The 55,826-nt window shown below is 69.3% G+C and carries 56 protein-coding genes and 1 tRNA gene (1 of these 57 only partly in view); 37 read left to right on the top strand and 20 right to left on the bottom strand.

Going from position 1 to position 55,826, the window contains the following annotated elements:
• Positions 1-280: 280 nt before the first annotated feature.
• Together AC4FS2_RS15245 and AC4FS2_RS15240 are read left to right on the top strand one after the other, a co-directional pair.
• Positions 281-568: an HU family DNA-binding protein gene (locus AC4FS2_RS15245; RefSeq protein WP_125133173.1), complete on the top strand. Its 288-nt coding sequence runs from the start codon at positions 281-283 to the stop codon at positions 566-568.
• 132 nt (positions 569-700) lie between these two features.
• A complete protein-coding gene (locus tag AC4FS2_RS15240; protein ID WP_491155726.1) occupies positions 701-2,689 on the top strand; it encodes a bifunctional copper resistance protein CopD/cytochrome c oxidase assembly protein in 1,989 nt (662 codons plus the stop codon).
• Between the two features lie 8 nt (positions 2,690-2,697).
• On the opposite strand, the gene AC4FS2_RS15235 is transcribed toward AC4FS2_RS15240, so the two are convergent.
• Positions 2,698-3,807 carry a hypothetical protein gene (locus AC4FS2_RS15235; protein ID WP_491155429.1) on the bottom strand — a complete coding sequence of 370 codons (1,110 nt, stop codon included), beginning with the start codon at positions 3,805-3,807 and terminating at the stop codon, positions 2,698-2,700.
• A gap of 43 nt (positions 3,808-3,850) precedes the next feature.
• The gene (locus tag AC4FS2_RS15230) at positions 3,851-4,708 is read right to left on the bottom strand and encodes an NAD(P)/FAD-dependent oxidoreductase (protein ID WP_491155431.1); all 858 of its coding nucleotides are present in this window, start codon (positions 4,706-4,708) and stop codon (positions 3,851-3,853) included.
• 49 nt (positions 4,709-4,757) lie between these two features.
• Between AC4FS2_RS15230 and AC4FS2_RS15225 the strand changes: the two genes are divergently transcribed.
• The gene (locus AC4FS2_RS15225) at positions 4,758-5,204 is read left to right on the top strand and encodes a helix-turn-helix domain-containing protein (protein ID WP_491155433.1); all 447 of its coding nucleotides are present in this window, start codon (positions 4,758-4,760) and stop codon (positions 5,202-5,204) included.
• Positions 5,205-5,288: 84 nt separating this feature from the next.
• On the top strand, positions 5,289-6,647 hold the full coding sequence (locus AC4FS2_RS15220) for an ATP-dependent DNA helicase (RefSeq protein ID WP_491155435.1): 1,359 nt from the start codon (positions 5,289-5,291) through the stop codon (positions 6,645-6,647).
• A 154-nt stretch (positions 6,648-6,801) separates the two neighbouring features.
• On the opposite strand, the gene AC4FS2_RS15215 is transcribed toward AC4FS2_RS15220, so the two are convergent.
• Both AC4FS2_RS15215 and AC4FS2_RS15210 read right to left on the bottom strand, forming a co-directional pair.
• Positions 6,802-7,452 carry a biliverdin-producing heme oxygenase gene (locus AC4FS2_RS15215; RefSeq protein ID WP_491155438.1) on the bottom strand — a complete coding sequence of 217 codons (651 nt, stop codon included), beginning with the start codon at positions 7,450-7,452 and terminating at the stop codon, positions 6,802-6,804.
• A gap of 60 nt (positions 7,453-7,512) precedes the next feature.
• Positions 7,513-7,821, bottom strand: a complete 309-nt coding sequence (locus AC4FS2_RS15210; RefSeq protein ID WP_491155439.1) for a DUF2470 domain-containing protein — start codon at positions 7,819-7,821, stop codon at positions 7,513-7,515.
• Between the two features lie 131 nt (positions 7,822-7,952).
• On the opposite strand from AC4FS2_RS15210, the gene AC4FS2_RS15205 reads away from it, so the two are divergent.
• From AC4FS2_RS15205 to AC4FS2_RS15170, 8 genes are all read left to right on the top strand, one after another.
• Positions 7,953-9,233 carry a serine hydrolase domain-containing protein gene (locus AC4FS2_RS15205; protein WP_491155441.1) on the top strand — a complete coding sequence of 427 codons (1,281 nt, stop codon included), beginning with the start codon at positions 7,953-7,955 and terminating at the stop codon, positions 9,231-9,233.
• Between the two features lie 44 nt (positions 9,234-9,277).
• The gene (locus tag AC4FS2_RS15200; protein ID WP_491155728.1) at positions 9,278-10,141 is read left to right on the top strand and encodes an EamA family transporter; all 864 of its coding nucleotides are present in this window, start codon (positions 9,278-9,280) and stop codon (positions 10,139-10,141) included.
• Between the two features lie 130 nt (positions 10,142-10,271).
• The gene (locus tag AC4FS2_RS15195) at positions 10,272-10,700 is read left to right on the top strand and encodes an Hsp20/alpha crystallin family protein (RefSeq protein ID WP_491155443.1); all 429 of its coding nucleotides are present in this window, start codon (positions 10,272-10,274) and stop codon (positions 10,698-10,700) included.
• 126 nt (positions 10,701-10,826) lie between these two features.
• Positions 10,827-11,303, top strand: a complete 477-nt coding sequence (locus AC4FS2_RS15190) for an Hsp20/alpha crystallin family protein (RefSeq protein WP_491155445.1) — start codon at positions 10,827-10,829, stop codon at positions 11,301-11,303.
• Between the two features lie 56 nt (positions 11,304-11,359).
• The gene (locus AC4FS2_RS15185; RefSeq protein WP_491155447.1) at positions 11,360-11,878 is read left to right on the top strand and encodes a DUF1269 domain-containing protein; all 519 of its coding nucleotides are present in this window, start codon (positions 11,360-11,362) and stop codon (positions 11,876-11,878) included.
• Positions 11,879-12,066: 188 nt separating this feature from the next.
• Complete coding sequence (locus AC4FS2_RS15180; RefSeq protein ID WP_491155449.1) at positions 12,067-13,416, top strand: MFS transporter; 1,350 nt, start codon at positions 12,067-12,069, stop codon at positions 13,414-13,416.
• 328 nt (positions 13,417-13,744) lie between these two features.
• Positions 13,745-13,897, top strand: a complete 153-nt coding sequence (locus AC4FS2_RS15175) for a hypothetical protein (RefSeq protein WP_491155451.1) — start codon at positions 13,745-13,747, stop codon at positions 13,895-13,897.
• Positions 13,894-14,631 (top strand): response regulator transcription factor, encoded by a 738-nt coding sequence (locus AC4FS2_RS15170; protein WP_491155453.1) that lies wholly within the window; start codon positions 13,894-13,896, stop codon positions 14,629-14,631. Before AC4FS2_RS15175 ends, AC4FS2_RS15170 begins: the two co-directional genes overlap by 4 nt.
• Before the next feature lie 146 nt (positions 14,632-14,777).
• Here the strand turns inward: AC4FS2_RS15170 and AC4FS2_RS15165 are convergent, their stop codons facing one another.
• The gene (locus AC4FS2_RS15165) at positions 14,778-15,359 is read right to left on the bottom strand and encodes a TetR/AcrR family transcriptional regulator (protein ID WP_491155455.1); all 582 of its coding nucleotides are present in this window, start codon (positions 15,357-15,359) and stop codon (positions 14,778-14,780) included.
• A gap of 100 nt (positions 15,360-15,459) precedes the next feature.
• Here AC4FS2_RS15165 and AC4FS2_RS15160 point away from each other — a divergent pair, with 100 nt between their 5' ends.
• Entirely contained in the window at positions 15,460-15,891 is a 432-nt protein-coding gene (locus tag AC4FS2_RS15160; protein ID WP_491155457.1) for a hypothetical protein, read from the top strand.
• A 59-nt stretch (positions 15,892-15,950) separates the two neighbouring features.
• Here the strand turns inward: AC4FS2_RS15160 and AC4FS2_RS15155 are convergent.
• Positions 15,951-16,024 (bottom strand) — tRNA-Gly (locus tag AC4FS2_RS15155).
• A 161-nt stretch (positions 16,025-16,185) separates the two neighbouring features.
• Here AC4FS2_RS15155 and dcd point away from each other — a divergent pair.
• The 6 genes from dcd (at position 16,186) to AC4FS2_RS15125 (ending at position 22,132) form a co-directional block, all read left to right on the top strand.
• Complete coding sequence (gene dcd / locus AC4FS2_RS15150; RefSeq protein WP_491155458.1) at positions 16,186-16,791, top strand: dCTP deaminase; 606 nt, start codon at positions 16,186-16,188, stop codon at positions 16,789-16,791.
• Between the two features lie 37 nt (positions 16,792-16,828).
• Entirely contained in the window at positions 16,829-17,959 is a 1,131-nt protein-coding gene (locus tag AC4FS2_RS15145; RefSeq protein ID WP_491155460.1) for an ROK family transcriptional regulator, read from the top strand.
• A gap of 260 nt (positions 17,960-18,219) precedes the next feature.
• Positions 18,220-19,467 carry an extracellular solute-binding protein gene (locus tag AC4FS2_RS15140; protein ID WP_491155462.1) on the top strand — a complete coding sequence of 416 codons (1,248 nt, stop codon included), beginning with the start codon at positions 18,220-18,222 and terminating at the stop codon, positions 19,465-19,467.
• A gap of 143 nt (positions 19,468-19,610) precedes the next feature.
• Positions 19,611-20,495, top strand: a complete 885-nt coding sequence (locus AC4FS2_RS15135; protein ID WP_491155464.1) for a carbohydrate ABC transporter permease — start codon at positions 19,611-19,613, stop codon at positions 20,493-20,495.
• Positions 20,496-20,498: 3 nt separating this feature from the next.
• Entirely contained in the window at positions 20,499-21,395 is an 897-nt protein-coding gene (locus AC4FS2_RS15130; protein WP_491155466.1) for a carbohydrate ABC transporter permease, read from the top strand.
• Positions 21,396-21,418: 23 nt separating this feature from the next.
• Positions 21,419-22,132, top strand: coding sequence for a copper homeostasis protein CutC (locus tag AC4FS2_RS15125; protein WP_491155467.1), 714 nt, complete (start codon positions 21,419-21,421; stop codon positions 22,130-22,132).
• Between the two features lie 112 nt (positions 22,133-22,244).
• Here the strand turns inward: AC4FS2_RS15125 and AC4FS2_RS15120 are convergent, their stop codons facing one another.
• Positions 22,245-22,970, bottom strand: coding sequence for a MarR family winged helix-turn-helix transcriptional regulator (locus tag AC4FS2_RS15120; RefSeq protein ID WP_491155469.1), 726 nt, complete (start codon positions 22,968-22,970; stop codon positions 22,245-22,247).
• A 118-nt stretch (positions 22,971-23,088) separates the two neighbouring features.
• Here AC4FS2_RS15120 and AC4FS2_RS15115 point away from each other — a divergent pair, with 118 nt between their 5' ends.
• Both AC4FS2_RS15115 and AC4FS2_RS15110 read left to right on the top strand, forming a co-directional pair.
• Positions 23,089-23,628 (top strand): MarR family winged helix-turn-helix transcriptional regulator, encoded by a 540-nt coding sequence (locus tag AC4FS2_RS15115; RefSeq protein ID WP_491155471.1) that lies wholly within the window; start codon positions 23,089-23,091, stop codon positions 23,626-23,628.
• Positions 23,629-23,749: 121 nt separating this feature from the next.
• Positions 23,750-24,769, top strand: a complete 1,020-nt coding sequence (locus AC4FS2_RS15110; protein WP_491155473.1) for a zinc-dependent alcohol dehydrogenase — start codon at positions 23,750-23,752, stop codon at positions 24,767-24,769.
• Positions 24,770-24,925: 156 nt separating this feature from the next.
• Here AC4FS2_RS15110 and AC4FS2_RS15105 read toward each other — a convergent pair whose 3' ends face one another.
• The gene (locus tag AC4FS2_RS15105) at positions 24,926-26,344 is read right to left on the bottom strand and encodes an MFS transporter (protein WP_491155474.1); all 1,419 of its coding nucleotides are present in this window, start codon (positions 26,342-26,344) and stop codon (positions 24,926-24,928) included.
• 110 nt (positions 26,345-26,454) lie between these two features.
• A complete protein-coding gene (locus AC4FS2_RS15100; RefSeq protein ID WP_491155475.1) occupies positions 26,455-27,252 on the bottom strand; it encodes a response regulator transcription factor in 798 nt (265 codons plus the stop codon).
• A gap of 285 nt (positions 27,253-27,537) precedes the next feature.
• Here AC4FS2_RS15100 and AC4FS2_RS15095 point away from each other — a divergent pair, with 285 nt between their 5' ends.
• The 3 genes from AC4FS2_RS15095 to AC4FS2_RS15085 are packed head-to-tail and all read left to right on the top strand — an operon-like array spanning position 27,538 to position 31,700.
• Complete coding sequence (locus AC4FS2_RS15095; protein ID WP_491155477.1) at positions 27,538-29,202, top strand: GspE/PulE family protein; 1,665 nt, start codon at positions 27,538-27,540, stop codon at positions 29,200-29,202.
• On the top strand, positions 29,189-30,469 hold the full coding sequence (locus tag AC4FS2_RS15090; RefSeq protein ID WP_491155479.1) for a type IV pilus twitching motility protein PilT: 1,281 nt from the start codon (positions 29,189-29,191) through the stop codon (positions 30,467-30,469). Before AC4FS2_RS15095 ends, AC4FS2_RS15090 begins: the two co-directional genes overlap by 14 nt.
• Position 30,470: 1 nt before the next feature.
• On the top strand, positions 30,471-31,700 hold the full coding sequence (locus tag AC4FS2_RS15085) for a type II secretion system F family protein (protein WP_491155480.1): 1,230 nt from the start codon (positions 30,471-30,473) through the stop codon (positions 31,698-31,700).
• A 19-nt stretch (positions 31,701-31,719) separates the two neighbouring features.
• On the opposite strand, the gene AC4FS2_RS15080 is transcribed toward AC4FS2_RS15085, so the two are convergent.
• The 8 genes from AC4FS2_RS15080 to AC4FS2_RS15045 form a co-directional block, all read right to left on the bottom strand.
• Positions 31,720-32,394, bottom strand: coding sequence for a hypothetical protein (locus AC4FS2_RS15080; RefSeq protein ID WP_491155482.1), 675 nt, complete (start codon positions 32,392-32,394; stop codon positions 31,720-31,722).
• Between the two features lie 3 nt (positions 32,395-32,397).
• Complete coding sequence (locus AC4FS2_RS15075; protein WP_491155484.1) at positions 32,398-33,042, bottom strand: hypothetical protein; 645 nt, start codon at positions 33,040-33,042, stop codon at positions 32,398-32,400.
• Entirely contained in the window at positions 33,039-34,127 is a 1,089-nt protein-coding gene (pilM, locus tag AC4FS2_RS15070) for a pilus assembly protein PilM (protein ID WP_491155485.1), read from the bottom strand. Before pilM ends, AC4FS2_RS15075 begins: the two co-directional genes overlap by 4 nt.
• Before the next feature lie 13 nt (positions 34,128-34,140).
• Positions 34,141-35,043: a prepilin peptidase gene (locus AC4FS2_RS15065; RefSeq protein ID WP_491155487.1), complete on the bottom strand. Its 903-nt coding sequence runs from the start codon at positions 35,041-35,043 to the stop codon at positions 34,141-34,143.
• Entirely contained in the window at positions 35,040-36,650 is a 1,611-nt protein-coding gene (locus AC4FS2_RS15060; RefSeq protein WP_491155489.1) for a hypothetical protein, read from the bottom strand. Before AC4FS2_RS15060 ends, AC4FS2_RS15065 begins: the two co-directional genes overlap by 4 nt.
• Entirely contained in the window at positions 36,647-37,291 is a 645-nt protein-coding gene (locus AC4FS2_RS15055) for a PulJ/GspJ family protein (protein WP_491155491.1), read from the bottom strand. Before AC4FS2_RS15055 ends, AC4FS2_RS15060 begins: the two co-directional genes overlap by 4 nt.
• Positions 37,288-37,716: a type IV pilus modification PilV family protein gene (locus AC4FS2_RS15050; protein WP_491155493.1), complete on the bottom strand. Its 429-nt coding sequence runs from the start codon at positions 37,714-37,716 to the stop codon at positions 37,288-37,290. Before AC4FS2_RS15050 ends, AC4FS2_RS15055 begins: the two co-directional genes overlap by 4 nt.
• A gap of 85 nt (positions 37,717-37,801) precedes the next feature.
• Positions 37,802-38,188, bottom strand: a complete 387-nt coding sequence (locus tag AC4FS2_RS15045; protein ID WP_491155494.1) for a prepilin-type N-terminal cleavage/methylation domain-containing protein — start codon at positions 38,186-38,188, stop codon at positions 37,802-37,804.
• 344 nt (positions 38,189-38,532) lie between these two features.
• On the opposite strand from AC4FS2_RS15045, the gene dnaK reads away from it, so the two are divergent.
• The 4 genes from dnaK to AC4FS2_RS15025 are packed head-to-tail and all read left to right on the top strand — an operon-like array spanning position 38,533 to position 42,563.
• The gene (gene dnaK / locus AC4FS2_RS15040) at positions 38,533-40,398 is read left to right on the top strand and encodes a molecular chaperone DnaK (protein WP_491155496.1); all 1,866 of its coding nucleotides are present in this window, start codon (positions 38,533-38,535) and stop codon (positions 40,396-40,398) included.
• 9 nt (positions 40,399-40,407) lie between these two features.
• Positions 40,408-41,076 carry a nucleotide exchange factor GrpE gene (locus AC4FS2_RS15035; protein ID WP_491155498.1) on the top strand — a complete coding sequence of 223 codons (669 nt, stop codon included), beginning with the start codon at positions 40,408-40,410 and terminating at the stop codon, positions 41,074-41,076.
• Between the two features lie 8 nt (positions 41,077-41,084).
• The gene (locus tag AC4FS2_RS15030; RefSeq protein WP_491155500.1) at positions 41,085-42,077 is read left to right on the top strand and encodes a DnaJ C-terminal domain-containing protein; all 993 of its coding nucleotides are present in this window, start codon (positions 41,085-41,087) and stop codon (positions 42,075-42,077) included.
• Positions 42,078-42,101: 24 nt separating this feature from the next.
• Positions 42,102-42,563, top strand: coding sequence for a heat shock protein transcriptional repressor HspR (locus AC4FS2_RS15025; protein WP_491155502.1), 462 nt, complete (start codon positions 42,102-42,104; stop codon positions 42,561-42,563).
• Between the two features lie 160 nt (positions 42,564-42,723).
• Here AC4FS2_RS15025 and AC4FS2_RS15020 read toward each other — a convergent pair whose 3' ends face one another.
• A complete protein-coding gene (locus AC4FS2_RS15020; protein ID WP_491155503.1) occupies positions 42,724-43,914 on the bottom strand; it encodes a Fic family protein in 1,191 nt (396 codons plus the stop codon).
• A 199-nt stretch (positions 43,915-44,113) separates the two neighbouring features.
• Between AC4FS2_RS15020 and AC4FS2_RS15015 the strand changes: the two genes are divergently transcribed.
• From AC4FS2_RS15015 to AC4FS2_RS14985, 7 genes are read left to right on the top strand one after another with little or no spacing between them, the layout of a single operon-like run.
• Positions 44,114-44,986 (top strand): N-acyl homoserine lactonase family protein, encoded by an 873-nt coding sequence (locus AC4FS2_RS15015; protein WP_491155505.1) that lies wholly within the window; start codon positions 44,114-44,116, stop codon positions 44,984-44,986.
• 50 nt (positions 44,987-45,036) lie between these two features.
• Positions 45,037-46,029 carry a sugar ABC transporter substrate-binding protein gene (locus AC4FS2_RS15010; RefSeq protein ID WP_491155506.1) on the top strand — a complete coding sequence of 331 codons (993 nt, stop codon included), beginning with the start codon at positions 45,037-45,039 and terminating at the stop codon, positions 46,027-46,029.
• Entirely contained in the window at positions 46,029-47,597 is a 1,569-nt protein-coding gene (locus AC4FS2_RS15005; RefSeq protein WP_491155508.1) for a sugar ABC transporter ATP-binding protein, read from the top strand. Before AC4FS2_RS15010 ends, AC4FS2_RS15005 begins: the two co-directional genes overlap by 1 nt.
• Positions 47,594-48,637 carry an ABC transporter permease gene (locus AC4FS2_RS15000; protein ID WP_484534150.1) on the top strand — a complete coding sequence of 348 codons (1,044 nt, stop codon included), beginning with the start codon at positions 47,594-47,596 and terminating at the stop codon, positions 48,635-48,637. Before AC4FS2_RS15005 ends, AC4FS2_RS15000 begins: the two co-directional genes overlap by 4 nt.
• A gap of 30 nt (positions 48,638-48,667) precedes the next feature.
• Positions 48,668-50,173, top strand: coding sequence for an FGGY-family carbohydrate kinase (locus AC4FS2_RS14995; protein ID WP_491155510.1), 1,506 nt, complete (start codon positions 48,668-48,670; stop codon positions 50,171-50,173).
• Positions 50,170-51,807 (top strand): fucose isomerase, encoded by a 1,638-nt coding sequence (locus AC4FS2_RS14990; protein WP_491155512.1) that lies wholly within the window; start codon positions 50,170-50,172, stop codon positions 51,805-51,807. The genes AC4FS2_RS14995 and AC4FS2_RS14990 overlap by 4 nt, the downstream gene beginning before the upstream one ends.
• 7 nt (positions 51,808-51,814) lie before the next feature.
• Positions 51,815-52,240: an RbsD/FucU domain-containing protein gene (locus AC4FS2_RS14985; RefSeq protein WP_491155514.1), complete on the top strand. Its 426-nt coding sequence runs from the start codon at positions 51,815-51,817 to the stop codon at positions 52,238-52,240.
• Positions 52,241-52,379: 139 nt separating this feature from the next.
• On the opposite strand, the gene AC4FS2_RS14980 is transcribed toward AC4FS2_RS14985, so the two are convergent.
• On the bottom strand, positions 52,380-52,970 hold the full coding sequence (locus AC4FS2_RS14980) for a hypothetical protein (protein ID WP_491155516.1): 591 nt from the start codon (positions 52,968-52,970) through the stop codon (positions 52,380-52,382).
• Positions 52,971-53,093: 123 nt separating this feature from the next.
• Here AC4FS2_RS14980 and AC4FS2_RS14975 point away from each other — a divergent pair, with 123 nt between their 5' ends.
• Positions 53,094-54,299 (top strand): glycosyltransferase, encoded by a 1,206-nt coding sequence (locus AC4FS2_RS14975; RefSeq protein WP_491155517.1) that lies wholly within the window; start codon positions 53,094-53,096, stop codon positions 54,297-54,299.
• Positions 54,300-54,302: 3 nt separating this feature from the next.
• A complete protein-coding gene (locus AC4FS2_RS14970) occupies positions 54,303-55,526 on the top strand; it encodes a glycosyltransferase (protein ID WP_491155519.1) in 1,224 nt (407 codons plus the stop codon).
• A gap of 4 nt (positions 55,527-55,530) precedes the next feature.
• On the opposite strand, the gene AC4FS2_RS14965 is transcribed toward AC4FS2_RS14970, so the two are convergent.
• Positions 55,531-55,826: the end of a hypothetical protein gene (locus AC4FS2_RS14965; RefSeq protein ID WP_491155521.1), read on the bottom strand. Its footprint extends 346 nt past the window's final position; the window shows 296 of its 642 coding nt (coding positions 347-642); its start codon lies off the right edge, out of view; the stop codon is at positions 55,531-55,533.

Genomic DNA, 55,826 nt, shown 5'->3' with positions numbered 1-55,826 from the left:
GCCCAGGCGAGGACATCCGCCGAAGCGAGGAGCCGAAGCGCAGCATGCACCCTCGCGCGGGCAGATCTCCTCTCCTCGGGCGGGTGGGAGAGCGTCCCATCGGTCACATCCGTCACATCCGGGCGCGACACGCCCACGGATCCGCGCCGAAAGGGCCAAAAATCCGCGGAATTCCGCGGGTTCGTTGATAGATTCGAGGCGGTCGATCCGACCACCGGGGGCATCGCCCCCGTCCGATGTAACGCAGGCGGCCAGTTCGGCCGCCCGGGAGGACCACCGAATGGCTGACAAGTCCATCACCAAGACCGAACTCGTCGCGAGCATCGCCAGCGCGACGGGGCAGAGCCAGTCCGCTGTGTCGGGCGTACTCGACTCCCTCTTCTCCACTGTGTCCGAGGCAGTCGCCAAGGGCAGCAAGGTCTCGATCCCCGGTTGGATCGCGTTCGAGCAGGTCGAGACGTCCGCGCGCACGGGCCGCAACCCGCAGACGGGCGAGGAGATCGCGATCCCCGCCGGCAAGCGCGTCAAGGTCACCGCGGGTTCGAAGCTGAAGGCCGCCGTCAAGTAAGACGACGTCACGCGAAGCGAAGGGGGGATGCTGCGGCATCCCCCCTTCGTCCTTTCCCCAGAAACGCGCACGTAGGCTGGTGGGGTGACCCTCACTTCCCCTCCGCGCCGCGCCGAGGCGCCGCGCGGGGCCGTGGGGTCGGAACGCCCGCGGCGAGCTCTGCGGCTGGCCGGCCCGATCATCCTGGTCGTGGCCGCGGTCGTCACCCTCTTCTGGGGCCTGGCTTACGGAGGCGGTGCCGCGCCGCTGGCGCTCGGCGACCCCGGTCCGGTCGTGCGCTGGGGTCTGCCCGTCGCGACCCTGGCCGTGAACCTCACCGCCGCAGGGATGATCGGGTCGCTCGTCCTCGCCCTTTACGCTCTTCCGGCCGGTGAGCGCGCGTTCGACGTGGCGCTGGACACCGCATCGGCCAGTGCCGCGCTGTTCACGGTCGCGTCCGCGCTGACCGGGTTCTTCACGTTCGTGAACACGATGAACGCCGCCCCGAGCGCGGATGCGCTCTTCGGCCAGCAGCTCGGCCGGTTCCTCGTCGAGGTCGAGCTCGGCCGCACGTGGCTGCTCACGACGGTCGCCGGTGCCGTGCTGACCGTGCTGACGTTCGCGGTCCGCTCGTGGACATCCACGTTCTTCGTCGCCCTCCTCGCCATCGTCGCGCTGGTGCCGATGGGAACGCAGGGCCATTCGGGTGAGGAGGCCAACCACGACTCCGCCGTGCTGGCGCTCGTGCTGCACATCATCGGCGCCGCGGTATGGCTGGGCGGCCTGATCCTGCTCGTGATCATCCGCCCGATCCTCGATCGGGAGATGCTGAGCCGGGTTCTCCTCCGCTACTCGAGTCTGGCGCTGGTCGCCTTCGTCGTCGTCGCCGTGTCGGGGACGGTTCGTGCCTCGGTGGGCCTCGGTGGATGGGCGGCGCTCGCGAGCCCCTACGGGGTGCTCGTGATCGTCAAGGTCATCGCGCTGCTGGCGATGGGAGTCCTCGGCGCCTGGTATCGCAAGCGCCTGATCTCGCGCACGCGCGAGGACGGAGCATCCCGCCGCTTCTGGGGACTGGTGGGGCTCGAGCTGGCGTTCATGGGCATCGCCAGCGGCGCCGCAGCAGCGCTCGCGCGTACTCCTCCGCCCGGTTCGGCGGGCGCCCCCGCGCTGAACTCCCCGGCCGAGATCCTCACCGGCTCACCCGTTCCGCCCGAGCTGACCATCGGACGGTGGCTGACCACGTGGGACATCGACCTGCTCTGGCTGTTCGCGGTCGCCTTCGGACTCTTCTTCTACCTCGCCGGAGTATGGCGCCTGCACCGCCGCGGTGACGGGTGGCCGGTGTACCGCACGGTGCTGTGGGTGGCGGGGATGCTGCTGCTGCTGTGGGTGACGAGCGGGCCGATCAACGCGTACCAGGACTACCTGTTCAGCGTGCACATGGTGGGTCACATGCTGCTGACCATGGCGATCCCGCTCCTGCTGGTGCCGGGGGCCCCGGTCACCCTCGCCGCGCGCGCGATCCGTCGTCGCGATGACGGCACCCGAGGCGGCCGCGAGTGGATCCTCTGGGCCGTGCACAGCCCCGTCGCGCGGGTGCTCACCAATCCGTATATCGCGGCAGGCCTCTTCATCGGATCGCTGTGGATCTTCTACTACACCGACCTGTTCCGCTGGTCGCTGTACGACCACCTCGGGCACGAATGGATGGTCGCGCACTTCCTGCTCACGGGCTACCTCTTCGTGCTCTCCCTGATCGGCATCGACCCGGTGCCGTACCGGCTGCCGTACGCCCTGCGGCTCGTGCTCCTCATCGTCGTCATGGCGATGCACGCCTTCTTCGGCATCGCCATCATGATGCAGAGCGGCCTGATGATCGCGGAATGGTTCGGTTCCATGGGACGCACCTGGGGCGCCGATCCGCTCGAGGACCAGTACATCGGCGGGGGTGTCGCGTGGTCGATCGGCGAGCTCCCGACCCTGATCCTGGCGATCACCGTCGCGATCCAGTGGAGCCGATCGGACGAGCGGACGCAGCGCCGCCGCGATCGGCACGCCGACCGCACGGGCGACGCCGAGCTACACGAGTACAACGCTCAGCTGGCGGCGCTCGCCGAGCGCGATGCCCGCGCGCGCCCCTGAACCGCCGGCTACTCGGCGTTCTGCCCCTGCACCTGAATGGATGCGGTGCCGTCCGCCTGGACCGTGATGGATCCGAACACCGAGAACGGCACGTCTTCTTCCACCCTGCGCACTGAGCCGTCGAAGAGCGAGCGGATGTCCACGGCGATATGAGCCACGGCCTCGGCCGGCACGATCCGCCATCCCGCACCATCGGGCTCCACGCGCACCTCCGGTTGCTGCACGATCGACCAGGCCGGCGCGTCGACGATGCGGTTGCGGACCTGGAACCCGAAGGGGCAGCCGGTCGGCTGCAGCACCTCCTGTGCGGCGCACGCGGCGAGGAACTCGTTCATCCGCTGCTGCACGACGGCGACGAACTCTTCGGTCGCTTCGGCCTGGATGTCGACCGGGACGGCGGCCCGCGGCGCGTCGGCGAGCACCGCCACGCCGGGGGTCGCCGAGATGGCGGTGTCGACTCCGACCGAATACAGGCCGGGGGAGAAGATGAGGAGCGGCAGGGGGGCCAGCGGGTCCGCCTCCGCACCGTCCGGCGACACCTGCCGCTTGTCGATCTCGAAGCCGTTGACGTCGAACCGCATCGACCCGCGCACAGTGAGGTCCATCATGGCGAGAGGACTGGTGGCGAAGCGCCAGGACGGGGCGATGCCGGTCCATCCGTCCTGCACGACGGAGAAGGTGGTCCTTCCCGGCAGGCCGCCGGCGTGGTAAGACACGGTGATCTCCGTCAGCTCCCCCTCGACCTTCTCGTCGATGATCTCGACGTCGGTCAAGGCGGCGAGGGCGTCATGGCGCAGCAGCACATCGGATGCGGTGGGGCTGAGCCCCGCGGCCTGCAGCGCCGCCGCATCCATCGTCACGCCGGGAACCGCGCGCGCATCGGCTGCGCGCCCGTCGGACAGGAGATCCAGGTACCGCAGCACGAAGGCGGTGGGGCTGTACACCTCGCGGTAGAGGGTCACCCCGGCGGCGGCGAGGGCCGCCACCAGCAGCACCCCGACGACGGCCAGCGTGGTCAGGTCACGGGCCAGACGACGCGAACGGCGCCGAGGGGCGGAATCGCCGCTTTCTGCGGTCGCCTCCGGCCGCAGAGTGTCCGATGGCGAGGGCGTCTGCACGGTCTCAGTCTAGGAACCCGTGCCTCCGTAAGCCCCGTGAGGGTCACGGGGCTGCATGGGCGAGTTCCTCCATGGCGAACCGCTGGACCATGCCGAACGCGGCGAGCTGGCCCGTCGACATCGCGAGGACGACCGAAGCCAGCGGAGCCGGCCACGCCTCGCTCTGGGCCATGTCGCCGACCGCAGAGACGCCGTCGACGCTGGTCTGTCCGACCCCATCCACCGCCACGAGCCCGAACGCATTCACGGCGAGGCCCAGCTGCTCGGCGAACGGCGCCCGCTGCGATGAGCGCGGGTGAACGAAGACACCCGCCACCTCGAGGGTCGATCCGTCGGCGAGGTCGAGGGTGAGACCGTCGGATGTTTCGTGGACACGCTCGACGGCGGATGGAGCCACGACGTGCACCTCCGAAGCGACAGGGCGGAGCTTGGCGGCCTGAACGGCCGCGTGGGGGTTCTCCGCGATGACCGCGACCGGGCGGCCCGCGAACTCATGTCCGTGGCAGAAGGGGCAATGCGCCACCTTGTGGCCCCACTGCGCGGCGAGACCGGGGATGTCGGGAAGCGCATCCGTGATCCCCGTGGCCAGGATCACCGTCCGTGCGTGCACCGTCGTGCCGTCGCCGGTGGTGACGAGGAAGCCCTCATCTTCCCGCGTGATGGCGGTGACCGGTTCGTCGCGCACCTCGACCGTTTCGTAGGCGGCGAGTTCCGCGCGTGCCCGCGCCCGGAGCTCGGCCGGAGGGGTGCCGTCGAATCCCAGCACATTGTGGACGTGCGCGGTGGGGTCGTTACGGTATCCGCCTTCATCGAAGAGCACCGTCGGGCGGTGCACGCGGCCGAGAGTGAGGGCTGCTTGCAGGCCGGCGGGACCCCCGCCGACGATCACCGTGTCGTACATGTCACTCCTTCAATTTGCGTAGGAGACGATCCTGTGACTTCATGTCAACATGAAGTCAAACGGTGAGGCGATCGGCGATATTTCCGCGCAGTTCGGGCTCGACACCCACGTCCTCCGGCACTGGGAAGAGATGGGTCTCCTGCACCCCGCCCGCGACCCCGCCGGCCGGCGGCGGTACTCGGAGGGCGATCGGGTCCGTGTGGCCGTCATCCTGTGCAGCAAGGCATCCGGGATGAGCCTCGATCAGATCGCCGCGCTGCTGGACGCGGCTCCCGCCGGCCGCAACCGGATGCTGCGTGAGCACCTTGCCGAACTGGACCGCCGAGCCGCGGAGATCCAGCGCGCGCGAGAGATGGCCGAGCATGCGTTGCACTGCCGTGCGCGCGATGTTGCGACCTGTCCCCGCTTCCAGGTGCACGTCTCGGAGCTGTCCGTCGGCACTCCGGACGATCGCACACGCACCGCGCGGGGGCGAAGGGCGCGCGCCGCGGCGTGACGGCACCTGTGCACAGCCGGATGTCCGCCGGCGTCCGGTGCGTACCGTGGCGCGACGGCGCGCGACGGGAACTACCATGAACCGGTGAGCACGCCGTCCCTCTCCGCCGAGCAGGAGGCTCTGTTCCGGCTCATCGAAGACACGCGCGAGCATGTGTTCGTCACCGGCCGTGCGGGCACGGGCAAGTCCACGCTTCTGCAGCATCTCGCGTGGAACACGAGCAAGCAGATCGCCGTCTGCGCCCCCACGGGCGTCGCCGCGCTCAATGTGGAGGGCCAGACCATCCACTCGCTCTTCCGGTTGCCCATCGGGCTCATCGCCACCAGTGAGATCGAGCAGTCCGACGTCACCCGCAAGCTGCTGAACGCGATCGACACGCTCGTGATCGACGAGATCTCCATGGTCAACGCCGACCTCATGGACGGCATCGACCGGTCGCTGCGGCAGGCTCGCGGCCGGCGCGCGGAGCCGTTCGGTGGCGTGCAGATCGTCATGTTCGGCGACCCCTACCAACTCGCGCCGGTGCCGCCGCGGGGCGACGAGATGCGCTACATCCGCGACCACTACCGGTCGTTCTGGTTCTTCGATGCGAAGGTGTGGGCGGGTTCGGAGGGAGCGGACGGCGCGCTCGACCTCGGCCGTTACGGGACCGACCTCAACGTGCGGGAGCTGGCCGAGATCCACCGCCAGTCCGACCCCGCGTTCAAGGCGCTGCTGAACGCGGTCCGCTACGGGCGGGTGACGGCCGACATGGCGGGGGTGCTCAACAACGCCGGCGCACGCACGCCTCCGAGCCCGGCCGACGGGGAGCATCCCATCATCACGCTCGCCACCCGCAACGACATCGTGAACACCATCAACCGGCGGCACCTGGACGAACTGGTCGGGCGGATGCAGACGGCCAACGCCGATGTCAGTGGCGACTTCGGGCGGGGTGAGGGGAACTATCCCGCCGATGTCGAGCTGAAGCTCAAGGTGGGGGCGCAGGTGATGTTCCTCCGCAACGACGTGTCGACGTACGGGGAACCGCCTCGCTGGGTCAACGGCACGATCGGCACCGTCACCCGTATCGCCGGCGGCACGGTGCGCGTCGAGGTGGATGGTACCGAGCACGATGTGGAGCCGGCGGTGTGGGAGAGATTCCGCTACTCGTACAACCCCGGCACGCGGACGCTGTCCCGCGACGTGGTCGCCGAGTTCACGCAGTTCCCCCTCCGCCTGGCGTGGGCGGTGACGATCCACAAGTCGCAGGGGAAGACGTACGAGCGCGCCGTGATCGACCTCGGCTCCGGCGCCTTCGCGCCCGGCCAGACCTACGTCGCGCTCAGCCGCCTCACGAGCCTGGACGGCCTTTACCTGTCGCGGCCGCTCCGGCCCAGCGACATCCGCGTCGATCCCGACGTGCAGCGGTTCATGAGCACCGCGCTCCGCGCCCGCGCGTAACCCGCGCGCCCCCGCCCTCGTCCCGCCCGCCCGCCCGTCCCGTCCCGTCCCGTCGAGAAACGACATTCCGGACGAGAAACGGCGCGATGCGTCATGTCTCGGCGGAATCGTAGTTTCTCGGCGAACGACGGGGAGGGGCGGAAGGGCGGACGGGTCAGGCTACGGCGGCCTTCGCGCGAGCGAGGTCTTCGAACAGCTCCGTGTTGAAGCGGTAGGCCTGCAGCACCTCGTCGATCACGCGTTCCTGCTCCGGTGCATCCCAGGGGGCCGCGTCGAGTTGCTCGCGGTAGACGTCCTTGAACGCCGTCGGGTCGGCGATGTCGGCGAAGACGTAGAAGCCCACGCCGTTGGTCTCGAAGCCGAAGCGGCGTTGCATGAGCCGCCCGATGAACTGTCCGCCCGAGAGGTCGCCGAGGTAGCGGGTGTAGTGGTGGGCGACGAAGCCACCCGCCCAGGTGGTGCCCACTTTCCGGATGCGCTCCACATATCGCTGGGTCGTGGGGAGGGGGTGGATGCTGTCGCGCCAGTCGGGTCCGAGGAGGAACTCCAGATCGGCCTCGAGTGCGGGAAGGCGGGTGAGGCGGTCGGAAATGAAGACCGACGCCACCGGGTCGCGGCGCATCCGCTCAGCCGCCTCCTCGAGCGCGGCGTAGATGAACCAGTGCTGTGCCACGAGCGCGACGTAGTCGTCTCGTGTGCCCTCGCCCTGCATGAGGTCGGACATGAATCCGGAGTACTCGCTGGAGGAGTGGGCCGCGCTGGAACGCTCGCGCAACGCTGCCGAGAACGAAAGGACGTCGCTCATGTGCGCCATCCTAAGGCAAGAGTTAGGCAAGCCTAAGTGCGAGAATCACGTGGCTCGGTCTCAGTCGTGCGGTCGGGCTTCCAGACCCAGCCGCCGGCACGACTCGTCGTACAGGGCGACGATCTCCCGCCGGACCTGGCGCCGCTCGGTGATGGGACCGCCCGGCCACGGGACCCGCAGCGAGGTCGTGGTGCCGTCGGCCGCCACCACGGTCCACTCGCCGCCATCCCCGTCGAATCCGGTCATCGTCGCGTCGCGCGCATCCGCCACTCCGAACGCCTGCGCGATGAGCAGATTGTCGTCGGCGTGGTCGTCGTTCATGTGACGCAGCACGCCCGCGAGGGCCCCGTCGTCGAAGGTGTGCGGCATGGGGACCACATTAGGGACAGTCGTGATGGAGACGTGACCCGCACCCGGCCGAAAGCCTCTGGGCGCGTCCAGCGGGTGTGTTTGAATTCATGTGCACGTCATGCGACGCGCTGAAATTCCCGGGGGTAAGGATGCGGTTCCATCGCGGTCGCGGCCTTCTCGCCGTCGCTTTGGGCGTAGCTGCCCTGGCCACAGCGCTGAACGGATGCTCCGCTCCTCAGGCGGTCGAGATCGATCTGCCGGCTCAGACCGAGCGCGGACTCCCCGATGAGACGGCATCGCAGCTGGAGGCCGCCGTCACCGCTGCCATGGGCGCCGCCGGCGCATCCGGCGCCATCGTGGGTGTGTGGGCTCCATGGAGCGGAAGCTGGGTCTCGGGCCTCGGCACGCAGGCTCCGGGGGGTGCCGGCGGCGCGGTCGATGCCGACATGGCCTTCCGGGCGGCAGATGTCACGCGCGCGATGACCTGCGACGTCCTGTTCCAGGTCGCAGCCGAAGGAACGGTCGATCTCGACGACAGTGTCGTCCACTACGTCAACGGCTTCCCCGACCTCGACAACATCACGCTGCGTCAGCTGTGCGACGGCACCGCGGGTGTCGGCTCGTTCACGCCGCAGCTGCAGTCGCTGATCTTCTCCAACATCGAACGGCAGTGGGACCCCCGCGAGCTCGCCGGCTACGGACTCGGCCTCGACCGCATCGAACCGGGGACCGCCTACCGCGACTCCGACGCCGGGTATCTGCTCCTGGGGTCGGCGCTCGAGCGCGCGACGGGGGAGAGCATGCGGGATCTGCTCGCGGAACGGGTCACAGAGCCCCTCGACCTCACCGTGACCGAGCTGCCTACCCGCCCGGCCGCAGCACCCTCGGACGACGCATCCCTGCACGGGTACTGGTCGACGGCGGATGCTGCGGGGGCGTGGAACTGCGCCGAGCCGCCCGATGTGACCAGGATGTCGGCGAGCATCGGCTGGGCCGACTCCGGTGCCGTGACGAACATCACCGACCTGGGCCGGTATGCGCAGGCCCTGGCCACGGGCGCGCTCACCCCGGAGGCGACCGATCGCTTCGAGAACCCGCTGCCCGTCGCCGCCGATCAGCCGACCTGGTTCACCGCCGCCGGCGGCGCGTATCAGGCGGGTGCGCTCATCGGGCAGTACGGCTCGATCCCCGGGTATCTCACCGCCGCATTCGCCGACCCGCGAACCGGGCTGACCGTCGCGGTCGTGCTCAACAATTCCGGCGCCAACCCCTCGATGAGCGCGTGGCTCGCGTGGGAGCTGGCCGCGATCGCTTCCCAGGCGCCGGCGGCGGAAGGGGAGAGCATCCCCGAAGCAGGCCTGCCATGGACGGCGCAGCAGTTCCACGACACGATCGCGGCGAACGCCATCTGCCAGGCACCCCCGCAGTGACCCCGGCCGGCGGGGCGGGTCGCCTCGGACCCAGCAGCGCCGTGCTGCTCGTCGTCGTCGGCCTCGCCTGTCAGGAGGTCGGCGCAGCGCTCGCGGTGATGCTGTTCCCCGAGGTGGGCCCGCTGGGAATGGTGATGCTGCGGCTGGTCTTCTCCGCGCTTCTCCTCTTGGCGATCGCCCGCCCGCGACTGCGGGGCCACTCACGCCGCGGCTGGACCTCCGTGGTGCTGTTCGGCCTCGTGCTGCTCGTGATGAACGGACTGTTCTACCTCGCACTGGAGCGTTTGCCGCTCGGCGTCACCGTGACGATCGAGGTGCTGGGGCCACTGACACTGTCGATCGTGGCCAGCCGGCGCGCCTCGGCGCTCGTCTGGGCAGGACTCGCCCTGGTCGGGGTCGCCGCGCTGGGTGGCGGAGGATGGGAGCGCCTGGATCTGCTGGGCGTGCTGTTCGCGCTGGGAGCTGCGGCCGCGTGGGCGTTCTACATCCTCGCCTCGGCACGTGTGGGCCGCGAGTTCCCGCGCCTGGACGGTCTCGCCCTGGCGATGGTGATCGGCGCAGTCCTCTCGCTCCCCCTCGGGATCGTGGATGCGGGCTCCGCGCTGCTGCGCGTGGACCTTCTCGCGCTCGGCGCCGCCGTGGCCGTCCTGTCGTCGACCATTCCGTACGCGCTCGAACTCATTGCGCTGCGCCGACTCCCGGCGGCCGCGTTCGCGATCCTCATGAGCCTCGGTCCGGCCACCGCATCCGTCGCCGGGTTCTTCCTCCTCGGCCAGCACCTGGCGTGGCTGGAGATCGTCGGCATCGCGCTCGTGATCGCGGCATCCATCGGCGCAGTGTGGTCCGCCACCCGCGCCCCGAAGCGGGCGGCGCCCGACGACGAGCGGTTCGCCGAGCCGCTCGTCTGACGGGCCGGCCCGCCGTCGCGCGGGGACCTATGGCACTTACCGCGTGACGCCTTCTGAGTGAATGTGGGCATGGGCGCGAAGCGTGCTCCATCGAAGCGACCGCTGTCGCCCCGTGCGAAAGGAACAGAACATGGCCCGTAGTCTGACGAGGTTCGACCCGTTCATGGGACTGGATGCGGTGCGCCGGTCACTGGTCGAGGACCTTCTCCCGGCCCGCTCGGGGGGAAAGCTCCCGACGACCGACATCTACATGGAGGGCGACAAGTCCCTGATCGTCGAGGCGCATCTGCCGAATTTCGATGAGAAGGATGTCTCCGTGACGGTGGATCGCGGCGCTCTGGTGATCAACGCCGAGCGGCGCGAGAAGGAGGAGGACAAGGACAAGAAGTACGTCATCCGCGAGAGCAGCACCAGCTTCTACCGCAGCGTCCTTCTTCCGGAACAAGCCGAGGAGGGTGCGATCTCGGCAGACTTCACGAACGGGGTGCTGAAGGTCACCGTGCCGCTCAGCGCGGGTGAGTCCGCGCGCAGCATTGAGATCGGATCGTCCACGTCGTGAGTGGCCCGTTCGCCCACCACCTGTCAGCGGTCCGCGGAAGCCCGATCGGACCGGCCGACATTTCCTTGCCGCCCACGGAGCCGATCGACGTCTCGGCGCTCATCCAGGCAGCGGCTGCGGCTCAGAATGCCTCGCCACATCGCCTATGAGTGCTCGCGCACGGAGGGCGTTCCGGACCGCCTCGATGTGGATACGGATGCGGATGATCCGGGGCGTGTGACCGGCGTGGTTCCCCCGACCACCGATATGTACACCGACGACGGGGGAGCCTTCGTCATCGAGATGCACCTGCCCAACTTCGATGCGGACAACGTCGTGGTGAAGGTCGAGGGAGGTCGGCTGGTCGTGGAAGCCGAGCGGAACAGTGCCGCGCCCGACGGGCGTCGCGAGTACTTTCTGCGCGAGGCGGCCAGTGCCATTTCCCATACGATCGCGCTCCCCGATGATTTCGGGCTCGGAGGGGTGACGGCGAACTTCTCCGCAGGGGTGTTGCGCGTCCGAGTGCCTCCCGGGGACGGGTCCGGCACTCGCCGGATGGCGGTCGCGTTCGACGGCGCGGACACGGCCGCGCAGTGCGGTGTCCCTCCGGACAGCGGGACTTAATCCCCTGGCCTCCCGCCCCCGCCGAAGCGGACAGTGTGGGAAACGAAAGGCATGCCATGTCAGACCGGAACTATTCATTGCTCATCGCGGCATACGACGACCAGGACGCCGCGTCGACCGGCTTCAACGAACTGAAGTCGGTCGATGACGTCAAAGTGGTCGCCGCCGCCGTGCTGGCCCGCGACTCCGACGGCAAAGTCACCGTGAAGGAGCACGGCGGAAGGCAGCTCGTATACGGCACCGCCGCGGGCGCTGCCGTCGGCGTGGTCGTCGGCCTCTTTGCCCCTCCGCTCCTGCTCTCGGGGGTCATCGGCGCCGGCATCGGAGCCGGGGTGGGCGAGATCGTCAAGCGCCACCAGGAGAAGGAGATCGGTGTCGATGTGGAGGAGTGGCTGCCGGCGGGGTCGTCCGCCGTTGTCGCCGTCATCGACGATCGCTACCTCGACCGGGTCGACAAGGCGTTCACGAAGGCGACGAAGAGCGTCACCAAGGCGGTCGACAAGGGCGATTTCAACGCCGTTGTCAAGGCGGTGAGCAAGGGCGACGAGCGCGTCCTGGCAGCGATCGAGTCGTGATCGGGCGCTGATCCCCGACGGGTACTGCCCCGGCGTGCGCGAAGGCGCCCGCCGGGGCGACCCGTGGGGAAGCGCTGTGCGAGGGACGCAGCGGGTACCAACCGGTTCGGGCGGGTTTGACGGATTGTCAGACGATAGGCCAAGATTGCGAAGTTCGTCTTGGTTGGTCCCCGTACAAGGAGGTACTCGTGTCGTCCGTCGCGTCCCCGCCCAACAAGGCCCGCGTCGCCGTCGCTGTCGCGGTCGGCAACTTCATGGAGTGGTTCGACTTCGCCGTATACGGCTTCTTCGCCGTGATCATCGGCCAGCTCTTCTTCCCCGCTGACACCGACCCCTTCGTGGCGATCCTGTCGTCGCTGGGCGTCTTCGCCGTGGGCTTCTTCATGCGCCCCCTGGGTGGCTTCATCCTCGGACCGATCGGGGACCGTTACGGTCGGCGGACCGCGCTGGTGATCTCGATCGTCTCGATGGGCATCGCCACCACGATCATCGGCCTGCTTCCCGTGTACAGCATGGTCGGTGTCCTCGCGCCGCTGCTGCTGGTGCTGTGCCGGTGCGTTCAGGGCCTGTCCGCCGGAGGGGAGTGGACCGGGTCGGCCGCGTACCTCATCGAATCGACCCCGACCCCGCACCGAGGCAAGTTCGGCAGCGTGATCTCCGCCACCGCCGCCCTGGCCACGATCGTCGGCAGCTTGTTCGCGCTGTTCCTCAACAACGTGCTCTCCGAGACCGACCTGCTCTCGTGGGGCTGGCGCATCCCCTTCCTTCTGGCCGCCCCGCTCACGCTCGTGGGGCTGTACATCCGGCTGCGGCTGGGGGAAACGCCCGTCTACCAGAACGTCGAATCCCGCGGTGAGGTGGAGAAGTCGCCCCTGCTGCGCAGCCTCCGGCAGAACCTGCGTCCGATCCTGCTGACCCTCGCGATCGCCGCGGTGCAGGGCACCGGCTTCTACTACCTGGCCACGTACGTCGTGAACTACCTCACGACCACCGTCGGTCTCGAGCGCGGACCTGCGTTGACGTTCAGCGCCATCGGTCTCACCGTCTACATGATCCTGTGCCCGCTCGCGGGTGCGCTCAGTGACCGGTTCGGTCGACGCCGACTGAACATCATCGGCACGATCGGCTACATCATCCTTCCGATCCCCGTCTTCTGGATGATGTCCAGCGGCCAGGGCGTCCCGGTGGTCGCCGGCATGATCCTGCTGACGATCACCCAGTCGCTGGTGAGCGTCACGACCGTCGTCATGCTCGTGGAGTTGTTCCCCGCGTCCAACCGGTCCAGCGCGAGTGCCATCGGATTCAACATCGCGCTGGCCTTCATCGCCGGCCCGGCCGCGTACATCGGGACGTGGCTTGCGGGCACCACCGGCAACCCGGTCTCGCCGGCCTGGTACATGGTGCTGCTCGCTGTGCTCGCGCTGCCGTTCTTGTGGAAGTGGCTTCCCGAGACGGCCGGTCGTGACATCACGAGCGAGCACGATGCGCTGCGAAGCCCTGCGGTCACCGTCGCACCCGACCCGGCGGCTCGACGCTGACGGGCAGGGGCTGACGCGCGGTGCCGGGTGCCTTCAGGGTCCCGGCACCGCGCTTTGTCGTACGTGCCGTTACGCCATCGCGAGCGCGCGTGCGAAGGCGTCGTGTCGGCGTGATCCGCCGCATGCATGTCACCGGTGTCGCGCGCTGGGACCTATGGCCCTTACCATGCCGCGCGTCGTGAGTGAACCTTGTCGTCCCCGGCATCCTCGATCCGAGGCTGCCACCTCCCCCCCCGAGAGGCGACCATGACCCTGACACCGAAGACATCCCTCCCCCCGATGAGGTCCGAGACCGCGCTGAGCCACAGCGAGCGGAGAGGAGCCGGCAATGGCTGAGTTCTCCGGGTACCCCGCGCCCGAGCGGCGGCTGGGGGCCGTCGGCCCGGCCGATCTCCACCTTCCGCCCACCCAGCCGATCGACGTGACCGCGCTCATCCTGGCGGCGGTCGCCGCGGAGAAATCCGCGGCGAGGTCATCGTGAACCGCCAGCACTGGGCGCAGCCGGTGCTGCGCGTGATGAGCGCCGGTGACGTGAACGCTCCGGCTCCGGCGCGTCGCGTCGAACGCCCGCCCGTCCGAAGCCCCTCAGAGGATGGCTCGGTCCGGGTGCTCGTCGTGGACGACAACGAGATCTTCCTGCTCGGGATAACCAAGCTGCTCGGGTCGCACGCGGGTCTTGTCGTGGTCGGAGAGGCGACCTCGGCCGGAGAGGCCGCGGCCCAGGTCGTTGCCGCCGATCCCGAGGTCGTGATCATCGAAGCGCACCTGCCGGATGGCAGCGGGACCGACCTGTGCGGCGCCATCACATCTGCGCGCCCTCAGACCCGGTGTCTCATCTTCACCTCCGACGAGCAGCCGGAGACCATCGCCGCGGGGATCGCCGCCGGTGCGTCGGGTTACGTCCTCAAGCGCGCTGACGGCAGGACGTTCCTTGATTCGGTCATCCGGGTCTCCCGCGGTGAGCACCTCCTGCCGGCGTCGCGTCCGTCTGCGAAGAGATCGCGGGGGCTCGTCACCACCGGACCCAGCCTGACGCTGCGTGAGGACCAGGTCCTGGGGCTGATCGCCGATGGCCTGACCAACAGGCAGATCGGCGAGTCGCTCTTCCTGGCCGAGAAGACCGTCAAGAACTATGTCTCCGGCCTCCTCGCCAAGCTCGGATTCGAGCGTCGCACACAGGCGGCCGTCTACGGCGCGACCCGCCGCCGCGCCTGATCGGCCGCCGTCGGTATCGGCGCGGGTGGTGGTCGTACCGGTGGGAGAACTCACAGGGAGGGGATGACGGGAATCCCCGTCGTGGTCGACCTCTGGCGCGTCGCGGGACGGCTGATGCCCCACTTCAGGTCGGCTGGGTTCTGAGGTCAGTCGCTCGATCGGGGCTGCCGACGCAGGTTCAGCCGGATCGCGTCGACGGCCTCCGCCTCCGGCACCAGGCCGATGTTCGAGAGCACCGCGAGGCCATGCACCGTGGCCCACATCCGCGTGGCCAGCCCAGGCGTTGCCTTCGCGTCGGCGGCGGGACCCGCTTCCGCGGCGACGCGTCGCAGCACGTCGCGGTGTCGCGCCATCTGGAGGGCGAATTCCGGACTCCGGTCACCGACGACGTCGGGATCGTAGATCCACGCGAACCGCCGGGGGTGCGCGACGGCCCACGCCACGTAGGCGCAACCGGCTGCTTCCGCTGCGCTGACCGTCCGCTCCGGATCATCCAGCGCGGCCACCTGCGAGTCGACGAACTGCGCCATCCATCGCTCGGCGAGTTCTCGCAGCAGCGCTTCTTTCGTCGCGAAGTGCTTGTAGGGCGCGGCAGGGCTCACGCCGATGTCGCGGGCGAGTTCGCGAAGGCTCAGCGATCGCATGTCGTTCGCGTCGCAGGCCCGCTCCGCGGCCGCGAGCAGGCTCTCGCGAGCGTCGCCGTGATGATACCCGCGCGATGTAGACACTGATCACATTTTGCTGGTACCGTGACGCATTCGCAAGTGATCACTGTTCACTTAGCGATGACGTGACCGACCCGAGAAGCGCCCTGAAGAAGGAAAACCCGTGACGACCGCGACCGACACTCGCCCCCGCCAACGCACTGTGACCGACATCCTCCTCGCCGTGAACTGGATCGCGCTTCTCGGCGTGATGTTCGGCGGCTACTCCCTGCTCCGGCTCATCAGCGCCGGCATGAGCGACCACGCCGAGCAGTTCTTCCGTGCGGGCCACGGCCACGCGGGAGTGCTGACCGTGATCGGCATGCTGTACGTGATGACGATGGCGCGCACAGGCGCCTCGACCCGCACGCAGATCGCCAGCTACGTGGTCTACTTCGTCGGCGTGGGACTCCTCGCCGGCGGGTTCTTCGTCCACGTGGGCGCCACCGCGGGTGAGGCCTCGTTCGGGGTTGCGGTCATGACCCCCGCCGGCGCCGTGGTCCTCGCCGGCGCCATCCTCTTCCTGGCCTACCGGCTCGTGCGTTCTGGCCGCTGAGGCCGTCGGTCGCTTCTCTCCCCGCGCCGCGATGGCAGATTCAGCGGGAGAACGGGCAATGGAGGGGATGACGGGAATCGAACCCGCACTATCTGCTTGGGAAGCAGAAGTTCTGCCATTGAACTACATCCCCGAGCGGCCTTTCGGCGCCTCGTCAGCATAACAGCGCACTCCCCGCCCCTCACACCGCGAGACAGCATCCTGCCCACGAGACTGCGGCGCACGACCGCAGTTTCGTGGGCACCATGCAGTCTCACGGACGCAGGGGACCGGCGGCGGCTCTAGGCTGAGCGCGTGCTGCTCTCCGATCGCGACATCATCCACGAACTCGAATCCGGACGCATCGGGCTCGCGCCCTCTGACGCCACGATGGTGCAGCCGTCGAGCGTCGACGTGCGCCTGGACCGGTATTTCCGGCTGTTCGACAACCACAAGTACCCGTTCATCGACCCCGCCGAAGACCAGCCCGAACTCACGCGGCTCATCGAGGTCGCACCCGACGAGCCCTTCATCCTGCACCCTGGCGAGTTCGCGCTGGGCTCCTCCTACGAGCAGGTGAGCCTGCCGGACGACGTCGCCGCACGGCTGGAGGGCAAGTCCTCCCTCGGACGGCTCGGTCTCCTCACCCACTCCACCGCGGGCTTCATCGACCCCGGATTCTCGGGGCACATCACCCTCGAGCTCTCCAACGTCGCCACGCTGCCCATCAAGCTGTGGCCGGGGATGAAGATCGGCCAGCTCTGCTTCTTCCGGCTGTCGTCGCCGGCGGAGAACCCCTACGGCTCCGGCCCGTACGGCAACCGGTACCAGGGCCAGCGCGGCCCCACCGCATCCCGGTCATTCCTGAACTTCCATCGCACCGACGTCGGCGTGACGGACGCCGGCTCAGCCGGGCGCTGACGCGGCGTCCGCCGTCGCAGCGGGCGAGGATGGCGCCATGACAACGAGTGCCGGCGCCGCCGGTTCCACGCCCCTGGAGATTCAGCGGAGCATCCCCGGGAGCAACCACGCGCGCCTGCTCAAGCTGCTCTACCGACGCGGCAACCGCTCGCGAGCAGACCTGGCCCGTGCGGCCGGTTTCACCAAGGCCACCGTGTCGAGCCTCATCGCCGAAATGCTCGAGGCCCGGCTTGTCGTCGAGACGCGGCAGCGCCCGGTGGATGGGCCCGGACGACCAGCAGTCGACCTCGACGTGGCGCGGACGTCGTGGGTGGTGCTCGCCGTGGACCTTTCGCCCGATCATGAGTTCATGGCCGCGCTGATCGACCTCGGTGGGCGGATCCACGATCGCGCTTCCGTGACGTTGGGCGGGGCGCGCGGTGAGGACGCCTTCGTCATGGCGCGTAAGCTGATCGACCTGCTGCTCGCCCGCGCCGAGGTTCCTGTTCTCGGCATCGGGGTCTGCGTCCCCGGCATCGTCGACCTCGACGGCGTCGTGCTCACCTCCCTCAACCGGGGGTGGTCTGGCCTGCCCCTGCGCGCTCGGCTGTCGGAGCACACCGGGCTGCCGGTGTGCGTCGCCAACGACGCCAATGCGGCAGCGCTGGCCGAACGCGAGGTGACGCAGGGGCGCGATGACCTGATGTTCGTGCGGGTCGGATCCGGTGTGGGCGCCGCCATCATCGCGAACGGCCAGCTCCTCCACGGTCACGATTTCTCGGCGGGTGAGATCGCCCACGTCACCACGGCCCCGGGTGGCCCCCGCTGCGTGTGTGGCCGCTTCGGGTGCTTGGAGGCGACGCTGTCCGTGCCGCGGCTCGCCGCGCTCCTGCGCGGGGGCGACGGTTCGCCCGAACGGCGCAGGGAGGTCCTCGAGAACGCCGGTCACCAGCTCGGCGGTGTGCTCGCCCCCCTGGTCGGGGCTCTCGCGCTGACCACGGTCGTGGTGAGCGGGCTGCCGCCCTCCTACGCCGATGATCTGCTGGCGGCGACCCATGCGTCGCTGTCCGGCCGCATCCCTGCGGAGCTGTCTGCCACGCTGACCCTGCGGGGCTCGGACCTCGGCGACGACGTCATGCTCCGGGGAGCGGTCATCCTCGTCCTCAGCGGCGTCCTCGGCATCATCTGAGCGGTCGTGGACCACTCCGCGACATGACCCCACCACCTCTCTTGTCGGCCCTCGGAGTATGTACTACCGTTAAACAAATTTCGCTGACCCCCTCGGACTGAGGGGCCGAGAAGCTGTCCCACTCAGTGATGCGCGACGTGTTTGTGACCGACGCTGGGTGTTTGCAGGGCCTGTTAGTCGTACCAACGATCAGTCACCAGACACCCGCCGTTGCAGAACACGCGGGCAGCGGCGCACCACTCGACAGTGAAGGATGCGCAATGAAGACCTACATCCGACTCGGGGCGGTGGCCATCACGGCCGCCGCCACCTTGGCGCTCGCCTCGTGCGGCTTCGGCGGATCGACCGGCGGCGGTGGCGACTCGAGCGGCACCACGCTCGATCTGCTCGTGCCGAGCTACTCCGACAACACCCAGGCGCTCTGGGAGGACGTGATCACGGGCTTCGAGGAGGAGAACCCCGACATCTCGGTCAACCTGGAGGTGCAGTCGTGGGACAACCTCGAGTCGGTCATCACGACCAAGATCCAGGGTGGTGAGGCGCCCGACATCTACAACGGCGGCCCCTTCGCCGGCTTCGCGGCCGACGAGCTGCTCTATGCGGCCGAAGACGTCGTTTCGCCGGAGACCTACGCCGACTTCCAAGACGCGTTCGTCGCCAACGCCGAGGTCGACGGCACCGCCTACGCTCTCCCGCTCATCGCATCGGCCCGCGCGCTGTTCGTGAACGACGACCTGCTCCAGCAGGCGGGCGTCGCGGCTGCTCCCACGAACTGGGACGAACTCCTGGATGCGGCCACCAGGGTGTCGGGCCTCGGCGGCGGCATCGCCGGCTACGGCATGCCGTTGGGCTCGGAAGAGGCACAGGCGGAAGCGGCCGTCTGGCTGTGGGGCGGTGGAGGATCGTTCGGCGACGGGACGGAGATCACGGTCGACGACCCGGCGAACCTGCCGGGCGCCGAGCAGATCAAGGCCATGATCGACGCCGGCGCCACGCAGGCCGACCCGGGCTCGACCCAGCGCTCGCCGCTGATGGACATCTTCGTCCAGGGCAAGATCGGCATGCAGGTCGGTCTGCCCCCGATAGTGGGCCAGATCGAAGAAGGAAATCCCGACCTGAACTACTCGATCGTGCCCATCCCGACAGCCGACGGCTCGCCCTTCACCCTCGGCGTCATGGATCAGCTCATGGCGTTCGAGAACGACGGTGACAAGCAGGAGGCCATCACCGCCTTCTTCGACTACTTCTACACCGCTGATGTCTACGTTCCGTGGGTGCAGGCGGAGGGTTTCCTTCCCGTGACCGAGACCGGTGCCGAGCAGCTCTCGGGCGAGGAGGCGCTCGCGCCGTTCCTCGAGGTGCTCCCCGACGCGCAGTTCTATCCGAGCACCAACCTGCAGTGGTCGGCGACGGATGCCGCGTTCAAGGCGTTGTTCGGGCAGCTTCAGACGAGGCCCGCCCAGGACGTGCTGGCCGAGATCCAGGCGCAGGTCGACACCGCGGGCTGATTCCGGCACGTGGCGGCGACGGCGGCGGCAAGGGCACGGTGAGTCGGAGGATGAGTACCACGATGCAGCGGTCATCGAGCCCGGCGGGGGCGGTTGCAAGCCGTCCCCGCCACGCCCCCGACCGCCCGACGAGAAGCAATCGCGTGCCGGGATGGCGCGAACTGCTCGCAGCGCTGCCGTGGATCGGACCCGCGCTCATCCTGATCTTCGGCGTCGTGTTCTTCCCGGCGGGGGTGATGTTCTTCAACTCCACGCGGGACATCTCGGTGTCAGGCGTGGACAGGGGTTCCGCGGGCCTGGACAACTACGTCGAGGTCTTCTCCTTTCCCCACTTCTGGCCGATCCTCGGGCGCACCATCGTGTGGGTGGTGGCCGTGGTGACCATCACCGTGCTGCTGTCGCTGGTGATCGCACAGGTACTCGACAAGGCGTTCCCCGGCCGCCGGATCGTGCGGCTCGTCGTCATCATCCCGTGGGCGGCATCGGTCGTGATGACGACGATGGTCGTCTACTACGGGCTCGAACCGTACTTCGGCATCATCAACACCTTCCTCGTCGACGTGGGGCTGGTCGCCACGCCCGAGGGCTACGGGTGGACGCGCAACCCGGCGACGGCCTTCATGTGGTCGATCGCCGTGGCCATCTTCGTCTCCCTGCCGTTCACCACCTACACGATCCTCGCCGGCCTCGCGACCGTGCCGGCCGACGCGATCGAGGCGGCCAAGATCGATGGCGCCGGCCCCGCGCGCACCTACTTCTCGGTCGTGCTGCCTCAGCTGCGCGGTGCCCTGTCGGTGGCCGTGCTGATCAACATCATCAACGTGTTCAACTCGCTCCCGATCCTCAGAGTGATGACGGACTCGATCCCCGGCTACGACGCCGACACGATCATGACGATGATCTTCAAGTACATCCAGAACCAGCAGAAGGTCGACGTCGCCAGCGCCCTGTCGGTCGTCGCCTTCGTGATCGTGATCGTGATCGTGGCGATCTATGTCAGGGTCGTCAAGCCCATGCGGGAGGTGTGATCGGTGGCCGTCACCGCCCCCGCGTTCGAGACGATCACTGCCCCCCGCAAGCGCCGGTACACCGCCGACCAGGTGCCGATGGGTCGGGTGCTGCTGCGGATGCTGGCCGGAGCGATCGTGCTGGTGTTCTTCATCCTCCCGTACACGATCATGTTCTTCGGCTCGGTGAAGACGAAGGCGCAGATCCGCTCGGTGGAGCCCACGTACTTCCCCACGGAGTGGCATTGGGAGAACTACGTCACGATGTGGTCGACCCCCGAGACGCCGCTGCTGCAGAACCTCGTCTCCACCGTCGTGATCGCTATGGTTGCGACGCTGCTCGTGCTGCTGGTCGCCATGCCCGCGGCGTACTACACGGCGCGGTTCCGCTTCCCCTTCCGCATGACGTTCCTCTTCGTGGTGATTGTCACGCAGATGCTGCAGCCGGCCGTGCTGACGTCGGGTCTGTTCCGTCAGTTCGCAACGCTCGGTCTCATCGACACGTGGGCGGCGATGATCTTCATCAACGCCGCGTTCAACCTGTCGTTCGGGGTCTGGATCATGCACTCGTTCTTCGCCGGCATCCCGAAGGAGATCGACGAGGCCGCGCAGATCGACGGCGCCAGCCGGCTGACGGTGCTCTTCCGCATCAACCTGCCCCTCGTGTGGCCCGGGATCGTCACGGCGATCGTGTTCACGTTCGTCGCCTGCTGGAACGAGTTCGCGGCGTCGCTCGTCATCCTCTCGACGGCGGGCAATCAGCCGCTATCGGTCGCACTGACGAAGTTCGTGGGGCAGTACGAGACGAGCTGGCATTATGTGTTCGGCCTGTCGATCGTGGCCATCCTGCCGGTGGTCATCCTGTTCATGCTCATCGAGAAGCGGCTCGTCGGCGGGCTGACCGCGGGCAGCGTGAAGTGACGACGACCGGCAGACGGCGCCCCGTGTCGCTCGAACTTGCCGTGGAGGGACCGGCGTCCGCGGTCGTGGCCGCGCGGGCGGGTGCCGACCGCATCGAGCTGTGCGCCGCCCTCGCCGTCCACGGGGTGACCCCGTCGATCGGGGCGATCGAGCGCACGATCGCGGTCGGAATCCCGGTGCACGTGCTTGTGCGCCCGCACGCAGGCGGCTTCCAGTACGACGCGGACGCGCTCGAGGTCATGCGCCGCGACGTGGATGCCGCGGTGCGGGCGGGTGCGGCTGGCGTCGTGGTCGGCGGCGTACGCGAGGGCATGGTGGACGTGGCGCTGGTGGGTGCACTGAAGGATGCGGCGGGCGCGGCGACGGTGACCTTCCACCGCGCCTTCGACACGCTTTCCCGGCGCCGCGTCGCTCTGGACACCCTCGTCGACCTCGGAGTGGATCGGGTGCTGACCTCCGGCGGCGCCGCCGTCGCGGCCACGGCGTCCGACCGGTTACGCCGCCTCGTTGCGCACGCGGCCGGCCGCATCGAGATCATGGCGGGCGGCGGAGTGACCGCCGCTCACGTGCCCGTCCTCCTCGGCGCCGGAGTGGATGCGGTGCACGCCTCGGCCCGCTCGGCCACCCGCGCCGGCGTGGCCGCCGGTGCCGGGGTCGACCCGCGGGCGGCCGCTGCCCTGCGCGAAGCCGTCGACCTCGCCTCTGCCCGCACCACGGCAGGCGACGGGCGGACGTGAGCCCCCTCGCGGCGCCGGACCGCGGGGCGAGATCGCCGCGGCGGGCCCGGCGCCGCGCATCGCTGGACGCGCGTGCCGGTGCTCACCGTGGCGACCGCTCCGCCGCTGGCGGTCAGGAAGCCTGGGCGTTCGTCGCATCTCCGGATGCGGCGCCGCGACCCTGAGCGAATCCCGCGGTGAAGCCGCGTTCGAACGCCGCATCGGCGCCACGGCCGCGGCGGCCGTGCGCGCGATCTGGGCTGCTGTGCTCCGCGCAACGCTCGTCGGTGGAACCGTGGCCCAGGTGCGCGGGGTGACCGTGCGCGCCGAAGCCGTGACCCGGGTGCGGGCGGTGTCCGTGCGGACCGAAGCCGTGCCGGGGGCCGAACCCGCGACCGAAGCCACGCCCCCAGGGGCGGCCGCCGCCGAAGTCGATCGGCCGGCTCTCGTCCCAGCCGAGTTCGCGGGCGATCGCCTCGAGTGAGGCCATCGTGGTGGCGAAGTCCTCCGGCGAGACTGCACCGGACACGCGTTCGCGGATGCCGTCCACGAGCGCCTGGAGGCGGTCGCGCGCGGCGCGTCCCTCGTCGGTCAGCGCCCAGCCGTCGTCGGTCTGCGTGATCCAGCCGCGCTCGACCAGTCGGCGGACGCGGCCGCTGCGACGTGCCAGGCGCTCGGCGAGCCACGGCGCATCGACGGTGCCGTCGATGACGTTGAGCAGCATCCAGTCGCGGCGGGAGACGCCCTCGTCGCTCAGCGATTCCGCGAAGGCGCGGTCGAGCAGGGCGTCGACGGTGCGGAGCCAGAACCCCAGCGGGCGCTGGTGCGTCGGTGTGTGGGAAGTGTCAAAGGTGTGCATGGAAGTCCTTTCGATGTGCGATCGGAGTGACCGCAAACTGCATGTCTTATGACAAGCAAGTACATGCACTATGACATGCGTTAGAGGTACTTGTCAATGTGCATGTAACTTGGATGCTGTGACTGCCGACCCCGCCGATGAGATCGCGGCCGCCCTCCTCCGCCTGCGGGGCGCACGATCGCGGCCGCCATGGGAAGGCGGAATGCCACCGCGGGGGCCCTGGGCGCACGGCGACCCGACGCGCGGGGGAGAGCACGGGCAGCGTCCGCACGGCGGCAGGCATGGCGGTCCGCCGTGGGGCGGTGGCCACGGCCGGGCGGGCGGTCCCGCGCGGATGCGGCTGCTCGACGCTCTGGCCGCGGCTTCCCACCCGCTCAGCGTGAGTGAAGCGGCGGAGGCCATCGGGGTCGATCAGCCACGGGCCTCGCGCCTCGTGCAACAGGCCGTCGAGCTCGGGCTCGTGCGGCGCGAGCCCGATCCCGACGATGCCCGCCGCATCCGGGTGGCCCTCACCGAGGCCGGCTCCACGCTCGTGCGCGGATTTCGAGGCGAACGCCGTGACGCCGTGCGCTCGGCGCTCGAGGGCTTCACCGACGCCGAGCGGGCCGAACTCGCCCGCCTGCTCGCCAAGCTCGCCGACGCCTGGCCGAGCCGCTGAGGCGGCCCGGAACCCCCCCCACCCGGTCAGGACCAAAGACTCCTCTGCCTCGTCGTGAAGCAGCGCACACTGAGGTGGCGCTCGGACAGATCGCCGTCCCCCCGATGTCAGGAGAACCGCCATGCAGGCCGGAGTCGTCTCATCCTTCACCGCACCGATTGCCGTCGAGGACATCCCTGTCCCGGAGCCGGGGCCGGGGCAGGTCCTCGTCCGGATCGAGACCTGCGGCTTGTGTCATACCGACATCCACGCCGCGCACGGCGACTGGCCCGTCAAGCCCACGTTGCCATTCACCCCCGGTCATGAGGGGATCGGCTTGGTCGAGAAGCAGGGTCCGGGCGTCACCGATCCCCCGATCGGGCAGCGTGTGGCGCTGGCATGGCTGGGCAGCGCGTGCGGATCGTGCCGCTACTGCGAGACGGGGCGCGAGAACCTCTGTGAGGCACAGCAGAACACCGGGTACTCGATCGACGGCGCCTATGCCGAGTACGCCGTGGCAGACGCGCGCTTCGCCGTTCCGGTTCCGGACCAGGTCTCGTCCTTCGACGCTGCCCCGCTGTCATGCGCGGGGGTGACCACCTACGCGGCGCTCAAGGCTGCGCACATCGTGCCGTCCGAACGCGTGGCCATCGTCGGTATCGGCGGCCTCGGACACCTCGCGATCCAGTACGCGCGTCTGCTCGGGGCGGAGGTCATCGCGGTGGACGTCAACGACGAGAAGCTGCGGCTGGCGAAGGAGCTGGGCGCCGACCACGCGGTGAACGCCGCCACAGAAGACCCGGTCGAGGCCATCCGCGCCCTGGGCGGCGCGGACGTTTCGCTCGTCCTCGCGGTGGCTCCTTCGGTGTTCGATCAGTCCTTCCGCAGCCTCAACAGGGGCGGGCGGATGGTGCTGGTCTCGCTGCCCGCCGACTCGACGTTGTCCGTTCCCGTCTTCGACACGGTGCTCGGCGGCATCTCGATCATCGGTTCGATCGTCGGGACGCGTCAGGACCTTCGGGAGGTCTTCCGGTTGCACGCGCTCGGCCGCACCACCGTCATCGCGGAACGGCGGCGGCTCGAGGATGCCGCCGAGGCGATGGACGAAGTGCTCGAGGGAACTGTCCCCGCCCGGCTCGTGTTCGATCTCGCGGCCGGATAGCTGTCGTCGGCCGGAGGTCTCGCACGGGCGCGCATCCGCTTCCGGCCGCCGGCGAGCTCACGGCATCCCATCGAGTGCACGGCGCATCCGCAGCCGGAGGCTGTGCGCCCGGTGGGATGTCGTGCACCCCCGAGTGGGATTGCTCTGCCTGCCTGATCAGCCGGCTTTCCGTGCGACGGTGCGAACCGGGAGCAGCAGCAGCAGCCCGAGCGCGAGCACGATGACGATCCCGAGGATGCCGAAGGCGGTGACGCTCGTGAGCACGATGAGCGTCGACCAGAGCGCCGACGAGATCCAGCTGGCTGCGCGCCCGGTCGTGGCGTACAGGCCGAAGATCTCGCCCTCACGCCCGGCCGGGGTGACGCGGGCGAGGAACGAGCGCGCCGCCGCCTGCGCGGGGCCGACGAAGGCGCAGAGGATCAGTCCGCCGATCCAGAAGACGATGTCGCCGCCATCGCGAAGGAAGAAGACGGCGAGGCCGGCGACGATCATCCCGGACAGCGCCGTGACGATGATGGCCTTGGCGCCGAACCGGTCATCCAGACGACCGGCGAGAAGCGTCGATATACCGGCGATCAGGTTCGCGGCGATACCGAAGATCACCAGCGACGTGAAGCCGAACCCGAACACCGCGCCGGCGATGATCGCGCCGTAGGCGAAGACTCCGCCCAGTCCGTCGCGGAAGACCGCGCTGGCGACCAGGAACCAGAACGTCGGGCGGGTGCCGGGGTCGCGGTACAGGGCGATGATGTCGCGGACGAGGATCGCGTAGCTGCGGAAGAACCCGGTTCGGGGGCGCTTACGGCCGGCGCTGGGCTCGGGAACGGTGAAGAACAGCGGCACCGAGAACACGATCGCCCACACCGCGCATCCCACGGCGATGAGCCGGAACGGCAGCCCGTCATCGGCGGGGATGCCGAACCAGTCGGCGGAGTAGAAGATGACGACGAGCGTGAGCGCCACGATGCCGCCGATGTACCCGAACCCCCACCCGAGGGCCGACACCCGGCCGATGTTCTTCGGCGTCGCGATGCCGATGAGGAGAGCGTTGTAGTTGACGCCGGCGATCTCGCTGAACACGCTTCCCGCCGCGATCAGCCCCACGCCCAGCCAGAAGAACTGCGGTTCGGGCCGGACGAAGTAGAGCCCGAACATGCAGGCGACAAGCAGGCCGGTGGCGCCGGCAAGCCAGCGCTTCTGAGACCCCGACGCATCCGCGCGCTGTCCGAGCACGGGGGCGAGCAACAGGATCAGGAGGCCCGCGACCGTGCCTCCCCACCCGTACCCCGACGCCAGGTCTGCCAGCGCGCCGGTGCGCTGCGGGTCGTCCGCCGGCAGGGCCGCGATGTCGGGTGGGAGGAATGCCTCCCCGGTGAGGTAGAGCGTGGAGGCGAAGATGAAGGTGAGGATGACGGAGTTGAAGGGCTGCGTCGCCCAATCCCACAGGGCCCAGGCCATCACGGTGCGCCGGGGAGTCGCGATGTCTGAGCGAAGGTCGAGCCCCATCGTCCCAATGGCGCCGCTGCTAGCCGCCGCCGACGGCGGCGGTGTTCTCGGGGCGTCGGGAGAGGTCATGTCTGCCACGATGGGCCCCTTCAGTGAACGTCCGGTTGCCGGCCCGGGGGGGGAGGCTGCGGCGCCGCTGCCGCCAGCTCAGATTAGTGGGTTGCAGCGCCCGGCGTGAGTCAACCGGCAGTGGCGCGCAGCAGCACGGGCGTTGCCGCCGAGGCGGGCGCCAGGCGGTAGCCGAAACCGCGCACCGTCTCGATCCACTGCGGACTACGCGGGTCGTCGCCGAGCTTGCGGCGCAGGTTCATGATGTGCACCTCGACCGCGTGGCGGTCGTGGGTGGTGATGTGCTGACCGAGCAGGCCGTTCGTCTCACGCAACATGAGGGCGAGGGAGGCTTTGCTGAAGACCTGGTCCTTCGCGCGCATGAGCGTGAAGAGCAGGTCGAACTCGGAGCGGGTGAGCTCCCGCTCGGTACCGTCGACCTCCACGCGTCGCGAACCGGGATGCAGCCGCAGCGGGCCCTGTTCGAGCCAGGCGGACTCGTCCTCGGGGCGGGCGGCGCCCACGAACGACCGCGATCGGCGCAGGAGGGCGTCGATGCGCGCCCGGAGCGCGTGAGGGCCGTAGGGCTTGATGATGTAATCGTCGGCGCCGGCGCGAAAACCCTCGACCACCGCCGACTCGGAGTCGTCCGCGGTGAGCATGAGGACGAAGCCGTCCGAGAATGCGCGCAGCCGACGAACGGTTTCGAAACCGTCGATGCCGGGCAGGTTCACATCGACCGTCGTGAGCTCGGGCCGGAAGCGGCGCACGGCTTCCAGTCCCGTGAAGCCGTCACGCGCCGTGTGCACCGTGAAGCCCTGCTGTCGGAGCGATCCGGCCAGTCGCTCGGCGTGGACGACGTCGGGGTCGACGACGACGGCCGACCGGGCGTAGGGGTCGGAGAGCGGGTGGGCTGCGATCGGGCGCATTCGGGGGAGTGTCTTTCGGCGGCGCTGGGGGGTCGGACGTCGTTGATGAGAACGAAGCACTCTTTATGAGTACTTTCTCATAATTCCCATCTTTCTCAGAATCCTCATAGCTTTCGCACTGATTCGTTCCTCAGTTTTTCCTCAGCACGACCAGCATTGGCTCAGCATCCAGCCCCGGGAAGGGCATATGCGAAGGGCGGGACGTAGCGTGGTCCCGTCTTCGCGTCACGCTGAAGACGCGGGAGCGGCCCCAGCTCGGAGCACGTCGACGGGGGTGATCGGATCATGCGGGGTATCGCACAGACCCTCGTTCTGACCGGCGCGACCCGGGCGGCGCATCTCAGCGGTCTGCTGACCGAACTCGGCGAGACCGATGAGTTCCTGCGTCAGCTGGTCGCCCGCGGCATCGTGACTCCGGCGCAGCTCAGCGAGGCGATCGCGCGGCACACGGGCCATCGCTTCCTCGACATCGGAACCGCGCAACTCGATCCGGCCGTGGTGGGGCTCGTGCCGGGGAGCCTCTGCCGCAAGTACCAGGTACTCCCCGTCGAGCGCCGGGGCGACCGCATCATCCTGGCGATGGTCAACCCGACCGACATCATCGCCCTGGACGATGTCGCCACCCTCACCGACCTGCACGTGGAGCCGGTGGTCGTCGCCGCCGATGCCCTGCAGATGGCCTTTCAGCGCTACGTGCGATCGGACGAAGAGCTGTCGGACCTCTCCGCGACCCTGCAGGAGAGCGCCGCGACCCAGACGGCGGCCGCGGAGAGCATCGAGGGGCAGGACAGCGACGCCCCCATCGTCCGCTTCGTCAATCTGCTCATCACCCAGGCGATCGACGACCGGGCAAGCGACATCCACGTCGAACCCGGCGAGTCCCACCTCACGGTGCGCTACCGCATCGACGGCGTACTGCACGAGATGCAGCGGGCCGACCGCAACATCCAGGACGGCGTCATCTCGCGCTTGAAGATCATGGCGTCCATCGACATCGCCGAGCGCCGTCGCCCGCAGGACGGACGCCTCTCGGTGTCGCACAACGGGCGCAAGGTCGACCTGCGGGTCGCCACCCTGCCCACGGTGTGGGGCGAGAAGCTTGTTCTGCGCATCCTCGACAACACCGGCGTGAGTCTGTCTCTGGGCGATCTGCGGATGGGGCGGGCCAACCTCGGGCGATTCCGCGGCGCGATCACGCGCCCCCACGGAATGGTGCTGGTGACCGGGCCGACCGGATCGGGGAAGTCCACCACGCTGTACACGGCGCTGCGGGAAGTGGCGAACGCCACCGTCAACGTGATCACCGTGGAGGATCCCGTCGAGTACCGCATGGCCGGCATCAACCAGGTGCAGGTGAACGCGAAGGCGGGGCTGACGTTCCAGTCGGCGCTGCGGAGCATTCTCCGCGCCGATCCCGACATCGTCCTCGTCGGTGAGATCCGTGACACCGAGACCGCCATCATCTCGATCGAGGCGGCGCTGACCGGTCACCTCGTGCTCTCCACCCTGCACACCAACGATGCGCCCGGAGCGATATCGCGCTTGACCGAGATCGGGGCCGAGCCCTACCTCGTGGCCACGGCGCTGTCAGCCGTCGTCGCGCAGAGGCTGGCGCGGCGCCTGTGCGCGACCTGCCGGCAGCCCTACCGCGAAGACGGCGGCGTGCTCGTCCGCCTGGGAGTGCCGCATGATCCGGGCGACCCCCCGGTGCTGTACCGCGCCGGCGGGTGCCCCGCGTGCTCGGGCACCGGATATCGCGGACGGGTGGGTGTGCACGAGGTCATGGCGATGACCGACGAACTCGAGGCGCTCGTGGTGCGCAACGCCACCGGAAGCGAGCTGCGCGAACTCGCCCTCGCCCAGGGCATGACGACACTGCGCGCCGACGGCTGGGCGAAGGTGCTCGAAGGACTCACCACGATCGAGGAGGTGCTGCGTGTCACGGTCTGAGATGCGGATGCGGGCGGCCGCGGAGGCGGCGGAGCGGTCGGCGGGCGGTGGGCTCGCCCCGGTCGGGGCGATCGCGGGGATGGGTCTCGGCATGCCACCGGAAGATCCGTCGGGTCAGCTGCTGGACGGCATCCTCCGCTCGGCGGCCGATGCCGGGGCATCCGACATCCACTTCTCCGCCGACGCTCCGGCGCTGCAGCGCCTGGACGGCGACCTGATGCCGGTCGCCGGATTCCCCCACCCCCTCTCGTCGGCGGTGCTGCTGGACGAACTCCTGGCCACGATGGGTCCGACCCACCGCGAGGACTACCGCGCGTCGGGCGAGGTCGACCTGTCGTACCAGGTGGCGGGCGTGGGGCGGTTCCGTGTCAACGTCTACCGCCAGCTCGGTCAGGTCGCCGCGGCCTTCCGGCTCATCGCCTCGCGCGCGTTCACGCTCGACGAGCTGGGCGCACCGGACATCGCCCGCGATCTCGCGCTTCGCCCCCGCGGGCTGGTGCTGGTGACCGGACCGACCGGTTCGGGCAAGTCGACCACCCTCACCGCGATGATCGACATCATCAACACGACGCTTCCCGCGCACGTGGTGACGGTGGAAGACCCCATCGAGTTCGTGCACAGCAGCCGGCGATCGCTCATCCACCAGCGAGAGGTGGGCTCGGACACCCGGTCGTTCGCGGAGGCGCTCCGCCGGGTGCTGCGGCAGGACCCCGACGTCATCCTCATCGGCGAGCTCCGCGACCCCGAGTCGATCTCCACCGCCCTCACGGCGGCCGAGACCGGCCACCTGGTGCTCTCGACGTTGCACACCCAGGGGGCGGCGAAGAGCATCAACCGCATCGTCGATGCCTTCCCGGCCCACCAGCAGAATCAGGTGCGCAGCCAGCTCGGCGACACCCTGCAGGGCGTCATCAGCCAGACGCTGCTGCCGAAGGCGCAGGGCGGCGGCCGGGTCATCGCCACGGAGGTGCTCGTCTCGACCCCGGCGGTCGCCAACCTGATCCGCGAGAACCAGATCGCCCAGCTGTACAACGCGATGCAGGCCGGCGACGCCCACGGGATGCACACCCTCGACCAGTCGCTGAAGCGCTTGGTCGCCGACGGCGACCTGGCCGCATCCACCGCTCGGCACTACCTCACCGACGCGCACGCCCTCGACGACGTGCGCGTGCGGCCGCGCGATCTGGATGCGGAGGCCTGGCTGGCGGCGGGAACAGCCCAGCCGGTTGCGACGCCGGTCGCGTCATCCGGCGACTGGACCGTGTGATATGCCGCTCGAGGAATATCAGTGGCGGGCCGTCACCCTGGCGGGTGCGGAGGCCAAGGGAACCGTCGAGGCGGCGAGCGAAAACGCCGTGGTGGCGAAGCTGCGCGCGCAAGGACTTTCGCCGCTGAGCGTCGTCCCGATGTCGAAGTCGGGGCTCAACCGCGACATCTCCATTCCCGGGTTCGACAAGCGCGTCGCCACGAAAGACCTCGCGGTGTTCGCGAAGCAGTTCGCCGGCCTCATCCACGCCGGCCTTCCCCTCATGCGGGCGCTCGCGATCATCGCCGACCAGACCGAGAACAAGAAGCTCTCCTCGGCGCTGGGAGCCGTGCAGGTCGACATCGAGTCGGGCCGGTCGTTCTCGGCCGCTCTGGCCGAGCATCCCCGGGTCTTCCCCCCGCTCATGGTGAGCCTGGTCAGCGTCGGCGAGACCGGCGGATTCCTCGCGGCGTCGCTCGACGCGATCGCGCGGGCCTACCGGGCCGACGTCGATCTGCAGCAGAAGATCAAGTCGGCGATGACGTACCCGATCATCGTGCTGGTGATCGCCATCGTCGGCGTGATCGCGATGATCACGTTCGTGGTGCCCATCTTCGAGGCGATGTTCGCCAGCATGGGCGGCGAACTGCCCCTTCCGACGCAGATCCTCGTGACGTTGTCGGCCAACATGGCGTGGATCCTGCCGCTGCTCGCCGTGCTCGTCGTCGGTGGGAGCCTCTGGTACCAGCGGGTCAAGAACACCGACCGCTTCCGTGGTGTCGTCGACCCGTTCCGCCTCCGGATGCCGATCTTCGGCGCCCTGGTGACCAAGATCGCCGTGGCACGGTTCGCGCGGAACCTGTCGATGATGCTGAAGGCGGGTGTGCCGCTCATGCAGGCGCTCGACCTCGTCGGCCGCGCCGCGAACAACAAGGCGGTGGAAGACGCCCTGCAGGGCGTGCGCGACTCCGTGCGCCTGGGCCGGTCGTTCTCCGCCCCCCTGGCCAAAGCGGCCGTCTTCCCGCCCCTGGTCGCGCAGATGGTGTCGGTCGGGGAGGAATCCGGGTCGCTTCCCGACATGCTCGAGAGCATCGCCGACTTCTACGAGACCGAGGTCAATGCGGCGTCCGAGCAGCTGACGAGCATGATGGAGCCGATCATGATGACGGTGCTCGGCATCCTCATCGGCGGCATGGTGGTCGCCCTCTACATGCCGATGTTCACCATGTACGACCAGCTCGGACAGCAGTAGCGCCCAGCCCTCGGGGACGTCAGGGCCGGTAGAAGGCCAGGAGCGTCACCGTGAGGGTCACGCCGCCCTCGGTCGGCGTGGTCACCGACGCCTGCGTGACGGCGACCAGCCGCGGGCCGTCGCGCAGGGCGTCGACGATGCGCGTCGCTGCGGAGACATCCGGGGCCTCGACGACCACCGTCACGGCGATCTGCTGCGGGGCATCGGCACCCAGGCCCGCACTGCCCGCGGCATCTCCCCCGGTCGCCGATTCGCCGGCGGATTCCTCCGGAGCCGCGCTCGGCTCCGCCGTGGTCGGCTCCTCGCTCGCCGCGGGGGCACTCGCAGCCTCATCGGTGGCGGCGGCGCGCGGCGCGAACGCCTCGGCGGTGGCCGGGGTGAGCGAGGTCACGATGCCCCCGTTGTCCTCGGCCGCCCGCACCGCCAGAAGCAGAACGTCGTCGACGTGCGCGGCTTCGGGGATCTCGGCGCGCAGCTCGGAGACCGCCTCATCCAGGTCCGTCATGTCCGCGGACTGCGCGGTGAGGGTATCGAGCACGATCTGCTGAGTGGCGTTCTGTCGGGCGACGTCGTCGGCGGATGCGGCGGTCGCGCCGGCCGCGGAGAACAGGGGCAGTGCGAACACGGCGATCCCCAGGCCGAGGATCGCCAGCGACGCGAGCGCGCCGATGAGGTTGACCAGCTTCTTGTTCACGGCTCACTCCGATTCCGGGGCGAAAGCCCCCGTGTAGGCCGACTGGTCGAGGTCGACCCGCACCGTATAGGTGAAGACGCCGTCCGCCGACGTCAGTTCGGCCAGGTCGGCCGCGCGCATGCCGGGCGCCGAACGCAGTCGCGTGGCCGCGAAGTCGATCGCTACGGGGCTGGTGAACGTGACGGTTCCCGAGACTCCCGTGCCCGTGGCCGGATCGGAGCCCGCCACGGGCGCCGGCCCCGCGTCGAGAGCGTACTCGGTGATGACGACCCCCGCCGGAAGATGGTCGGCGATGACGTCCATCACCGGCTCCCACGCGAGATCGCCGGCCATCGAGTCCGTGCGCATCGACTCCAGCGCGCGGCGGGTGGACAGCGCCCGGCTGACGTCCGACAGCTCGGCGATGCCGCTGAGGATGTGCTGGGTGCGCGCCTGCTCGGCGGCCAGGCGCAGGGATGCCGCCATGTTGTAGGCGAACGCGCCGCCCACGGCGAGGGCAGCGACCGCGAGGGCGGCGATACCGACGTACCCCCACGTGCGCGCCCGGGACAGCATGTCGCGGCGGCGCATCTCGGAGGGAGGAAGCAGATCGACCCGCGGCAGGGCGCCCAGGGGGAGGACGGGCGCGCGCGACGTGAGCAGGCTCATCGAAGTCCTCCCAGCAGAAGCGATACGGTGCCGGCCAGCCGCGGCCCGGCCGCAGCGGGCAGCGCGAACGATCCGGCGGGGCCGACGAGGTCGGTGGCGGTCACGGGCGTGACCGGGGTTCCCATGACCCGTGCCACGGCCTCGAGGAGGCGCGGGTGGGCGGCGTGGGCGCCCGCGACCCAGGTGCTGTCGATCGGCACCGACTCTGGGCGGTCGCGGTAGAAGCTCACGGTGCCCTTCAGTCGGCCGACGAGGTCGATCAGCGCCGCCTGCACGTCGGGATGCAGCGGCTCGTCGCCCGCGGCTTCCGGCGCGACGGCGCGCGCGGGCGGCTCTGCGGCGCCGGTGCGTTCGCGTCGGAGCGTGGCCCGCGAGACGACCGTGATGCTCTCACCCGCGGTGCCCGCCGCGGGCCGGGCGACCTCCGCGCCCCCCGGGGGCGGAGCATCCACGGGGGGAGCGACGATGTCGATGGGCACCACGCGGACGAAGCGGGGGATGCCGTCGGTCGCGATCACGATGTGGGTCGTGTGCTCCCCGATCCCCAGGAACAGGGCGGTCCGTCCGGGCGGGGCGAGGGCCGCCAGCGCCCGGGAGTAGCCGAAGGCGACGAGGTCGATCGACGTCGCGCGCAGTTTCGCCTGGACGAGCGCCCCGACGAGTTCCTCCATGTGCTCGGCGACGGCGGCCACGAGCAGCCCGTGCACCCCTCGCTCGTCCTGCCTCGTGGGCACGAAGTCGAGCACCGCCTGGTCGACGGGCACGGGCAGGCGGTCTTGCACCTCGAAGGGCAGCGACTGCCGGATCTGCACCGGGTTGGTCAGCTGCGTGGAGTGCTCCCGGACGAGGATGCGGCGGTTTCCCACGCCCAGCACGACGTCGCGGCTGGAGATCCGCGCGTCGGCCCAGAGGCGCTGCAATGCGACGGCGACGGCGTCACGATCGAGGATCTCCGAGTCCTTCGCCGCTCCGGGCGGAAGCGCCACCTCGCCCGCGGCCACGAGCATCGGTGTGCGCCCCGTGGTCACCTCCACGGCGCGCACGCTCGTCTCGGTGATCTCCACCGCCACCTGCGTCTTCGCCATCAGCTCGCCTCCCTCACAGCACCGGGTACAGCGATGCGTACGACTGCCCGATCACCTCGCCCGCGAAGAGGCCCACCCACGCGCCGGCGACGATCCACGGACCGAAGGGGATGGCCGAGCGCCGGCCGGCCCGACGTCCCATCAGCAGGGCTATGCCGAACACGCCGCCGAGCGCGAACGCGGCGAACGCGCCGATCACCAGCGGCCACCAGCCGAGCCACGCCAGCATGAGCCCGACCCCCGCGGCCAGCCGGACATCGCCCCCGCCCATGCCGTCGGGGCGCACGAGACGCAGGATCGAATAGAAGGCATGGAGCGCGCCGGCGCCGATCACGGCACGGGCGAACGCCCAGCCGTCCGCGCCGAGGACGCACGCGACGGCGAGGAAGCCGGCGCACACCACGAGCGTCGTGGAGGTGATCGCGTGTGGCAGGCGGCGGGTGTCGAGGTCGATGGCGGTGAGGACGATCCCGGCGGCGGCGAACCAGAGGTACGCCGCAAGCACGCCCAGCTGTGCGGTGACCGGGCCGGCGAAGGGCTGCGCCTCCGCCAGCGCACCCAGCACATCGACGGCAGTGTTCGGCGGCGGCGGCGTGCCGCCGAGCAGACCGGTCGACGCGGCCCACCACACGGCCACCCCGGCGAAGACGACGCCGGTCGCGAGTTCGACCAGCGGATAGCGCACGGGGATGGCGGTGGCGCACGAGGCGCAGCGCCCGCGCAGCACGAGCCACGACAGCAGCGGCAGATTCTGCCACCAGCGCACCGGAGCGTCACATGCCGGGCAGCGGCTCTCGCGCAGCAGCGAGACGCCGGCCGGCACGCGGTACGCCACGACGTTGAGGAACGACCCGATGACGAGACCGAGCACGCCGGCCAGCACCGCGACGAACATGAGGATGGGCGCGGAGGTCACGGCATCCCCACATCCCGGCGCGACACGACAGCGCCGAGGGCGTAGTCGCCGGTCTCGACGACGGCCGGGACGCCGCCGTAGCCGCCGTCCGGTGCCGGCATCCCGGGAAGGTTCATGAGTTCGCCTTTGATCGTGATCTGGCCGCCGGAGTTGAAGCCGTTCGTGTACAGCGAGCCGAGCAGCACGCCGCCGCCCGACACCGACAGCCGGCAGGGTGTGTAGATGAGGGAGCGCACCCCATCGAGGTTCGCGCCGTTCGTGTCGAAGTTCGTCGCCGTCGCACCATGGGGGCAGCTCGGCTTGTCGTCGTCGACGGTGTCTTCGGTGATGAACCACACCCGCGGCGCCGCCCCGGCGGCCGACTTCATCGTCAGACCGGTGGTGTTGTACTTCTTGGCCAGGAGCACGACGTGCGAGGCCTTGAGCACCGGTGACGGATTGCCGCCGGCGTTGGAGGTCAGGTGAGGGCACGCGCGACCGTCGACGACGACGGTGCCGGTGTAGTTGGCGAGGTCTTTCCACCCCTGGTTGGCGAAGGTGCCGTTGTTCTCATTGAAGTACCGGCACGACGTGGTGCTCATGTCGGAGGCGTTCCGCAGGGTGATGACGGCAGCGCCCGGCCAGTCCGAGGATTTGTACGTGTAGTCGAACCAGCCAGGCAGCGTCGGCGGCGGAACGGCGGGGATCGCGGCGCTCTGGACGACGCCGCCCTGGACACGCCCGCCGTTGATGGATGGCGTCTGACCCGTCGGAAGGGTCACCCTGCCCTCGATGTCGCGGTTGTTGATCGTGACCGCTCCACGGGCGATGACGTCGGTGTGCATGCGTGCGCCGCTCCACAGAAGATCGAGCGCACCGCCGACGCGCACCGTCGACAGGGGTGAGCCGGCCGGGCCGCCGATGCTGCTGTTGATGCGGGAGACGCCCGTGCCGGCGGCGATGATGTCGCCGGCCACCGTGGTGGCGCCACCGTTGAAGGTCACGGTGCCTCCGGCGTAGATGTCGCCGGTGACGTGGCATCCGTCGGAGGAGGTCACATCGCCGCCGACGATGAGGTTGCCGGGGATGCCGAGGCGGCAGCCGAAGGGGCCCTTCACCGACACGAGCTGGGGTTCGTTGCCGCCGTGGGCCAGGAGCGTGACCTGCCCCATCGTCGACCCCTCGTACAGCACCAACCCCACCGGTGTGAGGGAAGGGTCGACGATCTCGGTGGTTTCGGCGACCAGGGAGTACACGGTGCGGACGGTGGCGGATGCTCCGGACGCCGTGCCCGTCGCCGTGAGTGTCGCCGCCGTCCGGGCGGCGTCGCACACGACGGTCGCGGTGTAGTTCGCCCCGCCGCCGTTCCCGGGGAGGGACCCGCCGGGAACGGCGGTCGCGCACACCTCGCCCGCCTTGGCTGCGGCGACGGCCTCGGCCATCCCTGCGTCGGCGGCGGCCTGCGCCTGGAGGCTCTCGCGGACGCCGACTGCGCTGCGGGTTGTGTTCACGACCGCGGCCGAAAGCGTGACGGTGAGAAGTCCCAGCACCAGCGCGATCACGATCACCGAGATGAGGGCGGCGCCGCGGTCATCGTCCACCGACGCCCGACGAAGGGGGCGGCTCACCAGCATCGGATCGGCGCTCCGTTCTGGCGTGCCCGCGCGACGGCGGAGCCGGCCACCGAGGCGAGGCTCCGCTCGTTCAGCTGCGGCTGCTCGGCCGCGGCGATCGTGAGATTCCACGACAGGCGGCTCCCGTCCCACGTGAAGTACGGCCGCGGGGAGCCCGCCGAGTCGGTGGCCGACTGGGCATGCTCGGCCAACGCGCCCCACGTCGCGGTGGGGGCGGGTACGGCCGCCGTGGCGCTCAGACCGGGGTAGGTGCGGGCGCGCACCTCGAACCGCCCGTCCGCGCCGGCGCGGCGGCCGGCCGCATCCCATGTCTCGAGATCGACCACGGCCCAGGCCCGGCATTCCCAGCCCGAGCCCCCGGTGGCCACGCGCGCGCGGACGACGGTGCCGCCGCCCACCGTCGCCGTCACCGAGACCGCGGAGGCGTTGCGCACGCTCGTGGTGAGCGACGTGCTGATCGCCTGGAGCCGGCCCGTGGCGAGGTCGCGATCGCGCGTGGCGGCGTTCGCCTGCAGAGTGGTCACGAAGATCGTCGCGACGAGCCCGAGCAGCACGGCGCTCACGAAGACGGTGATGAGCAGCTCGATGAGGGTGAGGCCGGCGTCGGCGCCGGCCGGCCCGGAGGGGGCGGTCACGGCGCGGTCACCACGATCTTGGTCGCCATGGTGACCACGGCCGCCGCGGGGTCGGATGCTCCGGGGTCGCGCACGACGACGGTGACGGTGAGCGCTGCGGGGTAGGCCGCCGGGCACGCGGCCGGGGAGAGGTCGGCGACGAGGCCCGAGCCGGCGGGATCGGGGAAAGCGGTGCGTGCTGTGCCCCGCACCTCGGTGCACGAGTTCGCGGACTCATCGGGGAAAAGCGCCCGGACGGCGGCGAGCTCACCGGAGGCGAAGGCATCGGCGGCGACGGCGTCACGGTTACCCGCGCTCAGCTTCGTCGCCTGCAGGGCCAGCGGCAGGATCGCCATGGCGATCACGGCGAACAGCAGCATCGCGATCACGACCTCGACGAGGCCGATGCCGTCGTCGAGGTCGTGAACACGGTGTTCGCCGCGCATGCGCTGCGTCCTTCGGGGGGAGGGGGGATGAGGAACGGCCGGGCCGACGCTGGGGACGTCGGCCCGGCCGGGGGAGGGGGCTTAGTTAGCAGCCAGGCCCGGAGGTTTGAGGCGTGGGGTCGCCGGTGCGGGTGGCGGTCACGCAGAAGTTCTCGATGGAAAGCGTCGTGCCTGTGCCACTCGGGCCGACGGCGATGCTCAGGGTGACGTCATCGGTGTTGAGGTTCGCGAGGGAGGTCGCTGACGGCTCGGTGTCGCGCGCGAATTCAGCGGCCGCCTGACTTGCGCCGTTGGCGGCCAGCGTCTGGTCGGCGCTGTCTTGGGCCTGTCCCTGCAGGCCCATGAACACGGGCACCGCGATGGCGGCGAGGATGCCGAGGATCACGACGACGACGATGAGCTCGATGAGCGAGAAGCCGGACTCGCCGGTCTCCTCTTTGCGACGCTTGAGGGCGTCGAGGTAGTTCTTCATGGGGGTCTCCGATGCTGGGGATGAAATTCGGGGTGCGAGAGGTGGGTCTCCCACGCTTCCCACCATGACGGCTGCACCTCAGGTCACCGTTACCCCCCGGTCAGTCGTTCCTCAGCGTTCCCTCAGGTCCGATGGTCTCGCGGCTCGGCCGCGAAGTTGAGCCGATCCATATCAAGTTCATTTGACAGGCCTCGGCGCTGCCCGGTAACCTTGAGTCATCGCGGCTCAACCCCTCGTCGGTGCGAGCATCACCCCGGGCTCACCCCTGGGATGTCGGGCCGCGCAGACTTCACAGCAACCACGAGCCGCCGCATCCGGCGGTTCATACGAAGGAGAGAACACATATGCCCCGTGCAGTGGGAATCGACCTCGGTACGACCAACTCGGTCGTGAGCGTCCTCGAAGGCGGCGAGCCGAAGGTCATCGCGAACGCCGAGGGTTTCCGCACGACCCCCTCGGTCGTCGCATTCACGAAGGATGGCGAGGTGCTCGTCGGCGAGACCGCCAAGCGCCAGGCCGTCACGAACGTCGACCGCACCGTGTCCAGCGTCAAGCGCCACATGGGCACCAGCTGGACGTTCGACGTCGACGGCAAGAAGTGGACGCCGCAGGAGATCTCCGCGCGCATCCTCCAGAAGCTCAAGCGCGACGCCGAGGAGTACCTGGGCGACTCGGTCACCGACGCGGTCATCACCGTGCCGGCGTACTTCAATGACGCCGAGCGCCAGGCGACGAAGGAAGCCGGCGAGATCGCCGGTCTGAACGTCCTCCGCATCATCAACGAGCCGACCGCGGCCGCTCTGGCGTACGGACTGGACAAGGGCAAGGAGGACGAGCTCATCCTCGTCTTCGACCTCGGTGGCGGAACGTTCGACGTGTCGCTGCTCGAGGTGGGCAAGGACGACGACTTCTCCACGATCCAGGTGCGCTCCACCGCCGGTGACAACCGCCTCGGTGGTGACGACTGGGACCAGCGCCTCGTCGAGTACTTCATCAAGCAGTTCAAGGACACCACCGGTGTCGACGTCTCCGGCGACAAGATCGCGTTGCAGCGCCTCAAGGAGGCCGCTGAGCAGGCGAAGAAGGAGCTTTCGAGCTCCACCTCCACCAGCGTCAACCTGCCGTACCTGTCGCTGACCGACTCGGGCCCGGTGTCGCTGAGCGAGACCATCACGCGTGCGAAGTTCGAGGACCTCACCAAGGACCTCCTCGACCGCACGAAGAAGCCGTTCGAAGACGTCATCCGCGAGGCCGGCGTCAAGGTCGAAGACATCGCGCACGTCGTCCTCGTGGGCGGCTCGACGCGTATGCCCGCCGTTGCCGAGCTCGTCAAGCGCGAGGCCGGCAAGGAGGCCAACAAGGGCGTCAACCCGGATGAGGTCGTCGCCGTCGGCGCCGCGCTCCAGGCCGGTGTGCTGAAGGGCGAGCGCAAGGACGTCCTCCTCATCGACGTCACCCCCCTGAGCCTCGGTATCGAGACCAAGGGCGGCATCATGACGAAGCTCATCGAGCGCAACACCGCCATCCCCACCAAGCGGAGCGAGACCTTCACGACCGCCGACGACAACCAGCCGTCGGTCGCCATCCAGGTCTTCCAGGGCGAGCGTGAATTCACGCGCGACAACAAGCCGCTCGGCACGTTCGAGCTGACCGGCATCGCCCCGGCCCCCCGCGGCATCCCGCAGGTCGAGGTCACCTTCGACATCGACGCGAACGGCATCGTTCACGTCTCGGCGAAGGACAAGGGCACCGGCAAGGAGCAGTCGATGACGATCACCGGCGGCTCGTCGCTGGCCAAGGACGACATCGAGCGCATGGTGCGCGAGGCTGAAGAGCACGCCGCCGAGGACAAGAAGCGTCGCGAGTCCGCCGAGACCCGCAACCAGGCCGAGACCCTGTCGTACTCGGTGGAGAAGCTCCTCAAGGACAACGAGGACAAGCTGCCCGCCGAGGTCAAGACGTCGGTGCAGGCCGACGTCGACGCCCTCAAGTCGGCGCTCGCCGGCGAGGATGACGACGCCGTGAAGACGGCGTTCGACAAGCTCAGCCAGAGCCAGAGCGCGATCGGCGAGGCGATCTACGCCTCGTCGCAGCAGCCGACCGCGTCGGACGAAGCTCCGGCCGGCACCCCGGGAGACGGCACCACGCCGAACCCCGAGGAGGACGTGATCGACGCTGAAGTCGTCGACGACGAAGACGAGAAGAAATAAGTAGGAGTTATGGCAGACAAGGACGACGCAACGTTCCCTGAACCGAACGAGGCTCAGGGCTCGGGCGCCGCTCCTGACGAGACGACGGGGTCGGATGCCTCGGGTGCACAGCCCGACGCGGCATCCGGCCCCGCGCCGTCGGGCGAGGCGGAAGGGCAAGAAGACTTCACCATCGACGACATCCTCGGTGCTCAGCAGACCGCTGAAGCCGCCGCGGAGGACCAGCCGCTCGAGGGTGGTCAGGGAACGTCCATCGACGAGCGCGAGTCGACTCTTCTCAGCGACCTCAAGCGTCTGCAGGCGGAGTATGCGAACTATCGCCGTCGCACCGAGGAGCAGCGTGAGCGGGAGATCGAGCGCGCGAAGGGCGAGGCCGCCAAGGGCCTGGTCCCTGTGCTGGATGACCTCGACCGCGCCGCGAAGCACGGTGACATCGAAGCCGGCACCCCGTTCGCTGCGATCGGCGAAAAGGTCCGTACGGTGGCCGAGCGCCTGGGCGTGGTGTCCTATGGGCAGGCCGGCGAGCCGTTCGACCCGCAGCAGCACGAGGCCATCTTCCAGGCACCGACCCCGGGCACGACCGTGCCGACGATCCTCGAGGTGGTCGAGCTCGGCTACCGTCTGGGCTCCGTGGAGTTGCGACCCGCGAAGGTCGTCGTCGCCGTCCCGGCTGAGTAGGAGCAGGTATGGCGAGTCAGGATTGGTTCGACAAGGACTTCTACAAGGTCCTCGGCGTCGACAAGGACGTCAGTGAAGCCGACCTGAAGAAGACCTACCGCAAGCTGGCCCGGAAGTATCACCCGGACTCCAACCCGGGGGATGCCAAGGCCGAGGCGACGTTCAAGGAGATCAGCGAGGCGTATGCCGTGCTGAACGATCCGGAACAGCGCGCCGAGTACGACCAGATCCGGGCCATGGGCTCCGGCGCCCGTTTCACGGCGGCTGGAGGCAACACCGGCGGCTTCGAAGACGTGTTCAGTGCGTTCGGGCAGGGTCGAGGAACCCGCGCCCGGGCGAACGACGCCGGCTTCGACGACTTCTTCACGATGTTCGATCAGGGCGGCGCGAGCTTCGGCACCGGGCGGTTCGGACAGCCCAGCGGAGGATTCCGCGGCTTCGGCGGTCCGCAGCGCGGCGCTGACGTGACCGCGCGCACCACGATCGACTTCGTGACCGCGACGAAGGGCGAAACGATCTCGCTGCAGGGCGAGGACGGCAAGCCGTTCAAGGTGAAGATCCCCGCGGGCGTCTCGGACGGGCAGAAGATCCGCCTCCGCGGGCGCGGCCGGCCGTCTCCGGACGGGGGCGAGCCCGGCGACATCGTCGTGCAGGTCGCGGTGCGTCCGCATCCGGTGTTCACCCGTGACGGGCTGAACCTTCGGGTGACCGTGCCGGTCACCTTCACGGAGGCCGCGCTCGGGGCCACCATCGAGGTGCCCACGCTCGGCGGAGATCCGGTGAAGCTCCGGGTCGCCCCCGGCACACCGTCGGGTCGGGTTCTGCGGGTCAAGGGTCGCGGCGTTCAGACGTCGAAGGGCACCGGCGACCTCCTCGCCGAGGTCCAGGTGGTCGTGCCCTCGCATCTCGACGGCGCAGCCCGAGAGGCACTGGAGCGCTTCTCCGAGCTGGAACCCCGGGAGAATCCGCGCGCCGACCTGATGGCGAAGGCTCGCGGCTGATGACCGGAGAAGAGCTGGCACGACGTGGGTAACGGCGACATCGACGAGGACACCCCGATCTTCGCGATCGCGGTGGCCGCCGAGCTGTCGAACATGCACCCGCAGACGCTGCGGCAGTACGACCGCATCGGCCTCGTCGTCCCCGCGCGCACGCAGGGTGGTTCGCGCCGCTACTCGACGCGGCATGTCCAGCAGCTGCGTGAAGTGGCGCGGCTGTCCAGCGAGGGCATGAGCTTGCCGGCGATCGCACGGCTGCTCACTCTCGAACAGCAGGTGCACGAGCTGCACCGCCGGGTCTCCGACCTGGAGCGCCAGCTCACGGTCGAGCGCCAGACCCGCCCGGGCGCCCGAGTTTTCGCCGCCGGCGCCACAGGCGCTGTCGTGCCGCTGCGTCATGGCGTGCGGGTGCGGCGGGCCACCGACGTGGTGCTGTGGCGTCCGCGGCATCCCTCTTCCGACTCCGAGTCGCCCGCCGAAGAGGACTGAGCCGCCCGCGGATGCGGCCCTCCGCGGGTCGCTCATCCCTGCGAGTGAACGGCTTCCCGCCGAACGGACGGGTAAACCGCGCGGGAAGGTCGTGCACTGGACACGGGGCCGTGCATTCGCGCCCCGGGGCGGGGGGTTCCTTACTCCCGAGTGAGGGTGGTCAACGCCGGCGGCGTGCGCGTTCGGCGAGCGCGTCCAGGGCCTGCAGGACATCGCGAGCCGCCCATGTGCGGTTCCGCCGCCCCGAACCGACCTGCGTGAGGATGCCGTCGTCGACCAGGCGGTCGATCGCGAGGAGGGCGTTCGGCGCTGTGACGCCGAGGTGCGACACCGCCAGACGCGAATTGATCACGGGCTGGCGTTCCAACAACTCCATCAGGCGGCGGGCCGCCGACCCTTGACGTGACGTCGCGCGATCCCGCCAGGATGCGCGTACCGCGTCGAGGTCGTCCATGAGCACGCGACTGGAGGCGACTGCCATATGGGCTGCGCCGGCGAACACGTCCACGATGGGATCGACGTGGCCGGCGCGGTACTTGGTGAGCGCGTCGAAGTACTCCGCGGTGTCCTGCAGCAGCCCGGCGGAGAGCGGGATGACCACGGCGCGCGTGACGTCTGCGCGCCGGAGCATCGCCTGCATCAGTGCTCGTCCCGTCCGTCCGTTCACCTCCAGGAAGGGATGGATGGTCTCGTACTGCGCGTGGGCGATCGCGATCTGTGCGAGAGCCGGTACGTCCGTGCGGCGGATGAAGCCCACCAGGTCGGTCATGAGCTCGGCGACGCGAGACTGGTGGGGCGGGACGAACGAGGCACGCTGAGGCCCCAGCGAACCGCCGCCGATCCATACCTGCTGGTCCCGCCATCGGCCACGCCGATCGGGCCGTGTGGAGGCCATCAGTGTCCGCTGGATCTGAACGATCGCGTCCTCGGTGAGAGACCCCGCGAGACTGAGCGCCACCTCATCCGCACGGACATGGGAGGCGATCTGTCGCGCGGCCGGTTCGAGGGACTCGTCGATACCGGCGAGCATGAGAGCGCCCGCGGACGCGGTGACGCGTTCGATCGCTGAGCTGGCCGTGCACTCGGCGCGCAGCAGAAGCGCCGGGAGCGCAGCATCCCGTCCTCCCAACTCGGCGTCGAGCCGGATCAGGTCGCCGGTCGCGTCGAACGCGCGCGAGAGCGTGTCGGGTGCCAGCGGCAGCGCGCGCGAGGAGACCGACGGCGGCACAGAAGCTCGGTAGGGTCCGGACACGGCGCGATGGGGGCTGAAGGAGTCACGGACGTCCGCGGCCGGCTCCCACGTGCGCTCCTCGTACGAGACGGCTGGCCACGTCATGGTGCTCCCCGTCATGAGTCCAGACTACTGTTCTGGATAGCTGCGCATCCGATAATAAGGCCCCGGTTGCGATCGGCTCTGCTGCGTACCGACCACATGACTGGCCTTGTGGTCGGTACTGACGAAAACGGCCTGTTCCCACTTTGACTCTCCCTCCCGCTGCTTCCTAGAGTCGCCAAGTCGGCCACTGGCGGCCGAGCGAGAGAGGGCCCCGATGACGTCGTACTCCCTGTGGATGCTCGAGTATTCGCACTGTCTGGAGCAGCCGATGGGGTGCATCTTCTACGGGGTGTGGGACGGCTCGACGCGCATGTTCGCGTACTCGTACGTCTACGTCGAAGGCGCCGGTCACAAGATCCTCGTCGACGTCGGCCACGACAACCGCGGCTCGAACAAGGCCTACAACGACGTGAACGACATCGTCGACTTCCAAGCCCCTGATGCGGTGCTCGCGAAGGTGGGCGTCAAGCCCGAGGACATCGACACCGTCATCCTCACGCACGCTCACTACGACCATGCCGGCGCGGCACGCTACTTCCCCAACGCGACCTTCTATCTGCAGCGCGTCGAGTTGGAGAGTTCGCGATGGGCCCTGGAGAACGCCCACCTCTACGCCTCGATCATCGGCGCCCTCGACCCTGAGGATGTGTCGATGCTGGAGGAGATGGCCGCGGATGGGCGGCTGCGCCTCCTGGACGGACCCGTCGAGAACCTCTTCCCGGGCCTGCACATCCGTACGGCGCTGGATACCCACACCATGGGCGGGCAGTACGTCGTCGTGGACGACGGCGACGACAGCTGGGTCATCACCGGTGACGCCATGTACTCCTACGAGAACGCCGAAGGGATCGGCGGCTCCGGTGTGCCGGTGAACATCGGCTTCGGCGGGGGCAGCGGGTGGCGAGGGCTCCAGATCATCGACGAGATGGCCCGCACCGCCCGCGACACCGACCGACTCGTCATCGTGCACGAGTACGACACGTTCCGGCGCCACCCGTCGCGCACGTACGAGGACGGCCTGAGCGTCGCCGAGCTTCTGCTCGCGTCGGGGGTCCCCTCGCGCATCACGACCCGGGACCCCTCATAGACGACTGGGCACCCGAGCCCGGATCATCCCCACCACCAAGAAGGAGAGAAATGCGCAAGAACAGAGCGGTTCTCGCTACAGCGCTGAGCGTCACGGCCCTGATGGCCCTGTCGGCCTGCAGTGTCCCGAGCGAATCGGGCAGTGAGCCCGAAGCCGGCGGCAACGCAGGCGACAGCACCCTGCTGGGCATCGTCACCATCAGTGCGACCGATGCCAACAACGCCCGCGTGATCGCGGGCGCCACCGAGGCGGCGGAGGAGGCCGGCTGGACCGTCGAGGTGGTGGATGCGGCAGGAAACGCCGACCAGGCCAACACGGCCATCCAGAACTTCGTGAACAAAGACGCCGGCATGATCTTCGACCTCGTGTTCCCGACGACGTCTCTGGGTGCGGGTCTGACAGCAGCGGAGCAGGCCGGCATCCCGGTGGCGACGTGGGGCGGCGGCGACGGCACCGGAGTCGTCCTCACCGCGGGAGATGGAGCGCCCTTCGCCGAGCCGGCGACCCAGGCCCTCATCGAATCGATGGAGGGCGAGGGCGAGGTCCTGGCCCTGACCTACCGCACCGGCCAGGTCTGCCGCGACCGCGAGGTGCTCTTCGATGAGATGCTCGCCGAGTCGGCGCCGGACATCACCGTGACCAAGAACGAGGTGAACATCCCCGGCTTCCTCCAGGACGGCGCACGTTACGCCAACGCCTGGATGGCCGCCCACCCGGCAGGCAGCAAGAACCTGGCCGTCTGGGGATGCTGGGAGGACCCCACCCTCGGCGCCATCTCCTCCATCAAGCAGCAGGGGCGCACCGACATCCTGACCTATGGGATCAACGGCTCCAGCACCGCCATCAAGGCGGTTCAGGATGGCGAACTGACGGCGACGGTCTACGAGGACGCGTTCCTCGAGGGCCGCACGATGTTCGAGACCGTCCTCGCCGCGATCGAGGCGGAGGACTTCACCCCCCAGCGGATCGACGTGCCGGGTGTGCTGGTGACCTCGGAGAACATCGACGAATTCCTCGAAGAGCACCCGGAAGCGCTCGATTGATGAGCGCATCCGTACTACCTCCCCGTGTCGCCGACGGGCGGCACGGGGAGTTCCCCCCGCTCCTGTCGGTGCGGGAGATCAGCAAGAGCTTCGGAGGCGTGCAGGCGCTCGCCGGCGTCAGCTTCGACATCCGCCCGGGCGTCGTTCACGGATTGATCGGCGCGAACGGTGCAGGCAAGTCCACGCTGATCAAGTGTCTTGCCGGCATCGAGACGCCCGACTCCGGGGAGATCCTTCTCGAGGGCGAGCCGGTGCGCATCGTGACGCCCGATGACGCGTCCGCTCGGGGGCTGGCATTCATCCATCAGGAGATGAGTCTCATCCCCGGCTGGAGCGTGCTGCGGAACATGATGCTCGGTCAGAAGCCGCCCACCACGGTGGGGCTGATCGACTGGCGCCCCGCTCGCGAACGGGCCCGCCGGGTCGCGGAGCGCCTCGGCATGCGCTTCAGCATCTCCGCGAACGTCGACGACCTGAGCACCGCCGACCAGTGGCTCGTCCTCATCGGGCGGGCGCTGATGCGGGACGCGCGCCTGATCGCCATGGATGAGCCGACGGCGTCCCTCTCGGCGGAGGAAGCCACCCGCCTGCACGCGATCATCCGCGAGCTGGCGGCCTCGGGGACGGCGGTCGTCTTCGTGTCGCACCGACTGGACGAAGTCAGCGAGCTCTGCGATGACGTCACCGTCTTCAAGGACGGCGCCGTCACCCGGCGCACCGTCGCCGAACGCTCCTCCAAGGCCGACCTCGTGCGCGCCATCGTCGGCCGCGACATCGAGATCGCGGAGCACGGGCACGAGCCCGCGCCCACCGGATCGCCCGTGCTGGAGGTGACGAGCGTCAGTGACGCCCGTCTCGTGCGGGGCGTGTCTCTGACGGTGCATGCGGGAGAGGTCGTCGGGCTGGGCGGGCTCGTCGGCGCAGGACGCACCGAGGTCGCACGTCTCATCTACGGCGAGGCCGCGCGCACCGCGGGGTCGATCCGTCTGGACGGCCGTGAGGTGCGGTTCCGGGAGCCGGCCGACGCCGTGCGCGCGGGAATGGGCCTCGTGCCGGAGGAGCGTCGCTCAGAAAGCCTCTTCCTCGACCGCTCCATTGACTTCAACATCAACGTGGCCAAGCTCGCCGGCCTCCGCTGGTCGCGGGTGTGGCCGCTGCTCCGGCTGAGGGCAGGGCGCAAGCGCGCCCAGGCCATCGCCCGCGAGGTCACCGTCAAGGCACGCGACGTCAGTGACCCGGTGGGCTCCCTGTCCGGAGGCAACCAGCAGAAGGTGGCCATCGCACGATGGCTGCTCGATCAACCGCGCCTGCTGATCCTCGACGAACCCTCCCGCGGCGTGGATGTGGGCGCCCGCGCGGAGGTGCACCGTGTCGTCCGTGAGCTCGCGGCGCGCGGGACCGCGGTGCTGGCCATCTCCTCAGATAACGAAGAACTCGTGGGTCTGTGCGACCGGGTCCTGGTGATGGCAGAAGGCCGCATCACGGGCGAACTCGTCGGACCGGCGATCACGACCGATCGCCTCCTCTCGCTCAGCTTCGAGCGGGAGAACGGAAAGGACGCAGCATGACCTCGACCACAGCCGACCCGGCGGCGCAGCCGACCGGCTCCAGCCCGGTGGCGCCGGCGCCGAAACCCCTTCGGGCGAAGAGCCGCGCGGGCAACGTGGCGCTCCTGATCGTCTCCAAATACGGCACGCTCATCGCGATGGCGCTGATGGTGATCATCTTCGCCCTCCTCGTGCCCAACGGGGCGTTCTTGAGCCCCAACAACCTGCTCAGCATCGTCAACCAGTCCGCCCTGACCGCGATCATCGCCTGCGGCCTGACGATGGTGCTCGTCGTGGGGGAGTTCGACCTGAGCGTCGGATACGCCGCGAGCCTTGCCGGCGTGCTGGTGACGGGACTGATCGCCAATCAGGGCCTTCCGCTGATCCTCGCCATCCTCGTCACCCTGATGGTGGGCGGCGGAATCGGCGCAGTGAACGGTGTGCTGGTCACCAAAGCCCGGGTCAACGCCGTCGTCGCGACCCTCGGTGTCGGGACGATCCTGACCGGTCTCGCGTTCGGTTACACGGCGGGGTCTCCGATCACGCAGGTTCCGGTCGAGTTCACGTGGATCACGCTGGCGCGTTTCCTGGGCATTCAGAACCCGATCTGGTTCATGGCAGCGGTCGTGGCTCTCCTGTGGATCATCCTCAACCGCACGGCGTCGGGTCAGCGCATTCAGGCGGTGGGGGCCAACACCAAGGCCGCACGCCTGGCAGGCATCCGCACGGACCGGTCGAAGATCACCGCGTTCGTGATCGCGGGCGTCTGCGCCGCCATCACCGGCATCCTCCTCGCCTCGATCCTCGGAAGCGGCACCGTCAGCGCCGCCGACGGCTACCTCATGGACTCCTTCGCCGCCGTCTTCCTCGGCTCCGCGACGCTCCGCGACGGAGAGTTCCACATCGTCGGAACCCTCATCGGGGTCCTGGTGGTCAGCGTCGGCTTCAACGGGCTTGCTCTGCTGGGAACTCCGACGTTCTGGCAGTTCATCTTCAAGGGCGGAATCCTCGTTCTCGCCGTGGCCCTGTCCACCGTCGCCCGAAGATACGCCCGCGCCTGAACTCGCCCCGCCATCGAAAGGATCCACGGCATGACCGCTGTCTCGTGCGTCCTCGGGGTGGATGTCGGCACATCCAGCAGCAAGGGTGTGCTCGTCGACATCTCCTCCGGCGAGGTCCTCGCGTCGCAGTCGATCGCGCACGCCGTCTCACGGCCGCGCCCCGGCTGGGTGGAGATGGACGGGGAGGTGTGGTGGGAGGAATTCGTCGCCCTCACACGCTCGCTGTCGGCGGCCGTCCCGCACGCGACAGTCCGGGCCGTGGGCGTCAGCGGTATGGGCCCCTGCGTTCTGCTTACCGGCGACGACGGACGCCCCGTGCGGCCCGCCATCCTGTACGGGGTCGACTCGCGCGCAACGGCACAGATCGAACGGATGACGCGCGAGCTCGGTGAGGAACACATCACTGCGGTGGGCGGCTCGGCGTTGACCACGCAGGCCGGGGGACCCAAGATCGTCTGGGTCGCCGACGAGGAGCCTGCGATCTCCGCCCGCGCACGCCGGCTCTTCATGCCGGCATCGTGGCTCAGTCATCACCTGACGGGGGCGTACGTCCTCGACCACCAATCGGCGAGCCAGATGACGCCGTTCTATGACATAGAGAGTGCCGCCTGGTACGAGCCGTGGTGGGAACGGTACGCCGCCGGAATCGAGATGCCCGATCTCGCCTGGGCGGGCGACATCGTCGGGCGCGTGACCGCGGCTGCATCCGAGACGACCGGACTCCCCGCCGGCGTACCGGTGATCGCGGGGAGCATCGATGCCTGGACGGAGGCGGTGAGTGTCGGCGCGCACGGGGACGGCGATCTGATGCTGATGTACGGCACGACGATGTTCCTCATCGCCACGGGCACGCAGACGCTGCGGACGCCGTCGATGTGGACCACGGCGGGCGCGTTTCCCGGATCACGCAACCTCGCCGGTGGCCTCGCGACCTCCGGCGCGCTCACCGGGTGGTTGGCGGACCTCACCGGCGCCGACTATCCGGTCCTCCTTGCCGAGGCGGAGGAGTCCGGCCCGGGTGCGCGGGGACTGCTCACGTTGCCCTATTTCGCGGGTGAGCGCACGCCCATCCTCGACCCGGATGCGCGCGGCGTGATCGCCGGTCTCACCCTGGGCCATGGCCGCGGTGACCTGTACCGGTCGGCGTTGGAGGCGACGGCGTTCGGTGTGCGCCACAACGTGGAGACGATGCGGGCGGCGGGTGCGGACGTTCGCCGGGTCGTCGCCGTCGGCGGCGGGACGCAAGGCGCCTTGTGGCTGCAGATCGTCTCCGACGTGACCGGTCTCGTCCAAGAAGTTCCGCGTACGACGGTCGGCGCCAGCTTCGGAGCGGCCTTCCTGGCCGCGACCGCGGTCTCCGACTCGCCCCCCGACATCAACCTGTGGAACCCCGTCGTGTCCACGGTCCACCCAGACCCCACGGTGGGGGGCCTGTACGACGGCCTCTTCGCCGACTACCTCGACCTCTACTCAGCGACGACACCCGTCGTCCACACTCTCGCTGCCCGACAGCGAACGGAAGGATCCCCCTCGTGAGCACGTACACGTTGCCAGCCCCCCTCGTCCGACCCCAGTCCGCGCCGCAGACGGCGTACCTGATCGCGAGCGGCGATCTGCGTGAATCCGCCAACGTCGCCGGCTGGACGACTCAGGTCGAACTGGAGGCCGGCGTCACCGGCGTCCTCAACGATCTCGGTTGGGCTGTCGTGCGCGCGAACGAGGTCGACCCGGCCACGGGTCACGGGTTCATCTCGAGTCAGCGGATGGGGCTGGACGTGTTCACGCGGATACCCGTGGACGCCCCCCTCATCGTCGCCGAGGCGGTGTGGCAGTACTCGCACCACGTTCTGGCCGGACTGCGCACACACCGTGGCCCGATTCTCACCGTCGCGAACTTCGCCGGCGACTGGCCGGGACTCGTCGGGCTGCTGGGACTCAACGCCGGCCTCACCAAGATGGGGAAGGACTACGCGACCATCTGGTCGGTGGATTTCACCGACGAGTGGTTCGTTCGAGGCATCCAAGAGTGGACGCAGACCGGTCGCATCACCCACGATGCCTCCCACGTGCGGTCGCTGCCGCCGCTTCCGGACTCGCCCGAGACCGAGCTCGGACGGGCACTGGGCGACCAGCTGCTCGCCGAGAAAGCGATCATCGGCGTGTTCGACGAGGGCTGCATGGGCATGTACAACGCCATCTTCGACGACGAGCTGCTGAACCCCACCGGGATCTACAAGGAGAGGCTGTCCCAGTCGGCGCTGTACGCGGAGATGCTGCGCGTTCCCGACAGCGAGGCCGACGACGCATTCGACTGGCTGCTCTCGCGGGGGATGACGTTCCGGCTGGGAACGGACGAAGCCACCGAGCTCACCCGCGAACAGGTGCAGTGGCAGCTCAAGATGTACATCGCCGCGCTGCGGATGGCGGATGACTTCGGTTTGGATGCGGTGGGCATCCAGTACCAGCAGGGCCTGAAGGACCTGGTTCCGGCGTCCGACCTCGCCGAGGGCCTCCTCAACTCCACGGAGCGGCCGCCGGTATTCTCACGCGATGGCGAGCGGGAACTCTTCGCCGCCCGCGCTCTGCCTCACTTCAACGAGGCCGATGAGGGCGTCGCCGTCGACGCGCTCGTGACCGACCGGGTGTGGACCGCGATGGGTCTCGTGCCCGATAACACCCTTCACGACGTCCGCTGGGGTGAGGATTACGACGGCCGCTTCGTGTGGGTGTACGAGATCTCCGGCTCGGTGCCGGGCTCCCACCTCGGGGGATGGGACCGGGCCGAAGGCTGGCGCCAGGACCCCGTGTTCTTCCCTGCGGGAGGCTCGACCGTGAACGGCGTGTCCAAGCCCGGGGAGCTGGTCCTCTCGCGCGTGTTCATCGCCGAAGGGGTGCTGCAGGCCGACATCTTCCGGGGTACCGCCATCGAACTCCCGGCCGCGGAGACCGAGAGACGCAAGCGCGCCACCAACCCCGAGTGGCCGATCGCCCACGTCGTCCTTCACGACGTCTCCCGCGACCAGTTCATGGCGCGGCACAAGGCGAACCATGCCCAGGTCGTCTACGCACCGGATGCGGAGACCGCCGATAAGGCGCTTCTGGCCAAAGCCGCCATGTTCGACCGGATGGGCATCGCCGTGAACCTCGTCGGTCGAGTGGCCGGAATCTGAGGCCGGCATGCTCTTCGGCATAGATCCGCTTCTCAGCGGCGACCTCCTTCGCCACCTCGACCACATGGGCCATTCCGACCTCGTGGTCATCACGGATGCCCACTTCCCCGCCTTCCGGCTCGGCCGTGCGGTCGTGGAGGTCGCCGCCGACGCGCCCCGCGTGACGCGGGCCATCCGCACGGTCCTCACACTGGACGACCTGGATCCGGTCACGCTCATGCGCTCGGGAGAGACGTGGAACGCCGCGCAGGAGGAGATCATCGCGGCGGCCGACGTTGCGGAGGGCGCGGCGCGCGCCGTGGACCGCTTCGAGTTCTACGAGATCGCGGCATCCGCGCAACTCGTCGTGCGCTGCGCCGAGACCCGGACCTTCGCCAACGCGATCCTGAGCAAGGGGGTCATCCCGGCGTACGCCGATGCGCTGGGGCGCTAGCCCGCCCCAGCGCCGTCCCGCGGATGCGGCCTCCACGGTCATCCCTGGGAGTGAACGGCTTCCCGCCGAACGGACGGGTAAACCGCGCGGGAAGGTCGTGCAATGGACACGAGGCCGTGCATTCGCGCCCCGGGGCGGATCAGGGGTCGAGGCGGAGGATGTTGGCGGATTCGTCGAGCGACAGGTCTTCGACGACCCGGAGTGATCGCGCGATCGCGTCGACCGCGCCGAGCACCGTGCCGAAGCGCTCGCGGTCGGAGCATACGGCCGTGAGCGAGACGAAGGACGTGCCGGTGTCCCACGTGTAGCTCGCGAAGGGCGGCGTGCGGGGATCGCTGGGGAGGTCCATCACGAGCTTCTCGCCCACGCCGAGGTGCGGGTTTCGGAAGTCCTCCGTGTCGTCGTACTCCATGGGCATCGAGGCACGGGCCGCCCGCAGCTGCGGGGTCGCCTCCTGCAGCTGGGCCATGGCCACGAGCAGCTCGGGGTCTTCCTTCCACACCCACACGAGAACCCGGCCGTCGGCGCGGCGGAGCAGCAGGGGCGTCGCCTGGCTCATGGCCCACGCCAGGAAGCCGCTCCCCGGCCGGTCGCCCGCCCCGATCGCCCGCCCGGCCTGGCTCAGCAGCATCCGGATCGCCGCCTTGCGATGTCTGCGTCCACGGAACCCGAGGGATCCGGTGACGGGCACCCAGAGGGCGGGATCGGCGTCGGCCTGCAATCGCGGCATGACTCCAGGGTAGGACGTGCGGGTGCGCTTCCGGAGCGTGGGAAAGTGCCTCGGGTACAGTGGCCTTGCGCATGCACCGCACCGTGCGACCCGACCCGCCGCACAGATAGGCAGCCACCCGCCGTGACCACCCCTGCGACGCCTGACAGGACCGACGCCGCCCGCCCTCTCACCATCGTGGTGGGCTGCGATACCTTCTCTCCCGACATCAATGGCGCCGCCCGGTTCGCCGAGCGCCTGTCGGCCGGTCTGGTCGAGCGCGGCCACGCCGTCCATGTGATGGCGCCGAATGGGCAGTACCGTCACACGCCGCCGCACACGGAGGTCATCGAGGGACAGCCGATGACGCTGCACCGGCTTCCCTCTGTGCGCTGGCTCCCGCACGACTGGCTGCGCTTCGTCTGGCCGTGGCGCACGAAGCACTACGCGCGCAAGGTACTGGATGCGGTCAAGCCCGACGTCGTGCACATCCAGTCGCACATCGTGATCGGTCGCGGGCTCACCCGCGAGGCCCGCAAGCGCGGCATCCCGGTCGTCGCGACCAACCACGTGATGGCCGAGAACATCATCGACTTCACCGCGCTGCCCGACGCTCTCAACGACGTCGCGCTGAAGCTGGCGTGGGCCGACGCCAAGCGCACCTTCGACCTCACGCGCGCGGTGACCACGCCAACACGCAACGCGGCCGACTTCCTCGAGTCGACGATCGACATCACCGGGGTCATCCCGGTCAGCTGCGGGATCGACCGCCGCAACTACACCGCCGACCTCACGCCCCGCACCGAGAACCGAGTACTGTTCGTCGGCCGGCTCACGACGGAGAAGGGCATCGACGTCCTGCTGAAGGCGTTCGCGCGCCTCGACCCGTCCCTGGACGCGTCGCTCGACATCGTCGGCGGCGGCGACCAGCGCAATAACCTCGAGCAGCTCGCCGAGCAGCTGGGGATCTCCGACCGCGTGACCTTCCACGGGCCGGCCCCGGAGGACGAGCTGCGGGCGCTGTACACGCGCGCGAGCGTCTTCGCCATCGCCTCCATCGCGGAGCTGCAGTCCATCGCGACCATGGAGGCCATGGCATCCGGCCTGCCCGTCGTGGCGGCCAACGCCGTGGCTCTCCCGCACCTGGTCCACGACGGTGAGAACGGCTACCTCTTCGAACCGGGCGACGACGAGGAGATGGCCGCGCGTCTCACCGACGTGCTCACCGCGACCGCGGAGGAGCGCGTGCGGATGCAGCAGGCATCGCTCGACGGAGTGGTCATCCACGACATCGAACGCACCCTCGACACGTTCGAAGCGCTGTATCGCGGCACACCGCTGCCGGAGTAGAACGTGCACGTCGTGATGTTCGGCGACCAGCACGTCGAGTCATCCGGCGGTGCCCAGGTGTCGATGCGGCTGCAGCGGCGATTCCTCGAGCGCGCGGGTCACACCGTGACCGTGGTCGCCCCCCGCATGCACGGCGGGGGATCGTCCGACGAGCCCGACCCCGCCTACGTCGACCTTCCGTCGGTACCGGTGACGGTCGATCGCGAGTACTCGATGAGCTGGCCCGGCGCGCGCACCGACCGATTCGTGGATGCGGCGATGGCACGCCGCCCGAGCGTGGACCTCGTGCACGTTCAGGCGGACTTCTGGGGTGCCTTCATCGGGCACCGTTTCGCCCGGCGGCACGGGCTTCCCGTCGTTCACACGATGCACAATCGGGTCGACGTGGGCATCGCGGCTGTCGCGCCCTTTCCCCGTCTCGTGCTGCGCGTGCTCAACTCCTGGGCGCGCCGCGTCCTCGACGCGGAGATGCGGACTCCGGATCCGGGGCGCCGGGATGCGGCGGGGTCGGACGGATGGGCGTACCTGCGGAGGCTCGCCGCGGGAGCGGATGCGGTGACCGCCCCCTCGGCGCACTTCGCGCGGCGCCTCGAGGCCCACGACGTGTACCCGTCGGTCGACGTGGTGTGGAACGGGATCGACGATGACGTGCTCGACGCCACGCGTGCCGCGCCCCGCGCGGAGCGCACCGCGGGTCCGCCGCGGCTGGTCTGGGTGGGCCGGATGAGCGCGGAGAAGCGGCTCCTGCCCTTCCTCGACGCCCTCGCGGCCTCCGGTGTCGTCGCCGACGTCGAGGTGATCGGCGGCGGGGGACAACTCCGCGCCGCTCGGCGGCTCATGCGGCGGCGTCGGCCCGCGGCATCCGTCCGCTTCGCCGGTCGCCTGCCGTACCCCGAAACACTGCGCCGCATCGCGGCGGCGGATGCGGTGGTGCAGACCTCGATCGGATTCGAGACGCAGGGCATGACGGTGTTCGAAGCCGCTTCGCTCGGAACGCCCTCGATCGTCAGCGACGCCGACATCGCGGCCGAACTCGGATCGGGCATCTGGCTCGTCGCCGACGGTTCGCGAGAGGCGCTCGCCGCCACTCTGCGCCGCGCGGCAGACGACATCGGTTCGCGGACGGCGCCCGTCCCCGAACCGCGGATCGCGGAGCTCTTCCGTCAGTCCTCGCGGACGGCAGCGATGGTGCAGGTGTACGAGCGCGCCATCGCCCGGCGGGCGTGATCCGTCAGACCAGGTTCAGGACGCCCGGGTAGATGAGGCCCCACACGAGGGTCGAGAAGAGCGTCGCGACGCCGATCCCCACGCCGATGCCCGCGAGGGTGTGCGGGCGGCCGCGCTGCGTGAGCCCGATGACGCCGAAGGTGATCGCGGTGATCGCAAGAAGCCCATCGAGGACAGCGCTCACGCCGCCTGCTATGGCCAGCGCTTCATAATCACCGCTGGCGACCATGGACACCTGAACGGCCAGCTGCACCATCATCGAGAGCAGGATCACCGCGCTGGCGAGAATCGACACCAGCC

Source organism: Microbacterium sp. Z10_103, assembly GCF_058310455.1.
Note: the sequence above shows the minus strand (reverse complement) of the source record. Positions and strands in the feature narration are given on the sequence as shown.

Excerpts from the sequence above, each read along its gene's own strand:
- AC4FS2_RS15245 (WP_125133173.1), top strand. The coding sequence starts at position 281 with ATGGCTGACAAGTCCATCACCAAGACCGAACTCGTCGCGAGCATCGCC.
- AC4FS2_RS15230 (WP_491155431.1), bottom strand. The coding sequence starts at position 4,708 with ATGTACGACACGGTGATCGTCGGCGGGGGTCCCGCCGGCCTGCAAGCA.
- AC4FS2_RS15225 (WP_491155433.1), top strand. The coding sequence starts at position 4,758 with ATGAAGTCAAACGGTGAGGCGATCGGCGATATTTCCGCGCAGTTCGGG.
- AC4FS2_RS15215 (WP_491155438.1), bottom strand. The coding sequence starts at position 7,452 with ATGAGCGACGTCCTTTCGTTCTCGGCAGCGTTGCGCGAGCGTTCCAGC.
- AC4FS2_RS15210 (WP_491155439.1), bottom strand. The coding sequence starts at position 7,821 with ATGCCGCACACCTTCGACGACGGGGCCCTCGCGGGCGTGCTGCGTCAC.
- AC4FS2_RS15205 (WP_491155441.1), top strand. The coding sequence starts at position 7,953 with ATGCGGTTCCATCGCGGTCGCGGCCTTCTCGCCGTCGCTTTGGGCGTA.
- AC4FS2_RS15195 (WP_491155443.1), top strand. The coding sequence starts at position 10,272 with ATGGCCCGTAGTCTGACGAGGTTCGACCCGTTCATGGGACTGGATGCG.
- AC4FS2_RS15190 (WP_491155445.1), top strand. The coding sequence starts at position 10,827 with ATGCCTCGCCACATCGCCTATGAGTGCTCGCGCACGGAGGGCGTTCCG.
- AC4FS2_RS15185 (WP_491155447.1), top strand. The coding sequence starts at position 11,360 with ATGTCAGACCGGAACTATTCATTGCTCATCGCGGCATACGACGACCAG.
- AC4FS2_RS15175 (WP_491155451.1), top strand. The coding sequence starts at position 13,745 with ATGGCTGAGTTCTCCGGGTACCCCGCGCCCGAGCGGCGGCTGGGGGCC.
- AC4FS2_RS15145 (WP_491155460.1), top strand. The coding sequence starts at position 16,829 with ATGACAACGAGTGCCGGCGCCGCCGGTTCCACGCCCCTGGAGATTCAG.
- AC4FS2_RS15140 (WP_491155462.1), top strand. The coding sequence starts at position 18,220 with ATGAAGACCTACATCCGACTCGGGGCGGTGGCCATCACGGCCGCCGCC.
- AC4FS2_RS15120 (WP_491155469.1), bottom strand. The coding sequence starts at position 22,970 with ATGCACACCTTTGACACTTCCCACACACCGACGCACCAGCGCCCGCTG.
- AC4FS2_RS15110 (WP_491155473.1), top strand. The coding sequence starts at position 23,750 with ATGCAGGCCGGAGTCGTCTCATCCTTCACCGCACCGATTGCCGTCGAG.
- AC4FS2_RS15105 (WP_491155474.1), bottom strand. The coding sequence starts at position 26,344 with ATGACCTCTCCCGACGCCCCGAGAACACCGCCGCCGTCGGCGGCGGCT.
- AC4FS2_RS15100 (WP_491155475.1), bottom strand. The coding sequence starts at position 27,252 with ATGCGCCCGATCGCAGCCCACCCGCTCTCCGACCCCTACGCCCGGTCG.
- AC4FS2_RS15095 (WP_491155477.1), top strand. The coding sequence starts at position 27,538 with ATGCGGGGTATCGCACAGACCCTCGTTCTGACCGGCGCGACCCGGGCG.
- AC4FS2_RS15085 (WP_491155480.1), top strand. The coding sequence starts at position 30,471 with ATGCCGCTCGAGGAATATCAGTGGCGGGCCGTCACCCTGGCGGGTGCG.
- AC4FS2_RS15075 (WP_491155484.1), bottom strand. The coding sequence starts at position 33,042 with ATGAGCCTGCTCACGTCGCGCGCGCCCGTCCTCCCCCTGGGCGCCCTG.
- pilM (WP_491155485.1), bottom strand. The coding sequence starts at position 34,127 with ATGGCGAAGACGCAGGTGGCGGTGGAGATCACCGAGACGAGCGTGCGC.
- AC4FS2_RS15050 (WP_491155493.1), bottom strand. The coding sequence starts at position 37,716 with ATGCGCGGCGAACACCGTGTTCACGACCTCGACGACGGCATCGGCCTC.
- AC4FS2_RS15045 (WP_491155494.1), bottom strand. The coding sequence starts at position 38,188 with ATGAAGAACTACCTCGACGCCCTCAAGCGTCGCAAAGAGGAGACCGGC.
- dnaK (WP_491155496.1), top strand. The coding sequence starts at position 38,533 with ATGCCCCGTGCAGTGGGAATCGACCTCGGTACGACCAACTCGGTCGTG.
- AC4FS2_RS15035 (WP_491155498.1), top strand. The coding sequence starts at position 40,408 with ATGGCAGACAAGGACGACGCAACGTTCCCTGAACCGAACGAGGCTCAG.
- AC4FS2_RS15030 (WP_491155500.1), top strand. The coding sequence starts at position 41,085 with ATGGCGAGTCAGGATTGGTTCGACAAGGACTTCTACAAGGTCCTCGGC.
- AC4FS2_RS15020 (WP_491155503.1), bottom strand. The coding sequence starts at position 43,914 with ATGACGGGGAGCACCATGACGTGGCCAGCCGTCTCGTACGAGGAGCGC.
- AC4FS2_RS15015 (WP_491155505.1), top strand. The coding sequence starts at position 44,114 with ATGACGTCGTACTCCCTGTGGATGCTCGAGTATTCGCACTGTCTGGAG.
- AC4FS2_RS15010 (WP_491155506.1), top strand. The coding sequence starts at position 45,037 with ATGCGCAAGAACAGAGCGGTTCTCGCTACAGCGCTGAGCGTCACGGCC.
- AC4FS2_RS15005 (WP_491155508.1), top strand. The coding sequence starts at position 46,029 with ATGAGCGCATCCGTACTACCTCCCCGTGTCGCCGACGGGCGGCACGGG.
- AC4FS2_RS15000 (WP_484534150.1), top strand. The coding sequence starts at position 47,594 with ATGACCTCGACCACAGCCGACCCGGCGGCGCAGCCGACCGGCTCCAGC.
- AC4FS2_RS14995 (WP_491155510.1), top strand. The coding sequence starts at position 48,668 with ATGACCGCTGTCTCGTGCGTCCTCGGGGTGGATGTCGGCACATCCAGC.
- AC4FS2_RS14985 (WP_491155514.1), top strand. The coding sequence starts at position 51,815 with ATGCTCTTCGGCATAGATCCGCTTCTCAGCGGCGACCTCCTTCGCCAC.
- AC4FS2_RS14980 (WP_491155516.1), bottom strand. The coding sequence starts at position 52,970 with ATGCCGCGATTGCAGGCCGACGCCGATCCCGCCCTCTGGGTGCCCGTC.